General features: G+C 61.9%; 44 protein-coding genes, 1 tRNA gene and 1 pseudogene. All 46 read right to left on the reverse strand.

The features are described 5' to 3' along the window. Positions 1-1,161: 1,161 nt before the first annotated feature. The 46 genes and pseudogenes from ACZ4VA_RS37920 to ACZ4VA_RS38145 all read right to left on the reverse strand — a co-directional run bounded on the left by ACZ4VA_RS37920 (position 1,162) and on the right by ACZ4VA_RS38145 (position 41,363). Positions 1,162-1,434: a hypothetical protein gene (locus ACZ4VA_RS37920; RefSeq protein ID WP_468084472.1), complete on the reverse strand. Its 273-nt coding sequence runs from the start codon at positions 1,432-1,434 to the stop codon at positions 1,162-1,164. Between the two features lie 74 nt (positions 1,435-1,508). Then, positions 1,509-2,303: a hypothetical protein gene (locus ACZ4VA_RS37925; protein WP_468084474.1), complete on the reverse strand. Its 795-nt coding sequence runs from the start codon at positions 2,301-2,303 to the stop codon at positions 1,509-1,511. A gap of 59 nt (positions 2,304-2,362) precedes the next feature. After that, complete coding sequence (locus tag ACZ4VA_RS37930) at positions 2,363-3,064, reverse strand: hypothetical protein (RefSeq protein WP_468084476.1); 702 nt, start codon at positions 3,062-3,064, stop codon at positions 2,363-2,365. Positions 3,065-3,969: 905 nt separating this feature from the next. After that, positions 3,970-4,386 (reverse strand): deoxycytidylate deaminase, encoded by a 417-nt coding sequence (locus ACZ4VA_RS37935; RefSeq protein ID WP_468084478.1) that lies wholly within the window; start codon positions 4,384-4,386, stop codon positions 3,970-3,972. 59 nt (positions 4,387-4,445) lie between these two features. After that, the gene (locus tag ACZ4VA_RS37940) at positions 4,446-4,655 is read right to left on the reverse strand and encodes a hypothetical protein (RefSeq protein ID WP_468084480.1); all 210 of its coding nucleotides are present in this window, start codon (positions 4,653-4,655) and stop codon (positions 4,446-4,448) included. A gap of 658 nt (positions 4,656-5,313) precedes the next feature. Next, entirely contained in the window at positions 5,314-5,541 is a 228-nt protein-coding gene (locus ACZ4VA_RS37945; RefSeq protein ID WP_468084482.1) for a hypothetical protein, read from the reverse strand. A 274-nt stretch (positions 5,542-5,815) separates the two neighbouring features. Further along, positions 5,816-6,127, reverse strand: a complete 312-nt coding sequence (locus tag ACZ4VA_RS37950; protein ID WP_468084484.1) for a hypothetical protein — start codon at positions 6,125-6,127, stop codon at positions 5,816-5,818. Between the two features lie 53 nt (positions 6,128-6,180). Beyond that, positions 6,181-6,585 carry a hypothetical protein gene (locus ACZ4VA_RS37955; RefSeq protein WP_468084486.1) on the reverse strand — a complete coding sequence of 135 codons (405 nt, stop codon included), beginning with the start codon at positions 6,583-6,585 and terminating at the stop codon, positions 6,181-6,183. Positions 6,586-6,620: 35 nt separating this feature from the next. Beyond that, a pseudogene (locus tag ACZ4VA_RS37960) lies at positions 6,621-6,706 on the reverse strand. A gap of 21 nt (positions 6,707-6,727) precedes the next feature. Beyond that, positions 6,728-6,931 carry a hypothetical protein gene (locus ACZ4VA_RS37965; RefSeq protein WP_403031173.1) on the reverse strand — a complete coding sequence of 68 codons (204 nt, stop codon included), beginning with the start codon at positions 6,929-6,931 and terminating at the stop codon, positions 6,728-6,730. Between the two features lie 53 nt (positions 6,932-6,984). Further along, entirely contained in the window at positions 6,985-7,380 is a 396-nt protein-coding gene (locus ACZ4VA_RS37970) for an endonuclease VII domain-containing protein (RefSeq protein WP_468084488.1), read from the reverse strand. Continuing rightward, positions 7,269-8,273 carry a sigma-70 family RNA polymerase sigma factor gene (locus ACZ4VA_RS37975; protein WP_468084490.1) on the reverse strand — a complete coding sequence of 335 codons (1,005 nt, stop codon included), beginning with the start codon at positions 8,271-8,273 and terminating at the stop codon, positions 7,269-7,271. Before ACZ4VA_RS37975 ends, ACZ4VA_RS37970 begins: the two co-directional genes overlap by 112 nt. 488 nt (positions 8,274-8,761) lie before the next feature. Further along, positions 8,762-10,714 carry a DNA polymerase gene (locus ACZ4VA_RS37980; RefSeq protein ID WP_468084492.1) on the reverse strand — a complete coding sequence of 651 codons (1,953 nt, stop codon included), beginning with the start codon at positions 10,712-10,714 and terminating at the stop codon, positions 8,762-8,764. 71 nt (positions 10,715-10,785) lie between these two features. Next, entirely contained in the window at positions 10,786-11,268 is a 483-nt protein-coding gene (locus ACZ4VA_RS37985; protein ID WP_468084494.1) for a DNA (cytosine-5-)-methyltransferase, read from the reverse strand. A 70-nt stretch (positions 11,269-11,338) separates the two neighbouring features. After that, positions 11,339-11,860 carry a DNA cytosine methyltransferase gene (locus tag ACZ4VA_RS37990; protein ID WP_468084496.1) on the reverse strand — a complete coding sequence of 174 codons (522 nt, stop codon included), beginning with the start codon at positions 11,858-11,860 and terminating at the stop codon, positions 11,339-11,341. 44 nt (positions 11,861-11,904) lie between these two features. Then, the gene (locus ACZ4VA_RS37995) at positions 11,905-14,466 is read right to left on the reverse strand and encodes a phage/plasmid primase, P4 family (RefSeq protein WP_468084498.1); all 2,562 of its coding nucleotides are present in this window, start codon (positions 14,464-14,466) and stop codon (positions 11,905-11,907) included. Positions 14,467-14,514: 48 nt separating this feature from the next. Continuing rightward, positions 14,515-14,703 (reverse strand): HNH endonuclease, encoded by a 189-nt coding sequence (locus tag ACZ4VA_RS38000; protein ID WP_468084500.1) that lies wholly within the window; start codon positions 14,701-14,703, stop codon positions 14,515-14,517. Between the two features lie 950 nt (positions 14,704-15,653). Further along, on the reverse strand, positions 15,654-16,394 hold the full coding sequence (locus ACZ4VA_RS38005; protein WP_468084502.1) for a recombination directionality factor: 741 nt from the start codon (positions 16,392-16,394) through the stop codon (positions 15,654-15,656). 197 nt (positions 16,395-16,591) lie between these two features. Continuing rightward, positions 16,592-17,218: an RNA ligase family protein gene (locus tag ACZ4VA_RS38010; protein WP_468084504.1), complete on the reverse strand. Its 627-nt coding sequence runs from the start codon at positions 17,216-17,218 to the stop codon at positions 16,592-16,594. Between the two features lie 82 nt (positions 17,219-17,300). After that, positions 17,301-17,519 (reverse strand): hypothetical protein, encoded by a 219-nt coding sequence (locus ACZ4VA_RS38015; protein WP_468084506.1) that lies wholly within the window; start codon positions 17,517-17,519, stop codon positions 17,301-17,303. Positions 17,520-17,631: 112 nt separating this feature from the next. Beyond that, the gene (locus ACZ4VA_RS38020) at positions 17,632-17,781 is read right to left on the reverse strand and encodes a hypothetical protein (protein WP_468084508.1); all 150 of its coding nucleotides are present in this window, start codon (positions 17,779-17,781) and stop codon (positions 17,632-17,634) included. 48 nt (positions 17,782-17,829) lie between these two features. Further along, positions 17,830-18,669: a hypothetical protein gene (locus ACZ4VA_RS38025; protein WP_468084510.1), complete on the reverse strand. Its 840-nt coding sequence runs from the start codon at positions 18,667-18,669 to the stop codon at positions 17,830-17,832. A 225-nt stretch (positions 18,670-18,894) separates the two neighbouring features. Beyond that, complete coding sequence (locus ACZ4VA_RS38030) at positions 18,895-20,406, reverse strand: hypothetical protein (protein ID WP_468084512.1); 1,512 nt, start codon at positions 20,404-20,406, stop codon at positions 18,895-18,897. A gap of 97 nt (positions 20,407-20,503) precedes the next feature. Continuing rightward, on the reverse strand, positions 20,504-20,641 hold the full coding sequence (locus ACZ4VA_RS38035) for a hypothetical protein (protein ID WP_468084513.1): 138 nt from the start codon (positions 20,639-20,641) through the stop codon (positions 20,504-20,506). 162 nt (positions 20,642-20,803) lie between these two features. Continuing rightward, the gene (locus ACZ4VA_RS38040; RefSeq protein ID WP_468084515.1) at positions 20,804-21,370 is read right to left on the reverse strand and encodes a deoxynucleotide monophosphate kinase family protein; all 567 of its coding nucleotides are present in this window, start codon (positions 21,368-21,370) and stop codon (positions 20,804-20,806) included. Positions 21,371-21,423: 53 nt separating this feature from the next. Further along, a complete protein-coding gene (locus tag ACZ4VA_RS38045) occupies positions 21,424-21,606 on the reverse strand; it encodes a hypothetical protein (RefSeq protein ID WP_468084517.1) in 183 nt (60 codons plus the stop codon). An 11-nt stretch (positions 21,607-21,617) separates the two neighbouring features. Beyond that, entirely contained in the window at positions 21,618-22,418 is an 801-nt protein-coding gene (locus tag ACZ4VA_RS38050) for a peptidoglycan-binding protein (protein WP_468084519.1), read from the reverse strand. 72 nt (positions 22,419-22,490) lie between these two features. After that, positions 22,491-24,278: a hypothetical protein gene (locus ACZ4VA_RS38055; protein ID WP_468084521.1), complete on the reverse strand. Its 1,788-nt coding sequence runs from the start codon at positions 24,276-24,278 to the stop codon at positions 22,491-22,493. Continuing rightward, a complete protein-coding gene (locus ACZ4VA_RS38060; protein WP_468084523.1) occupies positions 24,262-24,564 on the reverse strand; it encodes a hypothetical protein in 303 nt (100 codons plus the stop codon). The genes ACZ4VA_RS38055 and ACZ4VA_RS38060 overlap by 17 nt, the downstream gene beginning before the upstream one ends. Beyond that, a complete protein-coding gene (locus tag ACZ4VA_RS38065; RefSeq protein ID WP_468084525.1) occupies positions 24,558-25,196 on the reverse strand; it encodes a hypothetical protein in 639 nt (212 codons plus the stop codon). Before ACZ4VA_RS38065 ends, ACZ4VA_RS38060 begins: the two co-directional genes overlap by 7 nt. Then, on the reverse strand, positions 25,180-26,280 hold the full coding sequence (locus tag ACZ4VA_RS38070) for a hypothetical protein (RefSeq protein WP_468084527.1): 1,101 nt from the start codon (positions 26,278-26,280) through the stop codon (positions 25,180-25,182). The genes ACZ4VA_RS38065 and ACZ4VA_RS38070 overlap by 17 nt, the downstream gene beginning before the upstream one ends. A gap of 36 nt (positions 26,281-26,316) precedes the next feature. Beyond that, positions 26,317-27,306, reverse strand: a complete 990-nt coding sequence (locus tag ACZ4VA_RS38075) for a hypothetical protein (protein ID WP_468084529.1) — start codon at positions 27,304-27,306, stop codon at positions 26,317-26,319. Between the two features lies 1 nt (position 27,307). Further along, positions 27,308-28,174, reverse strand: a complete 867-nt coding sequence (locus ACZ4VA_RS38080; RefSeq protein WP_468084531.1) for a phage tail family protein — start codon at positions 28,172-28,174, stop codon at positions 27,308-27,310. A gap of 40 nt (positions 28,175-28,214) precedes the next feature. After that, positions 28,215-30,404 (reverse strand): phage tail tape measure protein, encoded by a 2,190-nt coding sequence (locus ACZ4VA_RS38085; protein WP_468084533.1) that lies wholly within the window; start codon positions 30,402-30,404, stop codon positions 28,215-28,217. 216 nt (positions 30,405-30,620) lie between these two features. Next, on the reverse strand, positions 30,621-30,896 hold the full coding sequence (locus ACZ4VA_RS38090; protein WP_468084535.1) for a hypothetical protein: 276 nt from the start codon (positions 30,894-30,896) through the stop codon (positions 30,621-30,623). 441 nt (positions 30,897-31,337) lie between these two features. Next, entirely contained in the window at positions 31,338-32,321 is a 984-nt protein-coding gene (locus ACZ4VA_RS38095) for a phage tail tube protein (protein ID WP_468084537.1), read from the reverse strand. A gap of 14 nt (positions 32,322-32,335) precedes the next feature. Further along, the gene (locus tag ACZ4VA_RS38100; protein WP_468084539.1) at positions 32,336-32,758 is read right to left on the reverse strand and encodes a hypothetical protein; all 423 of its coding nucleotides are present in this window, start codon (positions 32,756-32,758) and stop codon (positions 32,336-32,338) included. Positions 32,759-32,776: 18 nt separating this feature from the next. Then, positions 32,777-33,145, reverse strand: a complete 369-nt coding sequence (locus tag ACZ4VA_RS38105) for a hypothetical protein (protein WP_468084540.1) — start codon at positions 33,143-33,145, stop codon at positions 32,777-32,779. Positions 33,146-33,216: 71 nt separating this feature from the next. Continuing rightward, positions 33,217-34,419 (reverse strand): phage major capsid protein, encoded by a 1,203-nt coding sequence (locus ACZ4VA_RS38110; RefSeq protein WP_468084542.1) that lies wholly within the window; start codon positions 34,417-34,419, stop codon positions 33,217-33,219. A 2-nt stretch (positions 34,420-34,421) separates the two neighbouring features. Continuing rightward, a complete protein-coding gene (locus tag ACZ4VA_RS38115; protein ID WP_468084544.1) occupies positions 34,422-35,078 on the reverse strand; it encodes an HK97 family phage prohead protease in 657 nt (218 codons plus the stop codon). Then, positions 35,071-36,414, reverse strand: a complete 1,344-nt coding sequence (locus ACZ4VA_RS38120; protein ID WP_468084546.1) for a phage portal protein — start codon at positions 36,412-36,414, stop codon at positions 35,071-35,073. Before ACZ4VA_RS38120 ends, ACZ4VA_RS38115 begins: the two co-directional genes overlap by 8 nt. A gap of 34 nt (positions 36,415-36,448) precedes the next feature. After that, the gene (locus ACZ4VA_RS38125) at positions 36,449-37,999 is read right to left on the reverse strand and encodes a terminase large subunit domain-containing protein (RefSeq protein WP_468084548.1); all 1,551 of its coding nucleotides are present in this window, start codon (positions 37,997-37,999) and stop codon (positions 36,449-36,451) included. A gap of 11 nt (positions 38,000-38,010) precedes the next feature. Continuing rightward, positions 38,011-38,379: a phage terminase small subunit P27 family gene (locus ACZ4VA_RS38130; RefSeq protein WP_403031518.1), complete on the reverse strand. Its 369-nt coding sequence runs from the start codon at positions 38,377-38,379 to the stop codon at positions 38,011-38,013. A gap of 273 nt (positions 38,380-38,652) precedes the next feature. Then, entirely contained in the window at positions 38,653-39,000 is a 348-nt protein-coding gene (locus ACZ4VA_RS38135) for an HNH endonuclease (protein WP_468084550.1), read from the reverse strand. 83 nt (positions 39,001-39,083) lie between these two features. Beyond that, a tRNA-Lys gene (locus tag ACZ4VA_RS38140) sits at positions 39,084-39,156 on the reverse strand. Positions 39,157-39,590: 434 nt separating this feature from the next. Beyond that, on the reverse strand, positions 39,591-41,363 hold the full coding sequence (locus tag ACZ4VA_RS38145) for a recombinase family protein (protein WP_468084552.1): 1,773 nt from the start codon (positions 41,361-41,363) through the stop codon (positions 39,591-39,593). Between the last annotated feature and the right edge of the window lie 48 nt (positions 41,364-41,411).

Below are 41,411 nucleotides of genomic sequence, written 5' to 3' on the forward strand. Positions count from 1 at the left end.
CTCGCTTCGACTACACGACATAGGTTGTCTGACCAGCGAAAACCCCGACCGGCAGAGTGTTTGCGGACAGACAGCCGATCGGGGCAAGCCCAGGGTACGACGAAGCCCCGCCCATGCGCGACGGGGGATGCACGCACGGACGGGGCAGGGAAACCGGCGCTAAGCCGGTGGCTTCATTCGTCGCTGAGGCACTGCGGGCACGTCACGGCACGCTGCCACTCGTCCACCTTGCCGGTTGCCCCACACGCCGGCTTGCCGTCCGTCAGCGCGTGAACGGTCAGTACGTTGTCCCCGATCGTGCCGGTTACCCGAACGGGTCGCTCTTGCTCAGTCGTGGTCACTTCTGCTCTCCCTGATCGTCCGTGGGTCGTTCGGGTGTCCGTGGATCAAGTGCGTGTGCATGGCGAGAACGACGGGACGCGCACCGGAAGGGCTTCCGGACAAGATCACGTGCCTGACGCAATTTCGCAGGAAGCGGCACACGGGGCAGGTTTCAGGGTCCGCAAGGCCACGGCGCGGAGTTCGAAGGTTAAGCATTAACACTGTCGCTCCCCCCGTGGCGCTTGCAGTCGGGCAGGGAGCACGGGGGCGAAGAACCGGGCGGGAAGTACGCGACTCCGGAACGCACGTCCAGCGCTCCGCCGTACTCCGTCCACCAACCGACCGGAGAGTTCGCGTACGGGCCGGTGGGGTCGTCAAGGAGCGTTATCAGCTCCGGCTCAGGTAAGGCGCTCAGGCGCGCTCTCACGCGCTTCACGGGGGCTGTCATCCGACCGAAGCCCCTTCGGCCACCCATGTCTTGACGCGCGACAGCTTCGGTTCTTCGTGCGGGTGGTTGTTGATCTCAATCAACACGTCACGATCTTGCTTGTCGTCCCACTGTTTGGCGAGTGCAGCGCACACGTCACAGTCAGGGGATACCGTTGCCCGGATCTCCGGGGCACGAGACGACACGATCTCTCGTGGTCCATCCGACAAGTCAGCCACCCTCTTTCGCTCAGGGAACGGGGAAGGGTGGCGACGGGCAGGGGGTACACGACTCCCTGTCCCGTACAGCGACCTTCCCCGCGTCTTCACGCGGTCCGTTGTGGTCATCTTTTGTTGTCCTCACTCCGGCGAGAGTTGATCATCCGTCAGGAGTGGTGCCTTTTCAGGCTACGCCTACGAAACGCTTTCGTCTGCCGTTTCGTCACGGGTCGTTGTCTCGTCGTCAACGAGTACGTATGTCGTACGCCCCACGGTCACCGCCGCGTGCCCGTTCCTGATGTGCTGAGCGGCACGCTCAAAGTCTTCTGACCGCTCCTTGTTGTCGCGTGACACCCGTTCCCACATAGCGGCCTTGCCCTCAAGTTTGGCAAGGATTGCTTGCACGCTCGTGAACTCTCGTGTCTTCGGTCCGCCCATGCCTGACATGAAGTCGTCGTCATCATTCATGTGTTGAGGGTACGCAGAAGCCCCCGCACCGACTACCACGAAGGCAGTCAGCACGGGGGCTCAATGACGAAGCCTCAGACGCTCAGGGCAGCGTCAAGCTCCTTGTACTTGCGTCGGATCGTTGCCGGGTGACGGGTAGCGGCCTTGCCCACCTCTTCGGGGCTCAGCCGGTGTCGCCAACCCTTCTCAATGATCTCGTCGGCTTCCTTGTTGCTCAGGCGTACGGGCTCAGGCTCAAGCTCCGGCTCGTCCGCCGGCTCAGGCTCAGGAAGGGTCTCCTGTACGGGCTCCGTCTCCTCAAGGACGGTCTCCGGCGGGTTGTGCACCATGAAGCGTGCCGCGATCGGCTCAGGGCCGGTCATGGGCAGGAGCATCGGAGCGGGCTCCGCGTACAGCTCCTTGAACGCGTCCGCCTTCGTCGCCTTGCGCTCCGCGTCAGCAAGGGCAGCCATGTAGACCGGGCCGACTTCGGCAAGCAGCATGACGAGCGCCGGAGCGATCAGGTGAACGGCCACGCCGACCGCGTCACGCTCACTGACGGACAGCCACACGTTCAGGAACACGCTGCTGAGTCCCGTGATCCACCGGAAGGCAACCGGCCACGCTCCCAGCTTCGTCACGCCGTGCCGGGCAAGCGTGCTCTCAGCGCTCAAGGCCATGATGAACGCCGCGTCAACGATCAAGCCCAGGACGAAGCCGGACCATTCCCATTCGCTGTGCGTGCTGACGAACGGGGTCGTCGTCATCAGGCTGTAGAAGACGAGTCCAGTGATCAGGAACCACCGACCACCGGTCAGCGTCCACCGGGTTCTTCTGATCGTCTTCTCAGTGGGAGACAGCTTCGGCTTGTCAGCCTTGCCCTTGCCCATGTGCCTTGCTCCTAACGGGTGTTGACGTGTTGTCACCCGTCATGGAGCGGAGGGGATTCCTACTCCGGCAGGAGCGAACTCACTACGCCTGTAACGGAGTTGAAGACCGGACGCGTACCGGTGACCAATCCGCCGTTGCGCACGGGACCGGACACGACCGGCTCAGGCTCAACAGGCTCTTCGGACAGCGTGGTTGCCGGAGTGGTGTCAGCGGGGGCTTCGGTCGGCAAGTCAAACCATGGCTTGTCGGGGTCCGTGACCACGTTGGGGGCAGACACCACGTCGTCACTCGCGTCTTCGGCTTCCGCCGGCTGAGCGGGTTCGGTCGCGTCAACGTAGGGCTCGTGCCACGGAAGGAGAGCGTCCGGGACGTGTACGCCAACGCCGTTGGGCATGACCGCCTTGCCGAAGTCGTCCAGAACCTTGCCGTCCCCCTGAGCGTCCTTGAACGGTCCCGCTGAGCCTGCCCCAGTGGCCTTCTGAGCGGCTGCCTGACCGGCCTTCGCCTCAGTGGCGGTTGTGGACGTTTCGTGTGCGTCAGCGGGCTTGTCAGCGGCCTTCGGTGACGCGGTGACAGTCGTTGTCGGTTGGGGGGTTGCAGTGTCGGCAGGAGTGTTGCCGTTTGTGAAGATCATCGCGCCGAGACCGAAGGCCACAGCAGCGGAAGCGAGAGAAGAGACGGGCAGAACGAACTTGTGGTTCACGGTGTCCCCGAAATGATCTTGTTGCGTCTTCAACGTCTTGTGTACCAATGGTTGCATGGGCCACGTACAGCGGAACGCGAACTTCCGTAACAGCTACGCAACAAGCTTTTCGGTCGTTGTGGTCGCGTGCACGTACTCACACGTGGTCCACACTCCGGCGCTGCTCACGACCAACTCACGGGTCTCGCGCGACCGTTGCCACTCGACACCGGACACGAGAAGCCCACTGTCCTTGCGACGACCCCACACCCGGAAACCGTCGTACCTGGGGGCAGCCGGCGCGCTCAGGATGCGTGCCACAAGCCGACCCTGAGCGCTCAGAACGGACTTCAGTTCAGTGCACGACCTGATGAACTCCTCCGTCATGGACGAGCCGAGAAGCGTGCAGGGAAGCCACGAACCGGAAGCGCGAGACGGGACCCAAACGGTCAGTGCGAGTGTAAACGGTGCAGTATGCATCTAGTGCCCCCCAAGGCTCCGGAACGAGTAGTTCCATAGTGCGTTTCCAGACAGTCACAATCCGTCATTCGTAAGGATTGTGTGAGTCCCCTCCTCAAGTCGTACAACCCTCAACGTCACTCGTCGGTCAGGTGTAGATACACGTGGTCACGAGCCCGTTCGAACGGCTGTGCGAACGGATGTACCAACTTACTCCCCGGGTCTGACATATGCCAGAGAGTAACGCTGCGTTAGACATTGTGCGTTTGTGAAACGATCTTCACAAGAAAGGGGACCAACCCACTCTTGAGAGTAGGCTGATCCCCTGGGGTCTCGTGGCTCAGTTGGCGCGAACCCACCGGAAAATGTGCGCTTGCTTCATGTTGCCGCTGCACTTCTCACCGCATGAGACGCACTTGAGGATTCGCACCTGAGCCATTTTCTTGCCCCTTCGCTCCGTCGTTCTTACAAGAGAATCGTACCACGTAACTACTCTTGAGAGTAGGCACTGACGAAGGGACTTCCTACTCTTGAGAGTAGGCTTCCCGCTCAGGAGTGACGACGCGACGAATGCCCGCAGCGCGTATCAGCGTCCAGCAAGCCGGGCAAGGCTCACGCGTCACGTACAGCGTGGAACCGGGAAGCTCGTTGGCCGGCGCATGGCGTATGGCGTTGCGTTCGGCGTGGTCGGCAATGCAATTGCTGTAGTCGCTGTTTGCCGCACACTCCCCGTACGTGAGCTGTCCACGTGGGCACGCGCCTTCTGTGAGGCACCCGGGCACACCCGCCGGAGCCCCGTTGTATCCGGTGCCACGGACTTCGTTGGACGCGTTGACGAGCACAGCCCCAACCTGAGAGCGCGTGCAGTCGGCTCGTGATGCTGCCCACCGTGCCCCAGCGAGAAAGTACGCGTCCCAACCGGGTCGTCTCGTGCCGTTCACATTCTCCCCAAACGGAAAAGCCCCCCGGTCTCCCAGGGGGCTTCTCTGTGCTCGTGCGGTCAGTTCTGTGTGTATCCGATCCGCTCGAATCGGTCGACTTCGTAAGCGGCAGCGTCAGCGGCGTAACCCGGTTCGAAGCCTTCCGCTTCGTAGTCGAACGTCCAGCCGGTCAGCTCGTCCCCACTGCTCAGGAGAACGCGCACGGTCAGCGTCTCGCCGTTAAGGACAACTTCGGCAGTCTGGTTGCTCTCGGCGTTGGTGAGCTTCACGCTGTCCACTGTGTTTCCCCTTCGGCGTTTTCGTGCTTACAAGGGGAACACTACCTACTCTTAAGAGTAGGCACAAGCCCTACCGCTCATCTCCGGGCCACCCGTAGTACGCACCTTGCAGCGCGTCAATGAGCGTCTTGAGCTGAGCGCGGTCACGAAGGACGAGCGTCCCCGTGTACTCACTTCCGCCGTTGACCTGAGTCCCGTACACAGCCGTACGAAGCTCACCGCTCCGGGGCTCACGTACAAGCTCAGCGCCCACACGGTCAGCCGGAGACCCAACGCGCTTCTCTCGGATCTCAGGAATCATCGCGCTCGTCTCCGTGGCAAACCGTGTGAGTGGTCGGACCCGGGTTGACGGGCACCGGGACCACAGTGGTACCGCCGGAACGCTGCGGGCTCTTCGGCGTGGTCGGCTTGTTCAGGTTGGGCTTCGGAGCCGGAGCCGGAGCCGGACGCGGAGCGGGGGCAGGAGCGGGACGCGGAGCCGGAGCCGGACGCGGAGCCGGGACACCGAACCCAACCGTCGTGTACGTGTCGCAACGCGTGTCGTCGTCGTCAGCGCTACAGCCGGCCACCATGAGAGCGCCCACGAGCGCGACCGAAGCAGCGGCAGCCACCTTCGTACCGAGACCCATCTTGTCCTTGCCGTACGGGTTCATGCGTTGCTCTCCTCAACGTTGCGGTAGTTGACGCGCGCCTTCCATGCCTCACTGATCAGCGTGTGAAGCTCCGAGAAGGCTGCAAGCTTGTTGGGTCCGTAGGTCAGCTCGTTGACAAGCTCTCCGTGACGGTCCCGGTCTGCCCAGTGGTCTGCCATGTCGTCCAGCACGTCAACGGCAGCGGGGCTCAGTGTCAGGAACGGATTCGGGTTCTCGTTCGCCATGCTCTTACCGGAGCGGAGGGGATTCCCGCTCAAGCGAAGAGCCGGCCAACCCACTCTTGAGAGTAGGCTGACCGGCTCGTTGGTCAGTCGGTGTCGTTGGTGTCCCGGGCAAGGAAGCGTGCAAGGGCAAGCACGTCTTCCGGGTACGCGTCGTTTGTAAGGGTGGCTTCACGGATTAACCGCACAGCCACCCGGTACGTGTCCACGCGCTCAGCAAGGTCTTCGGCTGCCCGCTGTGCTCGTGATGTGAGAACAGGGGGCTTGAACTCCGGAGTCACGGACGAAGGCCGCGCGCAATGAGATCCTGATACGCGCGTTCCTGGGGGCTCATGGTGCGTCGCTCGTACCGCGTGCCGTTGAACGTGAGCGAAGTCTTCGCGGTCTCGCGCGTGACCTTCTCCTGTTCGGCTGCCGTCTCGTTCAGCCATGCGGCAAGCTCACGCATCTCACGCGGGGACAGCTTCGCGCGGTCACCCGGAATGGCGAGAGACGCAATGCCCGGCTCACTGTCCTTCGTGAACGCAACGACGCGCTCACCGGTCTTCGTCTTGAGTACGGCCTTCGTCTCACGGGTGACGCTCAGCATGGGTGCTGTCTCCTTCATGTTGTTCGGTGACCATGGGCTTGAGGGGCTTACGCTCATGCGTCCGCCCAAAGGGAAAGCTGTACGGCCTTGAACGGCTCGTGACCGATCAGAACGGCGGATTCCTTCTTGAACACGACCTGACCGAAGCGACCGACGCGGTACGAGAACTCAGGAACTTCGTACTCCCATATGTGGAAGCCGGCGGAAGCCAACCGGTCCCCGAAGTCCTCAAACCAATTGTTCAGCTCGTCCAGCGAAGCGAAGCCACAGACTTCGTCGTCGTAGATCGTGTTCAGGTTCGGGTCAGCTTGCGGGGAAGGGTGCCGCTCGTCGCTGTGTCGCCAACCCATACCGGCCAACTTCTCGCGGTCGGCAAGGGGCACGTTTCGGCACGAGTATGGGCCGGAAGGGAAGTCCTTGTCACGCACTGTCGCGTGAGCAACCCGCCAAACCTTCACGATGCACTCTCCTGATCGTTGGGTGTGGTTGTGCGTGCCCCGAACGGGATTCGAACCCGCGTCGTCCCGTGCACCCTTGCGGGCTCCGGATTGGGATGCTCTTCCGTTGAGCTACCGGGGCGAAGGGCCGAAGCCCCGTGCGTCAGACAGACGACTTGATCCGGCAGGCGAGAGCGTCAGCGCTGCGGAGGGAAGCGAGCATGTACAGCGACTCCTTGCCGCCCTTGTGAACGGTGCTGATCGTGTCCCCGTCCGCGTTCCGGGTGACGAACTCAATCGCCATGTTCGGGCGCGCGCTGCGGTAGGTCTGAACGGTTCCGCCGGTCGGCAGGTTGTAGGTAGCCACGGTGGTTCTCCTTGCTTCGCGTTCTGTTGCCGGTAATGGAGCGGAGGGGATTCCTACCGATCAACCCGCCGGTAATCCGTGTCACGGGTGAGGTAGCGGGCAGCGCGTAGAAGGCGCTCCGGATCGTCCTTGAAGTGGCCTAGCGCGAGATTGCACGAGTGGCACAGAACACCCCGTACGCGTCCCGTGGCGTGGTCGTGGTCAATGCTGTGAGCCTTGCCGTTGGCCGGCGGGGGAGCGCTGCACAAGTCGCACGGTCGGGCTCGTAGCTCCAATGCAACGGAGTCCACGAGCCCGTACCTGCCCGCACGGTTCCAAACCGCATAGCGGGGACGCTTCACGCGGTAGCGGCCTTCTTGCGCGCGTTGTAAGCACGCTTCTGAGCGGCACGCTCCGCCGGGTTGTCCTTGCGGAAGCGCTTCGTGGCTCCGCGCTTGCACGACTTGCACTGAGACATGCGCGCCCCGGTGACCTTGTTCCGGACGTAGAACTCTTCAACGTCCTTCTCAATGCCGCACGCCTTGCAGCACTGCGTTTCACCCTTGGGGGCTTCCGGGCTTCCGCCCAGGTACAGCGTCTTGAAGTTCTTCCGGGCTTCGTCCCTGACGCTCTCAACGGCCGTGTACGCGACTCCGGCCACTTCGGCAAGTCCCCGGTGGTCGTCGGCACCGATGCAAGGGAAGTCGCCAATCCCGTACTCAGCGGAAAGGATCGCTTCCTGATCCGAAGGGAGAAGGTCAAGGGTCTCGTGAACCCGACGCTTGTTCTCGCGCTGACGGTCGGACAGCTCGTCGTTCGCCTCAGTGCGGGCAATCGCGTAGTTCGTGGTCAGGGTGTCGGCCACCGTGGCGTTCTCGTTCTCGCCAACCGGAGCGTCAAGGTACTCAGCCCCCTGCCACGAGATACGAGCGGCGTACGCGGTCTCAGCGGTCATACGCTTCGCGCCCATGACTTCGGTGAGGGTGCACAGCCGCTCAGCTTCGTACGGGTCCCCAGCGGCCATGCTGAGCGCCTTCTCAAACTCAGCGGCAATCGAACGGCTGACACCCTGCCGCGTCTGCACCTTGCGTTCGTCAGCGAGCATCCCGGAAACGGTCCGGTCCATGAAGGTGAAGAACTCCGCCACGGACGAGCCTTTGAAGCGGCTGAGACCCTGCCACACGGCCACCCGACCCACCTGGGCAAGGTCGTCCATCAGGTCAGCGTCAGTGCGTCCGCCGGTCGTCGCGTACCGCCGGGCAAGCTGAGTGACGCGCTCTTCCGTCGCTTCGATCACTGCCGTAACGGCTGCAATGTCGTTGTTCTGAGCGGCGGCAATCTGCTGAGCGGTGAGGTCAATCACGGGGAATCTCCTTCGGCGTGGCTTCGCTCCGGAATGGAGCGGAGGGGATTCCCACCGAAGGAGTCAGGACGTTTGCCCAGGTCAGAGCCTGTTTTGGGCAAGGCTTCGCCACGGAATGGCGAAGATGGGTGTCACGGCCTGAGCCCCGTCAGTGGGCTGTATCTCGCGACGGGGCTTGATCAAGGCCGTTCGTCGTTGCGTCATGAACGTATGTCAGTGCCTACTCAGAAGCAACGTTCTGAGTAGGCACCGGACACACATCTGACCATGACGCTGTGACGTTGAAAAGTGATGTTTCTAAGGCGCAACCCGGGGCTCATCCTTCGGGATGACGGTTGCCCCCACCCGATAACAAGGGGGTTACCTTCGGATCGCAGGAACGGGCTTTTATGGTGCGTCAGCCCACTCTTAAGAGTAGGCAGTGAATCGTGATCGCGCCGTGACCTAATCGAACGTCGAACAGAACCGGAAGGTGGCTCAGGTCACTTCTAGGCAGCCTTCGCGTACGCCGCTTGAGGGTTCGACGCGTACCACTCGTCCTGAGCGATCAGGAGTTCAGGCAGGTACTTGCCCTTCGCATCCTTCATGTACAGGCTGCCCCACGACCGTCCGCCAACTTCGGCTTCGGAGCTAATCGGAACGCCGAACAAATCGAACGACATGCAGCGTTCGAACTCACGGGCAAAGTCCTGGGCTTCCCGCGCGGGGACCGACGCAAGGACTTCGTCATGAATCGGAAGCTTCATGTAGTCGAGAAGGCCGGCCTCTTCCATGTTGAGCATGGATTGCCCCAGCACGTCACGCGCTGCCGACTGTGACTGATAGTTCACAACGGCGTACATCCGGTCCCGGTCAAGCGGCAGGCGACGACCCGTGACGGACACGGTGACGAGCCCGGTTGCACGAGCTTCCCGCTGCCACTTCTTGGACGCGCGGACGATCTCCGGATACGCACGGTCGTACGCAGCAATGGCAGCACGTACCTGAGCGATAGGCGCACCGGTCTGACGAGCGATCGTTTCCGCCCCTCCGCCGTACACCTTGCCGAAGCCGATTCCCTTGCACAGCTTGCGGTGAGCCTTCGTGAAGTTCGGACCGAACACGATTCGCGCCGTGAAGTCGTGCAAGTCTTCGCCGGCGTTGATCGCTTGCTTCATGCGCTTCACGTTGGCGAGAGCGGCAAGAACGCGCATCTCAACGGCAGCGAAGTCGGTGGACACCATGACGTGACCGGGGTCAGCAAGGAGTGCGCGCCGGATCATGTAGTCAGAAGACGGCAGCGTTTGAAGCGCGGGCTTCGTGATGCTCATACGACCCGTGCGCGCGGCAAGAGTCTGTATGTTCGGGTGTACGCGACCGTTCGCGTCAAGGTTGTTCAGGAAGGTGTCCGCGTACGCGGTGACCCACTTACCGGCACGTTTCGCGCGAAGGACAGCGTCAGCCAACGGGTTAGGCGTACGACCCCCTACGCGCTCCCAATCGCGGTCAAGGTCAGCAAGGAATTGAAGAACGGCCTTGTCCGTCTTGTACGCGCCACCGTCCGTGAACTCAGGCTTGCTGTTGCCCGGAAGAATCATGTCTTCGCCCATGGCAAGAAGGGCTTCCGCCACCTGGGCACCGGAGTTGACCGACTCAACGCCGTACCGGGCGGCAACCGCGCTGTACTTCGCCTCTTCTTCGTGAAGCTTCACGGACAGCGTGGACGCATAGCCTTCGTCCAGCACGATTCCCGCGCGCATCATCACTGAGCACATGCGGGCAATTTGGTGCTCGTAGTCCACGAGCGACTGACGCACGCCGAGACGAGCAAGCTCAGCGGTCAGGATCGGGTCAAGACGCGCCGTGTAGATCACGTCAAGGCCGGCGTACAAGTTGTAAGTCGGGTGGTCCAACGGGATGTTGGCCCAACCCGTGGCCTTCGTGAAGCCGAGACCGTTGAACACGGCGGTCAGGTCTCCGGCAGTGTCCGGCGCGCTGGGGTCCGTGTAGTACGCGCTGAGGGGCTTGAGCCCGGTCCCGATTCCGCCCTTGTGGGGCTCACGCGGATCAATGAGCGTCGCCTTGATCTTCGTGTCAACGGTCTTCGGTGCCAGGATCTCAAGGGCAAACTCCGCGTGCTCGTCCAATACGAGCCAATCGAACGGCGCGTTGTGGATCAGGAAGCGTGAAGCCATGCGGAGCACGAAGAGGGCAGCCTCAATGAAGCGTCCCCCGCGTTCCCAGTGGATCACCCATGCCGTGTGCTCGTCTCCGAACTGAACGGTCCGGAGTCGGTAGTTCGGGCTGTAGATATCAAGCCCGGTGGTTTCAGTGTCCAGCGCGATCGGTCCACGGAGAGCGGCAGTGCGCGCCCACTGCATGAACTCACGAAGGTCGTTGTCAGTCTCCGGAATGTTGATCCGGACGTGTTCGCCGGCCACGTCATGGAAGTACGTTTTCAAGGTGTGTCCCCTAACGCCAAAGGGGCCAACCCACTCTTGAGAGTAGGCTGACCCCTTGTCGGTTGCGTGTCTTACTGCTCCGCGCGGTGAGCGTCCAACTTCGCCTTCAACTCACGGAACGCGGCGAACGCCTGATGTGGGACCACGCCGTTGCCGATCCGCTCAAGCTTCTCGCGGTGAGTGAGCCCCGGGACGTTGGTCACCCAACCCGGCTCAAGACCCATGAGCCATTCCGCAAATTCGGGGCTGAGCTTGACTCCGCCGCGTGGACCACGAATGACCGGGACCGGTGCCGCTGTCTGCCGGATCGTCTCCCACCGGTACACGGCAGGCGCGAACTCTCCCCACCACTCAGCGGGGGAGTGCGGTCCGTCGTCGGGCAACTCGTCTTCCGGCGTGACGTTCAGCAAGAAGACAACTTCGTCTTCAAGGGTCGGACCGTGCCCACCGGCCTTGCGCTTGTCCGGGTGCTGAGCGCTGCCGTTGCTGCCCAGGTTGGCAGTCGGTGTCTTGAAGAGCTTGTCAGCGCGGTCACGCGGGAAGAGACGAGCCACGGCGGTAACAAGGTCGTCCCCACCTGCCCCCGCCCGGTCGCGCTTAGCGAAGTCGGGACCCCGGTTCGCGTCAGCTACGGTCGGTGTCGGAAGGAGCGGCAACGCAGAACCACCGGTCACGCATGTGCGGGGCTCCGATATCGGAAGCTCGTATACACGTCCACGCAGCGTCATACCCGATCTCGTGAAGCGATGTGAGGACCGATCCGAGCCCCCGATTTCGGATAGCTCCGACGTTCTCCAAGAACACGTGTCGGGGTCGAATGATCCGTATTGCGTCAGCGATGTTGAACCAAATTCCGGAACGCTCACCCTTGATCCCCTCACGCTTTCCTGCATTGGAAATGTCCTGGCACGGGAAGCCCGCTGTGATCGTGTCGACTTCGCCCGTGAACTCGTGCCACGGGGCGTACCGCACGTCACCGATGTTCGGCGCGTCCGGGAAGCGGTACGCCATGACTTCGCACGCTGCCTTGTGGACTTCGGCAACGTGCGTGACCTTGTCTCCGGTGAGCGCTTCAACGGCAAGTCCAAGACCGCCGTAACCCGCGCATAGCTCAAGGATTGGCACCGTGTGCCCCTCCGCTCTCATTGGGTGTTGGTACCTGTCTGAGAGCGGAGGGGATTCCCACCGGGCTACGCCTGCCGGAACGCGTCCGTCGTGGCTGCCTGAATGGCGTTCATCTCACCGTGAAACTTGGCAATGGCGGGGCTGTCCGTCGCGAAGATTCCCGGTCCCGTGGCCTTCTCCGGCTCGTCGGCCATGCGCACGCCGACCAACGCGTTGCCCTTCGCCACCCGCTTACGGGACACGCCGCGCTCTTCCATGGCGGCAAAGAACGCTCGTCGCGTCCAACGCTCCTTCTGCGGAAGGTTCTCCGCTTCGCACCAATCCAAGTAGTGGTTGAACGCGTCTCCGCCCAGCATCACGGAACCCTCAGACTTCACGAGCACAGCGGGAACGCTGGGGTCTTCGGAGTAGAAGCCGGCGAGAGCATCGGACGTGGCGCGGTAGTCGCGCGTGGCGGACGTGATGGACTCCGGGTCACCCAACCCGGACGCGTACCACTCGACAGCACCACGCACAGCCCATGCCACGATCCCGGCAGCCTCAGCAAGAAGCTTCTTGTCAAGGTCGTAATCCCGCTCGTGGGGCGCAAAGTACCGCGTGAACGGCACGAGCTTGACGCGTCGCCAAAGCCCTTCGTCCTGACCCTTGAAGCGGGGCTTGTGGTTCGTCGCAAGCATGATCAGGAACGTGGGCGCGAACGTAAAGAACTCCTGCCGGAGGAATCGCGCGGTCACCTTGTCCTTGCCCGTGACGCGCTTCAACACGGCTTCGCTCATGGGCTTTCCGCTCTCGCCTTCGGAAGCCATGACGAGCCGGCTGCCCCTGAGTGCGGCAATGTCGTTCGGGATTCCTCCGCTGCCCTTGTCCTCAAACGTGGCGAACGGAGTGGTCTTCGTGATGTTCCCGAAGACACTCGTCAGGGTGTCCGTGAAGACGCTCTTGCCGTTGGCACCCTTCCCCCAGAAAACGGCAAAGCACTGTTCCGACGTGTTGCCCGTGATCCCGTAGCCCGTGAGCCGCTGCATGTAGCCCACGAGATCCGCGTTCCCCGGGAAAATCTCCGTAAGGAACTGTTCCCAGCGGGGGCACAGCGCGTCAGGGTCGTACTCAACGGGCAGCGAGACCGTGAGCATGTCGTTCTTGTCGTGGTCGCGAAGCTCACCCGTGCGAAGGTCAACCACGCCGTTGCGGAAGCTCAGAAGGTGCGGAGCCGCATCGAACTCTTCCGCGTTCACGTACACGCTGGGCACGCTGCGAAGCTCCGTCATGAGAGCGTCAATGCGCGTCGTCATGGTGAACCCGCGCGCTTCCTGAGCGTTCCCGGCAAGGACGAGTGCAGCGCCCATGCGGTGAATCTCCTGACGAACCTTGTGCTCCGAACGCTCCCAGGTAACGCCGTTCCACGTGTGGAAGCCGAGACCGGGCGCGTACTTGATCCGTCCGTCAGACCACGCAACGAGAGCGTGAGCGTTCATAGCGTCGCTCTCCCCGTACGTGCGCACGAGATCAGCGAGAATGTCAGCCGCGTCACGTCCCTGATCGTCGGACACCGTGACAGCACCGGTCCGCCTTGCCACCGTGGCCTTGCGCTGGGCAGCCTCAGCAACGGCACGGTCCACCACCGGACGAGCCGACTTCACCGCGTTGTGCATGAGCCCGGGGAAGGTGTCTCCGGTCGTCTCGCGCCACTTCGTCAGGTCAGTCTTCGGCCCCAGGTTGGGAATGGGCAGCGCGTAAACCTCAATGCCGTACGGCTTGAGACCTTCGGCAAGCGCACGGTTGAAACGCTGTCCGGCTTCGTCGTTGTCTCCGGCGGCAATGACCTGGGAACCCGCAAGGCCGGCGGCAAGCTCAGCGAGAAGGTCAGGGCTTCCGGCAAGGGACGCGCCACGGATGCATACCGCGTCGTACCCGACCGCTACCGACGTAAGACCGTCTCCGGGTCCCTCAGACACGATCGTGACGGAGTACCCGCCGGAGCCACGGAACACGCCGTACTGACCCCAGCGGAGCCCTTCCGGGTTGCTCAGCGACAGCCACCGTCCCGGGCAATGCCCGCTCAGGTCTCGCCCCTGCAAGCCACGGGTGACCCCAGCGAAGTCGTTGAGCGGGACCGTGAGCCGGGGGAACTGACGGAAGCCACGGGAACGGTAGTTGCGGGCTCGTCCTTCGCTGTCCGTGTAGTCGAGACCGGGAACGCGTCCGTCGTCCACTCCAAGCATGAGTTCCGCTGCCGTCTCAGCGTCCAGACCGAAGCGGTCACCGACGTACAGGCGCGCTTGCGAGTCAACGTCCTGATCCCCGAAGCGGAAACGCTCGTTGGTCGCGTCAACGTACATGGCAAGCTGTGCGGTCAGTGCGGTACCCACGAGCGCGGGCTTCTCCTTCGGGACAGTGAGACCGTCACCGGTCGCGTTGAAAAGGTCATTCCAGTTGAGCCGTACGGCAATGCGAACCTTGTTGGTGTCGCATCCCGCGCGGCAGGTGAGCCGAACCTTGTTGTCGTCACCGCGCCAAATCCGAAGGGACGGACGGGAGTCCGCGTGTGCTGGACACTTCGCGAGATACCCCCCGTCCGCCTCTTCGGTCACGTCACCGAAGCGTGCAAGAACGTCCTTGAATTCCACGGGCCACCGTCTTTCTCTCGGTTGCCCGGTCTTGAGCGAAGGGGATTCCTACACGTCCGGCCCGAAGGTCTCCGCCCACTCCGCAAGCGTCTTCGCACCCTTGCTCAGGTTGCAGCCGGCGCACGCGGGAAGCATGTTGGAAGCCTTGTCGGCTCCGCCCTTGCTCAGCGGGTGGACGTGGTCCATGTGGGTTGCGCGCTTGTCGCAGTACGCACAGCGGTAGCCCCAACGGCGCATGATCTCTGTACGGCTGTACGACTCGTGTTCAACGCCGTACTCCTTCGCGCGCTTCTTGTGGGTCAGCTCGTGGCGCTTGTCCGGCGGAAGCTTCGCGTAATACGCCTTCCGGTGGTCCGCTGCCCTCTTCCGGCGACACGTGGCGCACGAGCTTGACGGACGCTTCGCCTTCCCGGCAAGGAACTGTTCAGCGGGCTTCGCTCGTCCGCAGTGCCGACACACCTTCATGCGACCCACCACACAACCGACGCGCCCCGGGTGACAGCAGTGGTGAGAGCGTCGGCGTAACGTCCCCAATCCTTCCGGTCAGTTGCGCCGGCCTTGAGGTACACGGTGTCCCCAGGGCTCAGCGCTCGTACGTCCCCCAGGGCCGGAGCCGCGTCGGGACCAATGAACATGCCGGTATGCATGGCTTGCCTACTCTCAAGAGTGGGTTGGAACGACAAAGGGCCGGACAGCACCCGTGTGAGTACCGTCCGGCCCTTGTCGCGCTACTTGCCTTCGTCCTGTTCCCCGGTGACGTTGCTCCGCAGAAGTCGCACATGAGTTGCCGCTACGTGCTCAGCCCGTAGTGTCTTGCGCGGTTTCTCTGAACGGCTGTCTGTGCCGGTCGGCTGCACCTTGAGCATGGGGAACTTGCGCCCCTCAACGCGGACGAAGTACGTGCGCCGAACAATCGCGTCCGACGCACGCACCCCATTCCCTTGACGTGAGGGGTAGTTCACGAGATCACCCGGGTACAGGGGCTCACCGGCATAGTCAGCGACCACGCCGCGTTTACCCATACTCCGGATCTCCGGTCTCGTCGTACACGCCGAAGCGGACGCGTCGCTCATGGATCACGGCTGCCCGCGCTTCCGGCGGGAACGTCCACAGCGGAGCCCGAACGGTCTCGTCTTCGGCGTTCTTGAGTGCCCGTGTCCAGTCGTACGGAGCCGACGCGTCAAGCTTCACCGCTCGTCGGCAATCGCGTCGTTGTACGACTTCTTGACGCGGATCACGGGCTTGATGTACGAGACCGGAGTACCGCGCTTCGGACCCTTCTTGATCACGAAGTCAACCGGCTCAAGCTCAAGCTCAGCGACGACCGGGCCACCCTGACCGATGCGGGCAAGCGCGTCTTCCGACTCGTGCAGAACGGCAAGCAGCGTCCACGCGCCCGTGTGGAACTTGAACTCTCCAAGCTCCGGGTCGTCGGCAAGCTTGAAGGTGACCGTGATGGACGGGTTGGGTCCGTCGTCATCCTTCGCCGCTGCCTTGCGCTCAGCGAACAGGGACGGGCAACCGCACTCCCGACCAACCTTCTCTTCGTCCTTGTGGCTGACGAAGTTGAAGCCGTCACAGTGGTGCTTGAGCTTGCCGTTGATCCACTGCTTCATGTCCCAGTGGATACCGTCCGCCTCAAGGATGACGGGAAGCTTCGTGGCGCTCGTGAACACGTCAATGAAGTTCTCCGACGTGCTCTCTTCGTCCTCAACGGGAGTGCCCCCGAAGAGCTGAGCCACGGCTTCGGCAACGTGCTTCTCACCGGTGCTGAAACGCCACTCCGAGAGCGCGACACCGACAGTCTTGCCCTGTTCGTTCACCTCAGTCGTACCGGAGTGCAGCCGGCCAACGGAGTCGTCGGCGTAGGTCTTCCGCTCCTTGGGCTTGTTCTCTTCGTCGTTGGCCCAAATGCTCTTGTTCGCCATGCATTCCCCTAGGAATTGAGGGAACGGCGGAAGGGGTCCGATCGTGTCCACGCACCCGAAGGTGTCTGCCGACCGTCCAGCCTTCCGCCGTTCCGTTGCTCTCTGCATGGGCGCTAGAGCCAAAGGGATTCCCACCCGGACCCGGACGCACAAAAGCCCCCTTGCCCGACCGCGAAGGCCAGACAAGGGGGCTCGTCTTACGCGGTCTCCCACTTCCCCGCGTCGTTGTTGTCAAGGGTCACCTTGAACACCTGCCGCGTCTGTGAGTGCCATACACAGATACCTTCCGGGTTCATGAAGCCGGGGGCAGCCACGGAGCCGTTCGCCTTGAGTGCGCGAAGCTCCGCCTTGATCCGGTATTCGCTGAACTCACCCTGATAGAGCACCGGGGCCGGCTCAACGATCGCGTTGCCGAGACGAACGTTCACGTCCCGGTGTCGGTCCGTGTTGAACAGGGAGAAGCGACGGTCAGTCAGGCCGTACCCGCGCTGAATGCCGGAGCCCCACCACTCACCGAAGTGAAGCCCGGTGCCCAGCGCACGAATAAGCCCTTCGGCGTTCTCGTACACCCAACCGGCAAAGCCGAAGTTGTCCTTGCCCTTGCCCGGAGTGATGATCCGAGAGCGGGACTGTGCGCTGACGACGTACCGCGTACCGTCAACGACGACGCTGTACGACTCCGGCGGAGCGGTGAACACGTCCACGAGCGACGTGACTTCACTGATGTGGATTGCTGCGTTGGTCCCGTCAAGCTTCTCCGTGACGACGACCGTACGGAACAGGCGCGGAGTCTTAGGCCATGCGGTGAACTCGTGTGTGGTCATGCTCTTACCGGAGCGGAGGGGATTCCGAACGCAGGAAAGCCCCCCAGCGCCCGTGTAAGGCACTGAGGGGCTTCCGGTGGGGCTACTTGTCGGAACGGGGCGTACGGGCGGTCAGAAGCCCAGCGATCACGGTGAGAAGCCACGCCTCACCGAAGCCGATTGCCGGGACAGCCGGACGCACGCTGTGCCAGATACCGAAGAGGAGCATCACGAGCCACGGCACGAGAAGGATGAGACCCACGATCAGCGCAACCGCACCGATCAGACCGACCACGTCAGCCGCGTCAACCCGCTTCGCCATTGTCTTGGTTCCTTCCGTTGGGTACACGGGGACTTGAGCGAAGGGGATTCTCAGCCCCCGCACGAGCCACAAAGCCCGGACTTCTGCGGGTTGCAAAGACAGTTAGGACCGGTCACGCGCGGGTTTGCTCCTTGCTGCCCAAGAGGGCATTCAGCTTCGTGTGGACCTTCGCAAGCTCCGGCAAGTCAATGCCCAGCTCTCGCGCTGTGTTCACCGCGTCGGCACACTCGTTGATCAGGTCAACGACTTCGTCAGACTTCATGTGAAGGCTGTACGGGTGCATTCGGCTCGTGTGCGTAGCGAGCATGTGTCAGCCCCTCCGCTGAGTACCGGTCACGAGCTTGCTCTTGCTGGACGCGATCGGCTTGAGGACAACGCGCCGGCTCAGGTCACGGTCCCAATTGAAGGTTCCACGGAGACGAAGGAACTCCGCAAAGACTTCGTCGTCAATCACGACCGGCTTGAAAGCCCACTGTTCGTCAGTGATGTGCAGTACGGCAGCACCGTCAAACTCCGGCATGGGAGTGCGGACCCCGTCCGGGTCAATCATGAAGTCCGCGTTGGCGTATGCAGCCATCTGCAAGGCAACGTCGGGATACGTGGCCTTGCTCGTCTTCCAATCGCCCATGATCAGGTGACGCTTGCCGGAGCGGTCCGGGGTCGGCTTGCCCTCTTCGTCAAGCCACACGTACATGACCACGTCGAAAGAGCCGGCGTACTCGTGCGTGTCGCTCCAAGCCACGTCTTCCGCGCGGACAAGCTCCGGGTTCACGGCTGCCAGGAACTCAAGGAAGTGCTTCTTGTACGGCTCAAGGTCCGGGTGGACGCTGTACACGGTCTCACCGCGAATCAGGCGCTCAAACAGGTCGTGCGCCTTGCTGCCCACGTCAGCGCGAACCTTCGTGTACCGACGAGCCGCGCCCCGGAGATAGTCAACGGCTCCGTCCCGGTCGCGCGCTGCCATCTGCTGAACGAAGTCAATGGAGTCAACCGCAAGCTCAGCGGTCATACGCGCGTTCCACGGACCCAAGAAGTTCTGTTTGGGAAGCATCCCGATCACGCTCGTCACACCCGGGTACACGTTGTCCGGAGTGGCCGTGTTCAGGTAGAAGCGACTGCCCCCACGGTAGATAGTTCGGATCTTGCTCATGGTGCTGTGCCCCTTCCGGGCTCAGGGATTCGTTTGCACTAGTCCTTGAGCGAAAGGGCTTCTCAGCGGCAGGTGCAGAAGTGCACGTTTGCATTGCCGCTGTGTCTCTCTATTGGATCTCTATGGTTGTTCCTGGGATACCTACAAATCTGCACTACTGCACAACGAAGCCCCGAACCCTTCCGCTGTGGAAGAGCCCGGGGCTCACGGTCTGTGGTCGGACGGTTACAACTTGGCAGCCTCACCCGCAAGGACGGTCACGAGCGATTCAAGCTGAGACTTGAGATCCGCCTTCTCGTCGTCGCTGAGCTTGCTCGTGTCCTTCGTAACGTCCGTGATCAGCGTCCGCCCCAGGGAGACGAGCGACGTGCTGACTTCCTGACGCTCCGCACCCTCAAGCCGGCGCACAGCCTTCGTGACGCTCTCCGTCAGCTTCGTAGCGCGGGCAACCTTCTCCGTCGCACGCTGCTTCGGGGTCTTCTCCGGCGCGGCCTTCTCCGTCCACTCAGCGGGAAGCTCGTCCGTGATCCCCTTCGTCTTCTCCTCAAGCTCCTTGACCTTCGCGGTCAGCTTCGCCTTGTCGTCGTCGGAAAGACCGTCTTCGTCCAGTGCGTCACGAGCCGCGTCAAGCTCACCGCGCGCCGTGTCGAGTTGCTTCACGCGGTAGTTGAAGCGCTGAATCTCCGTACGGCCATAGCGCGGAAGCTCAATCTTCGCGTCGGCGTACACGGCGTAAATCGCTTCGGTCAGGCTCAGGTCAGCGTCCGAAACCTCGGCGCCGGATTCCTTCGCCTGCCGCGCCTCTTCCACCATGGTTGCCGCGTCCGGGAAGTACAGGCGCGCGGTCTCAAGGGCTTCGTCCGGGTTCGGGGACGAGTCGAAGTCACGGAGCCACCCAACGAGAATGTCAGCCATCTTGTTCTGAGTGGCCTTCTGCAACGCGTCGTGTGCGTCGTTGGTCTTCGTGTCATCCTTCGCGACACCCTCACGAGCACCGTCGTACACGAGACCGGCACTGTTCTTCGTCTTCTTTTCGATGCTCATCAGGTCCGGCAGACCGGAAGCCGTGTGGGTCATGCGAAGGCGCATCTCAAGCATGGTGCGCGCCACGGTCTCACCGACTTCGGAGAGCTTGAGCCCGTACTTGACACCGTCCTTGAACGCCTTAATGGACTGCTTGACGAGATCCGGAATGCCCTCAATCTCAAGCGGGTTCTCAGCCTGCCGAACGATGGCAGTGGACGCGGGGGCAGGAGCGGGCTCGTCCGCCGGCTCAGGCTTCGTCGTGGCAGTCTTGTGGGCTTCGGCAACGGCCTTGCGGAGAGCGGTCCGCTTGTTGGTCGGAAGCTGACGAATCTTCTCTTCCGCCTCAGCCTTGAGAGCGTCAGCGGCACCGGTCACGCCTTCGGAGCCCGGGACGAGTTCCTTGATCTGATCCACGGTCGCGTGAATGTCGCTGATCAGACCGTCAACGTCAGTGTTGGTTGCGTCGGACGGGTTGGCGTTCTTCGCGGGCATGGTGTCTTCCTTCACGTCGTCTGACTGAGCGTCAGTGATCATCTTAAGCGCAACCTTCGCGCACTGAGTGCACGAGACATAAGGCGTGTGGGCAAGCTTGACAGTCGTGATCGGCTTCTTGCACAGCGTGACCGTGTCGCTGTCCTGAGCCGTGTGAACGACCTTACCCTTGCCCAGGTAGAAGGTGCGGTACCCGGTCGGTGCGGTTACGGCGGTCATGCTGTGCCCCTGTCTCGCTTGCGCTGTCACTCTATCGGAACGGCCAACCTACTCTTGAGAGTAGGCTGACCGTGTTACCAAAGCTTTACCGTGTGTGCTAGTCCAGCGTCTCAACTTCGTCGTATGCCCCGAAGGTGAAGCGCTCGTCACCGTTCTTGATCACGGTCGTCATGGCGTACATGTCCGACGCAATGCACTTCGCGACCATGAGCCCCGGTGCCGGAGTCACGATCACGTCCCCGTACGTTACGTCCTTCGCGCGCTTGATCATTGCTGCCCCCTCCGTGTTGTTCTGACAAGGAAGAGACTACTCTTAAGAGTAGGCACATGCAACACGGGGACACGAAAAAGCCCCCCACCGACCAACCCGAAGGTCAGTCAGTGAGGGGCTGTCTCGTCAGCTCCGGGGGAGAAGCAAGCTGTCAACGATCTTGTTTAGATCGTCCAGCGTGCCCGTGTTGCCGATCGTCAGATCAGGGTTCACGTAGTCAAGCTCTGTTTCACTCTTGTGTCCCGCGTTCTCCCCAGCTCCGGCACCCGGGCGCGTGACCCGGACGAGCACGAAGCCACGTTGCCGCAGCGCCATAGCTTCGTTCTCGTACCGCACGTCCGTGATGACGACCGGCAGGTTCCACGAGTCGGCAGCGTCCACCTTCCGCAGCGCAAGGCGAATCCAGAACTCTTCGTCATGCAGCCGTACCGTCTCACCGATGGACTGCAACAGCCGGCGAACTTCCGGGTACGTGTCCTTCGCGTACTCCCAACCAACATCGTTGATCAGGGCAGCAAGCCGGACCACAACACCCGGGCTCGTCTGAACGAGCGGGTTCGTCTGTAGCGCCATGGCCTTAAGCGGATCAGCAAAGCCAATGCGCGTGTACGCACGACCCTGCACGAGCCGCTTAGCCACGCTGTCCTTGCCGCTCCGGGCCTTGCCGATCAACCCAACGTGCTTGTACCGCATCGTTCCCCTTCCGGCGGAGTGTGTCTCACCGGAAGGAGAGCGAAGGGGATTCCCTACACGCCCAAGAGAACGTGAAGAGCCCCCAGGACAGCGGCACCCGGGAAGTCAGGCTTGACCGCAGTGACCGCAGCAACGGCACCCGCAGCGAAGGCAAGGATCTTCACCTTGTGCTTGCCGACCCATGCGAAGACCGCGCCCACTGCCGACACTGCGCCGGCCTTACTGTGCTCACCCATGCGTCTACCTCCTAGACGTTCGGCACGCGGAGCTTGTCCCACGTGCTCTTACCGGGCCAACCGTCAGCGTCGGCACCCGTGTAACCGTTCTTCCGCTGCCACTTCGCGTACGAAGCCTTGTCCGCGTCAGTCCACTGGGGACCCGGACCGTCCTTGTACGCGGAGCAACCCTCAGCCACGAGACGCTTGCCCATGGCCGTGACGATCGGGCTCTTCGGGTTCTTCTTGAACCACGCCACACCCGGGAAGGGCTCGTACTTGGGCTTCGCCGGAGTGGAAGGCTTCGCCGGAACGGTCGGCTTCGGAGCTTCACCCGCAAACCTGGGGTCAGCCGACTTGATCCCCTCAGCGAACTTCGGGTATCCGTACCCGTACAGGTACGCATCCCGACGCGCACGCTTCTTGAGGTACACGCCGTTCCCCTCAGCGGAGCCGGAGTCGTTCGTGTTGCCCTCAATGGTGTACGCGTAGTCCGCGTCATAGGCGTACACAATGCCCGTGTGCGAACCACCGCCGGAGCCAAAGAAGATCTGAGCACCAACCGCCGGGTACTCCGAGAATCGCCCCTGATTCTTGAACCACGACACAGCGGTTGCACACGACGCGGTACGCGGGTACAGATCAGCCACGCCGGCCTTGAGCGCAACCCAGCTCACGAAAGTCGCGCACCACGGCTGATAGTTGGACCACTCAAGTCCCGGGACTTCGGGGCTGAACTTGTTCTTGTTGTTGTAGTGGCCGTTCGAGAAACCTTCTCGGTATCCCTCTTCGGCCTTCGCTATCGACAGAACCTTGTCAACGGCAGTCGTCAAGAGCCTCTTCCTTCCATGAAAAGAGCCCCCGCCCATTCCCAGGGCAGGGGCTCACGAATTCGGCGCGTGCGGTTAGGCAAGCGCCACAATCGGAATGTCGTGGTCGGCAAGTGCAGCCGCGTTCGTCTGACTCACGGTCGTCGGAAGCGTGGACTGAGCGGCCAAATACCACGCACGCGCGAACGGTGTGGTCGTCATAAAGAAGTTCGCGGTAGACACGGGCGCTTCGTTCTGCACGTGGTAGAACGAGAAGTCAGCCGTTCCGCCGGTCGTCATGAGCCACGCCACCCAATACCGACCGGGCTGCAAGGTGGTGCTCGTAATCGGAATGGGCACAGCGCCAATGTGGTTCGTAGCCATGCCGGGCAGAACTCCGGCTTCCTGACCGGCCATGGTCAAGGCAATGTTGGCGGACGCGACAACGCGCGTTCCGTCCTCCCTGTAAATGCCTGCCATGTAGCGGTTGGTACCAACGCCACCGTAGCCACGAGCGAACATGACCACGTTCGTTACCGTCGTCGGCTCCGTGATGTTGAAGCCGGTCAGGTACAGCCGCTGAGGGCTCAGGTACTTCGCGCCCGGGTTCGCCACTCCGCCCGGGTCACAAGACCACGCCTGAAAGCCCAACGCTTGCGGAGTCCACGAGTTCTTAGGGACAGCGGCAGGAACCTGAGCGATCGGCAGCCGTGTCGTTGCGTCCAGCGTGGCAACTCCGCTTGCAGCACCACGAGTTGACACAGCAACGTATGTGCTCGTCAGCGACGGAATCTGAGCGCTGGGAATCTTCGTACTTGCGTCCAGCGTTGCAACGCCGTTCGCTGCCCCCTTGTCGGTCGTCGGTACCGCGCTCACGTCAGCGGAAGTCAGGACAACCGCACCGGTCTTCGTGTTGACGCTCGTGACCGCGTTGGACGTGGCCGGAAGCTGAGCGGAAGGAACCTTGCCGTCACTGCCCAGCGTCGCAACGCCGTTGACTGCACCCTTCTCCGAAGTCGGTACAGCGCTCACGTCCGCAGCGTTCAGCGTGACGCTCGCAGCGCTCTTGCCGTTGACCGACTGAATGACTCCGGGGGCACCCTGGGCACCGTTAGCACCTGCCGCACCCGTTGCGCCCGTGGCTCCGGTCGGTCCCTTGATATTGCCCTTGAGCGTCCAGCCGGCCGCGTCACGTTGGTACACGTCGCCGGAGTCGGACCGGAAGAGCATGTCACCCAGCGGGACACCCGTGGAAGGCGTGCCCGTGTTGTTCACGTACCACTGTGCGCCACGAACGCCGCTGCCAACCTGGGACCACGAGCCCGCAGCACGCGCCCACATGGTGACCGTCGTACTCGTCACGCCCAACGTCGTTGAAGCCGTGTACTGCGTGTAAACGTCACCGTCCACACCCAACGCGGAAGTCGGTGCAGCGCTGCCCGTGTACACCTGGGAACCCGCAGCGCCCGTGTCACCCTTCGCACCCTGGGGACCGGGAACGGGAACGTAAGTCGGGGTCGTGGGGTCAGCCGGCGCAACGTCCGCAAGGTCAATCTCCGCCGTGTCCTTCGGGAGAAGGAGAGCGAAGGTGCGGGCTCCGGTGACTCCGGTCAGGTTCTCCTTCACCGTGTACGACCAATCCGAAGGGTTCATGCCTTCGTTGTCCGTAGCGGGAAGGGTGACCGTGAACGCGCCGAACTCGTCAAGGCGCGCGACCACCGGACCGGCAATGAAGAGATCAGCGTCAGGGAACGTCAGGAGACCCGGACCCGTGAAGGTAACCGTTCCCTGTAGTCCCCTGCCGTCCGGTCCCCGGTACTGACCGCGCACCTTGACGGTTGCGATGCTAGGGGGCAGCGGATAGGTCTCAATCGGAAGTGTCATCTGTCCCCCTGTTCAGCAGCGTGTCAATGTGCGTCCGAAGCTCACGGTTCTCGGCGCGGAGTTCAGCCACTTCGTGACGGAGTCCAGCGTTCTCGTCCCGCAGTGCGCGGACTTCCACCACGAGCTTGCTGACCTCTTCGGTCAACCGGTCGGCTCGTGCTGTCTGTGCTTCGGCTTCGTCGCGCCATGCATCCCGGGCACCGGTCTTCACCTGCCGGTACACGAGCATGAGAAAGAGTGCGGCACCCCCGACGATCTCAGCCGCTCCGCTAACGTCGCTCACCATTCGACCGGTCCCCCGTCCGTGGGAGTCAGGTGACCGTCAATGCGCGGGTTACCGTCGTCCGCCTCTTCTTCGTACGTACCGTCCGGCACACCCGTGATGAGCATTGGATTGCCCATGCCGACCGTCAGTGAGTCGCTGCCGACCGTCACGCGCTTGTTCACGCGGTACTCAATGGCGAAGCCCTTCCAATTCTGACCGTCGTCAAAGCCGATCGGCTGAGGGTGTCGCCACGAGAACACGAGATTCCGCGTAAAGCCGTTGTTCGGGGAAGCGAAGTCGGAAGTCTTGTCAAGCGTGAATTCCTTCGTCTTCCCGTTCGTAATCATGTCCCGGAGCCACACGGTTACGGATACGTCCAGCGGAGCCGTACCCGTACCGTTCTGCGGAAGGTGAAACGGGATCAGCAACAGAAGCACCGGCTGATTGAGCCCCGTTGAGTTGATAACCCCCAGCGCGTGAGTGAACTCCGCACCCTGAGTGCCCTCAAGGGAAGGCGACTGAAACGAACCGAACGGAAGGCGCTCGTTCACGCTGCCCAACTTCGGCTTCCGCTCAAGCGCCGTAATGCGTCGCTGCATTTCCTGTAGCTCCGTAACGAGCGACGGGGGCAGCGCATTAGCTTGGATCGCCACTTGTAAACACGTCCTTACTAGCAAGGGAAAGGGAAACGGTCTCCGTGCCGTTCACGTCAACGTCAACCCGTCGCTCAGTCAGAACGAACTCTTCAAGCAAGCGGACATACCCGCTGTCCACCTGAACAGTGCCGACCGCACCGGGCAGGAACGACGACGGATCAAACACGCCCGGGTACAGGGTCAGCGTCGGAATGCCGATCACCTGCCGGCCCACAGCGCCAATGGCGGCAGCCTTCGGAATTAGGTCAGCGGTAGCCTTCAAGTCGGAGTAGGTAGCAACCTGAGTGAGCGTCGGTCCGTCAAAGTCGTTGCTCACGTTGGCGTAAGGCTTCACGCCCGTACCCATGTCGGCACCGAACGCGAAGGCTCGTGTGGCCAACTTGCTACCGTCGTACCCAACCTGAGTGACGTTGCAGTTCTCTCTATGTACTAGAGCGGAAGGGATTACGTTTTGGAGCCTTCCGTTCTTGAGAATCCGGTTGCCGACCGTGCCGTTGTCGCGCCAATAGGTCTCGTACCGGAAGTCAAAGCCCCCGTCTTCGTCGGCAAGCTCGTTGATCGCCTCAGCGATGTTCTTGAACTCCGAGAAGCCCCATTCACGGGAACGAATCCGGCCGGTCGTGGTGAGCCGGGACGTGTCCGTTCCGATTCCCCCATCATCGTTCGCGCGCTCAATCCAGTCGCTCAAGAGAAGCGCCTGATCCTTGTTGGCCTTGTATCCCGCCCACTTGAGGCGTATCCCGCCGCTGGGAAGGTTCTGCAAGGTTGCTCCGCCCAGGTAGCAAGCGGAGTAGTACGAGTGCCAACCCGACGCGTTCAGCGCGAGAGTGCCGGCGTCAAGGTCTGCCGTAGCTGACCACAGCATTCCGCCCCATACGGGCTCGTCGTCCCGCGTCACCACGAGTGCGCTCTTCCCGGGTTCCAACGTGTCCGGGTCGGCAGCCTTGAGGGGCATACCGATGGACGCGCTACCCGCTGAGTTCAGCGTCTCGCCGTACTGAATCCCGGTCACCGGAAGCGACGCGACGACTTCACCCGTCTTCGCAACGGTCTGCAAGACTTCATAGCGGGCAGCGCTCATCATGTCCCCCTAGCCCACTCTTGAGAGTAGGTACGATCAGGCCGTGTTCCACGGGCTCTTACTGAACGACTCGTTGATGTACACAGCGGAAACCGACGTGTCCGCGCCGAACTCAATACCGCCGTTCGCCATGAGCGCGATACGTCCGACTCCGCCGTTCGTAGTGCCGTAGGACTGACCCGTTGAGCCGTACGTGTTCTGTGTCGGACGAGTGACACCGGCAGGCATGAGCGCCGGAACAACGAGCTTGTCAATGTCCTTGCTGGGGGAGAAGTTGAGCTGTCCGCTCAGTTCCCAACCGTTGGACGACTCACGGAGATACAGCGTGCCGGTAACCGTGATGTTCGTTCCGTCGTTCGCCTGTACGTTCTGAATGGCGCACGACTTCCACGGACCCGGGTCCGCCGTGAACCACGTACCGTCACTCTTCCGAATCCACCGCTGATTAGTGCCCACGTCATACACGAGAGCACCGACGCTCACCGTGGACGCGGTAGGAAGCTGTCCGGCCCAATCGACAGCGATTGCGTAACGGCCGGCCAACGCTGCCTGATCCCGGTACTGACCCTGATAGCGCGTCACGGTCAGCGTGAACGTGGTCATGGACTTCGGAACGTCAATCCAACCCAGGGCAACCGCGTTGTCGGGACGAGTCGGAGCCACCGGAGTTGCCGCCGGAGTGCCCGGGATGATCTCAATAGCCACGCCGTTCGTACCGTCAGCGGCAAGCGTGGTGAGCCGGGCAACGATCAAGTCCCTACGCGGGTTCACGCTTGAAGCGGTCGGGACAGCCACGGTCGCGCCCGGGGACCATGCCCAGGTTGCACCACCCGCAGTGAGCCCGATCAGTGCGTTACCGGCACCGACGCTCACCGTGCGGGCAGTCTGATCACTGTTCAGAAGGAACTCAGAAGTGGACGCGAACAGGTGGGTCATGCCGAGACGCGGCACGCTCAGGCTGTTGAAGTTGGCAAGGTCGTTACCGCCGTACGTAACGCCTTCCTGAAACCATGCAAAACCCGCCATGCTAAACCCACCTATCTACCCAAGTAATGACCGCTCGTGCGGACGTGAATTCGTCACGGCTCGTCAGCCTCAGTCGGTGAAGCCCGGGACCGTACTCCGGCCACACAGAACCCACCTTCACGAGCCCCGTAATGTCGTCGCCTTGCGTCGTCGTCACGGTCATTCCGGCGCTGTCAATGACAATGTCTCCGTCCCAATCGACAGAGAAGAACTGTCCAGTGGAGTCGTCCCACAACGTGGGAGAAGCCCCAGCGGTAATGACGACCTGGGGACGAGCCGCTACCGACCCGAACTGAGTCAGCCACGTAATGGGGTCAGCCGGCGCTTCACCCGAACCCTTCACGAGCCACGGCACAGCGGCAGGGAAGGTGAGCCCGGACATGTCCGCTTCCCGCTCGTACGACCGAACCACCGTTTCCCGGGGCGCGTCGCCATACACGTACGGGCTCGTGGCGTACAGCTCAACGACGACGTTGCACACCATGTTTGCGAAGTTCAGATCAAGGGGCGCGCTCCGCTTCCGTGGACGCGCCATGACGTACCCGGTCTGATCGGCAGCCACGCCCGGGAACCGGAAGCGAAGTGGCTTCTCAATGTCCCCGGGCATGAACGCTGCTTGCAGATTCACGAGCGCCTGAGTGAACTCCTCACGAGTGCTGCCGTAGACCTCAAGGGTCACGGTCACCGTTCGGCCGTTCATGTAGTCGTCACCCGCGTACAAGCCGTGACGCTGCACAAGAGTCAAGTCAGATGACCGGATCTCCGGCAGCGTCAGCAACCCGTCAACGGCAACGATGGAAACGGCGGAGTCGGGTTCCCCCATGACGAGCCCGTTGTATTCACACGTCCAGTCGTTCAGCTCCGCCATTCCATCCCCCTCTTATGCCTACTCTTGAGAGTGGGCTTGCCTATGCCGGCGACGTGCGCAGTGCCCATGCGACTTCACGTCCAATCGCGTACGGGTCCGCGTTGGTCTGCACGTTGACCGTGACTCCGCTGCCGCTGGAAAGGCTGTGGTTCGGGACGACGCGGGAACCGTTCGGAAGGTAAACCTCTTCGGGTCCACGCTCACCGACACGGACCATGCCGGAAGCCGGGCCACCCATGGCGCGAATCTTCGGAATGGGGCTGTCCGGCAGATCAATGCTGAGCTTGCCCCAACCCAGCTTGTTCGGGATTGCCCAGTTGAGAAGGTCAATCACTCCGTTGATCGCACCCTTTGCAGCGCGACCGACAGCGGAAGCGAGCGAAGACGCGAACCCGCCCAGCTTGCTGAGTCCGTTCTTGATTCCGTCAATGACGTAACCACCGATGGACTTGCCCGCGTTCAGGATGGACTTGCCCGCGCTCAGGATTCGACCGGGGAGCGAAGTCACGAAATTCACCACAGCGTCAAGCGCGTTCTTTGCGAAGTTCTTGACGGTCGTGAACGCGGTCTTCGTCGCGCCAACGATCTTGTCCCAATGCTTGATAATCAAGCCCGGTCCCGTGAAGTTCAGGAAGAGATCCTTGAGCCATCCGAAGATTTTCTTGACCCAATCCCAAACCCACTGAAACGCGTCAAGCGTCCATTGCTTGATCGTGTCCCAGTTCTGCCAGATGATCAGCGCAAGAGCGACGATCGCAGCAATGATCAGGCCAATGGGACCCATAGCGATCAGCCATGCGGCAGCCATGCGGGCAGCCTGTAGAAGCGCCTGAGCCCCCATGAGAACCCACTGACCGACGATCACGGCACCCGCTATAACGGCTCGTGCTGCCGCTGCAATCCATCCCCCGATCGTTGACCACGACGCTGCCACCTGAGTTGCTGCGGACGTGACCGACGCGGTTGCCGTTGTGACCCACCCGGTAACCACCGCTGCCGCTGTGATGACTTGCTGTACGCCCCATGCGATCAGCGCGGGAAGAATCAGGGTCGTGATCACTCCGGCGATAATCCCGAAGGTCGTGCTGTGCTGAGAGATGAAAGACGCGGTTGTTGTAATGGCCGTGCCGACCCAACTGAGCTTGTCGGCAAATGCCGATACCGCCGGGATGACCGTTCCGCCCAGGAAGTCAACAAGGTCTTGCTGTAGCCCACGACTGAACGCCTTGAGCTTCGTTGCCGCGTTGTCGTGCATGGTGTCGCCGGCCTTCTTGGCAGCACCGTCAACCTTGCCCAGGTCGTCAACGGCCTTCGAAGGGTCAAGCGCGAAAAGTGCGTCTTGCATGTCTTCGGCCTGAGTGCCAAAAAGCTTCACCGCGAGAGCGGAGCGTTCGGCAGGGTCCTTGACGTTACGGAGCCCGTCAAGCGTCTGATCAAGCGCCTTAGCGGCAGCCGGACCACCCTCCGCAATGGCCTTCGTCATGTCCTTGCCGGACAGACCAATCTTCGCGTACGTCGCGTTTACGTCGTCGCCACCCGCGCGGACGATAAGGCCGAACTCCTTGAGGCTGTCTGCCACAAGGTCAGCGTCACGAGCGCCACCCTTGAGCCCCTGAGACAGAAGCCCCATGGCAGTCTTGCCGTCAAGCCCTAGCCCCTTGAACTGAACGCCGTACTCGTTGAACGTGTCCAAGAGGTCTTCCGACTTGTTCGCGCCTTCCTGGGCACCCTTCGTCAGAATGTCGAAAGCCTCAGTGGCGTTCTTCGCCAAACCGGTCTTGAGCATCTGCCCGACCGCGTTAGACGTGGGTCCGACTTCGTCACCCAGGACCGACGCAACATCCATGGCTTGCTTGGAAATGTTCGCCATTTCGTCAGCGGTAGCCCCGGCAGGAACTAGACCTTGCTGCCAAAGATTCTTGAGCGCTTCGTTCGCGTCGGCCACGGATTCCCCGTAACCGGACGAGTACACGGCTCCGGCAGCCTCACCCAGCTTCTTAGCCTCAGCGGGTGTCGCGCCCAACTGAGCGGCAAGAAGGTCGTTGTTCGCACCCTGTTCCAACGCCTCAGCAATGCCCATGCCGATACCGGCGGCAATCGCACCACCCGCAGCAAGAGCAAGCCCGGAAGCTACCTCCCCGAACTTGCTGACTTCCTGCCCGGCTTCGTCAAGCGTCTGAGACAGCTCTTCCGCGTCGCCAATGAGTGTGATCTTGATGGGATCAGCCACAGCGCACCCCCTACGTCATGACGGGAGTACGACGCTCCCCATTGCCGCCGGCTGACCGGCCACGTCCCCCGCGCGAAGACTTGTTGTACTCGCGCTCTTGCGCCTCAAGGTCGTCGTTCATCTGATCTACCAACGCGCGAAAATCCCTCAGCTCAAGGGACTGCACGTCACGCCACGTAAGCCCCTTGAAGTGGCCAACGAGACGCGCGCACACAACTACGCGTTGGGAACGGTAGGGTCCGGCTTCGCCTTGCCCTTGAACTCAATGCGAAGGTTCTTCGCGTCCTCAAGGGTGAAGTCCGGGTTCGTGCGCTTCTTGACGACGTACGCCATGGCAAGGATGAGCTTGCCCTTCTTGGTTCCGGCCTTCGCCATACCGTCAAGCGGACCGTCAATGATCTCTTCGATCTCGCAAATCTCGCCAACGGTAAGGCTGTCCATCTTGAGAGACAGAACGTCGTCAGCAACGGGCTTCGGCTTCTGAGCGGGCATATCAACTCTCCAAGTAATCGCGAACGATCTGAGATATCAGGCGCTCGTACGTCGCGCTTACGGCCTGAGACTTACGAGCCATAGCGCGGTAAAGGAATCGGTTCGGGCGGATATTGCGCTTCCGATAACCGAAGTGAATTGCGGCAGCGTAGGGAACACGGGACGCTGAGCCCGCTTTAATGGCCACCGACTTCTGAGAAGCGACGACCTTAACGGACTTGTCGAGTTTCCCCGGACGGTACTTCTTGGACGACTTAGCGTCCCGGTGACCGTCCGGGGACTCACGCACAGCAGCGGGAAGGACAAGTTCACCGGCCTTCTTGTTCGCTCCCCGGATCGTCTTGTTCAGCTCCTTGTCCCGTAGCTGTCGCACGTTCCGCTGAAACTGACGGAGACCGTCAACTTGGACTGTGAAGTTGCTACGGGACACGAGCTGACTCCTTACGGCGTGGCCGGCTCCGGCTCCGTGTACGTGACCTTGATTGCGGCAGTGGAGTTGCCCGGGTCAAGGATTCGGAACGGCAGGTTGTGAACGGTCAGCTCGTCAACGGACGCTTCCGGGGACTCCCCGGTGAACTGAACGGCCGGCGCTTCCACCTTGAGCGAAGTGTTCGGGGCAAGCCCGGTCATGTTGACCGTGAGCCCGCACAGCTCACCCGCAAGGAAGGCTTCGTACAGCCCCAGCGAGTCAACCGAGAACTCACCCTCAAGGCTGCCTTCGTACGTGGGCATGGCGTTGCGAACAGGCTTCTCCTTGAGGGAGTTCCCCCGCAGAAAGCGCCGGTCCACGTTCAGGCCACGGTCACCGGACAGCTCAAGCTTCGTAGCCATGAGCGGTACCGCGCTGCCGTCCCGGGTCAGGGCAACACTCGTGCGCGTCCAGTCGTACGCGTACGCCTCAGCGGGATACACGGGCGCGACAATGTCACCCGGAAGCTTGGAGTGGGTCACGTCCCGGAAGTCAAAGCCGACCGTGAGAACAGAAGCCTCTTCGGTCTCAGCGGTCAGTGACCACTCAGTTGCGACACAGCCCAGGTGCTTATACGCAACCTTCGTTCCGTCCACGGTGGGGCGAACCATCTGAGCCGAGAACGAAGGCGACTGCATGTCAGCCGAAGTCTCAAACACCCATGTCCGCGTACCGTCCCCGTTGCTCGTCACGGTGGACTTGTCGAACGCGGCAGCGAAGAGAGAACCCGCCCCAGCGTCCAGAACGTCAATCTCAATCTCACCTTCACCGCCCATGTTGACGATGTTCCGGCGGTCAGCGCGGTTGGTCTGCATACCGGCACGGAAGCCGACAGACTCAATGAACTCACGGGTCGTCTTCCACGAGTCGGCGTGGCCTTCGTAACCCTCAACGGTGTCGGACAGCGTCCCGTAAGTGGACTCCTGCCCAATGCCAATGCTTGCGTCAAGCGCCATGCTTGCGCCCCCTTCTACTGATAGACGCGACCACGAACGCGGACGCGGACCGTAAGAGCGCTGAACGCTCCGTCAGTCGTCTCGGAAGTCTCGACTGAGGCTGACTCCGGCCGAAGGTCCACGAGCCCCGTGACGGCCGTTCTGTCCACCGTGGCGCACGCGTCAGTGATGCTGTCCCGCAGCACATACACGCCACGCTCAGCGTCCACCGGGTTGCCCGGGGAGATCACTACCGCGTGAACTTCCACGTAGCCCGTGATGTTCGTGGGCTTCCGGCCTTCTCTCATGCCGGCTGAGGCAAGGTCGTCGTCAGTCGTCGCGCCTAGCCACACCTGTTGCCGCCGGGAGTTGTCACCGGTCTCGGCATAGGTGCACTGGACTCCGGCCGGAACCGAAGCCTTGAGCCGGTCAAACAGCGCGGACTTCGTGTCAAACATGAACGCCACGCTGTCCCCCTACATGAAAATGAACGGCAGTCGCGCGCGGTAAAGGTTCAACTTCGCGTTCACTTCCGGCAGTGAAGTCGGACGGAACGAGCCCCCGGCTTGCGCAAGCTGAATGCTGCCGAATTCGGATTGAAGCTGTAGCGCGCGGTCAGGGATACGGGACACGGTGTCAAGGACGTACTGACGCGCAATCGTGCGCACGCACCACCGGATAATTTCCGGAGTCGGGTTGTCCACCGTGTCCCACTTCTGCCCGCAGTAGACCTCAACGGTTTCAACCGCGAAGTCGATTGCTTCGGACAGAAGCGAGTCACTGAACAGGCCGGTATCTTCCATGCCGTCCAGCGCGCGAAGCTCAGCAATGTCGGCGTATGCCATGTGATCCCCTCACGGGGAAGGGGAGCAACCTACTCTTGAGAGTGGGCAACTCCCCTTCCCTTCAAGCGGGATTAGGCACCCGCACCGATGGTCAGAACCTTCGCGGACCGCTCGTCAACAAGCAGACCGTCAGCGCGCTGAATGAACCGGTACACGACCTGATCGTTCAGGAACTTGTAATCAACGGAGCGCTCAACGCGGAGCGGACCGGCGAGACGGACGCGGTACTTGCTCAGGTCACCGAACAGAACCTTCGTCTCCGGGACACCGTCGTCAGTCAGGACCGGCTTGCCGTTGAAGGTGTCCGGAGCGCCGGCCACGAGACCGGAAGCCCACAGGTACTGACCGTTCGCGTCCTTGAGCTTCCGCATGAGCGCGGCAGTCTTGTCGGCCACAACGTACTTCGCGTCACGGCGGTAGGACTGAGTCAGCTCGTAGCTCAGGTCAATGAGCGCGTCGGCAACCTCACCGTCCGCAGAAGCCAGAGTGAACCCGGCAGTGGCAGCGGGGGCAGAAGTGAAAATGCCCTTCGGCTGACCCGTACCGGTACCGGTCAGGAAGTGCCGACCCATGCCGTCACCAATGGCCGGACCCGCGTCACCGACAAGGAAGCCGACAAGGTCAAGCGCCTGATCGGCAATGAACTCACTGGACACGGTGGACGCGTACGCGTACTTGTAAGCGCCCACGGAAACCTGAATGGTGCTCGGCGCACTCTCAGGAATGTTCCCGTTCTCGCCAACGATGGACGCGGAAGCGCGACCGGTGACAACAGTGAAGTCAATCGGCTCACCGCTGGACGTGGTCACGATGCTCGCACCGTTGCGCATGATCGTGGAACGCTCAACGGCCTGAGCAAGGAGCTGACCGTAAAGGGTCCGGCTCAGGACGTTCGGGTTGCCGGGACGGTCCACAGCGCGGGACTCAACGTCACCGTGCTCAGCGCGGAACTCAAGCATCTTGCCGAAGCCGTCAGCGCCACCCAGGGACCGGAGCTGAGCCGAAGCGTCCGCAAGCTTGTCCTGAGTCTCACGCTTGCTGCCGGAGCCCTTGAGCCCCTGCATGAGCGAAGTGACGTTCTCAGTCGCAGCGAGAGCGTCAACGCCACGCTTGATCCGGCCGTCAAAGTCGGCAATGGCAGTGAGAAGGTTCGTCTCCTTCTCGCGTGCCTCAGCGGTCATGTCCTTGCCGGCGAACTCGTCGGTCAGGGAACGAAGCTCGTGGGTCGCACGCTCACGCGCCTCAAAGTTGGCGCTCAGGGTCTTAGCGTCCATGCTCAGACACCATCCTTACTGAGCGCACGGAGAAGCGCGCGCTCGTTGAAATAAGAAACCGGCTCCGATGTTTCGGAAGCCGGTGGGTCGTTTCGCTCTTCGGGTTCGGGCGGAGGGGGAGCGAAGTCCCCAATACCTAGCGCCTGTTCGACTGAGCGAAGCGCTGCCTGAGTGGTCGGGTAAGCCGGGTTGACGACCGGTCCGACTTCGGCAACGTCCATGGCCGTGATCTCCCGAACAGGAAGACCGGTCTCAGGGTCGTCGTCGTCTGCCCGACGCTGCCCACCGTCCAGCACACGGAAGGTGAAGGAGCTACCGCGAAGGTCACCGCGCTTGAGAAGAGCGGCAACGTCACGGCCGGTCGTGGTGTCGGGCAAGTCAACTTCGTAGAACCCGCCCTCACGGTCTTCACCGACCCGGAGCGTCCCCGCACCCGTCCGCCCAAGAAGGGCATTGACGTTGTGGTTGAACGTGGCAATCACGTCGTTCTGCCGCAGCGACGGAGCCCCAGCACCGGGAACGATCCGCTCTCGGAACCCGCCCAGGTCGTGTGACAGCTCGTTGAAGCGGTAGGCATAACCGCGCATCACGATGTTGCCGTTGTCCGCCTTGCGCTCTTCCGGTGGGCTGACCGCGAACCTACGCTCAAGGTCAGTCATCCGTACCCCCTTCGTCAGCCGGCTCTTCGGTCGGCTTCTCTTCGTCCGGCGCGTCTTCGGCCGGTGGCTCAATGGCAGGGGGCTGAACGGGCTCAGGCTTCGGCTCAGGCTCAACGCCAACTTCGGCAAGGTTCATGGGCACGCGGTAGCTCTCGCCCAACCCGTCAGGCAGCGGGGGAAGATCCTCCGAAGCGCGGACTTCGTCAATGCTGTAAATGCCGTTCTGCAAGCCGAGTGAGTACAGCTCCATACGTTCCTTCGGAGCACCACGCTTGATCTCGTCAAGGTCGAACTTGACGAACCGGAAGCGGTCGGCAGTCTCCGCGTACAGCAGACGCGTGAACCCTGCCTCAATGCGCTCAAGCCACGGGCGCAGAGAGAACATGCTGAATGCGATGTTCTGTTCAGCGAGACCGGAGCCCCACGAAGTGGAGTTCGTAGCGTCGCTGATCAGGTGAGGCGGAACGCCGAATATGCGCGCAATCTCAGGAACCTGAAACTGTCGCGTCTGCAAGAACTGTGCTTCGTCCGGCGACATGGCAACCTTGCTGAACTTCGCACCTTCGGTGAGAAGAGCAACCCGGTGAGCATTGTCAACGCCCGTGTTGGCTGTGCGCCACGCTTCACGCGCGCGCTTCAAACCGTCCTCAGACATGGTGCCCGGGACTTCAACCACAGCCCCCGGGACAGCCCCGTTCGCGAAGAACTTTGAACCGTACTTCTGTGCAGCGAGAGCAAGACCGATGGACTCACGCGCGTACGTGATGGGGCTACAGCCGGCGAACTCACCCGGCAGCATCATCCCTGGGATATGGAGAATGTCCCGGGGCGTGAACCACCCAAGAGCGACTTCGTTACCGTCGTCGTCAACGTCGAACGCCTCAAACACCTTGCGACGCTGACCGTCCACCATGACCATGTGCGGCACGATGGACGTGGGGTCAAGCACGTCAAGACCAACGATGTTCGGACCCTGCCAACGAACGGCAAGGTACGCGTTCCCGTCAAGCAGGAGACTGAGAACGGTCTGAGACAGAATGTCAATCCGCCCCATGCCCCCCGGCTCCGCGTTCGGATAGTCCAGCCAATCAGGGGACGTGATCGCGCGCTGAGCCCCACCACGCTTCGTGTACGTGGCAACGGGGAGCGTGGCAATCGTCTCCGACAGAAGGCGGACACAGCCGAAGACCGCGCTCACTTGCAGCGCGTCAGATGCGGTCACCCGCTCACCGGAAGCAGCGGTAAGGCTGCCGTACATGGTGGGGTCGTAAGGCACCCATTCCCGCGATTCAGTCGGGGTCTCCTTCGGGCGGATCAGGTCTGACCAGAAGCCCACCGGTTCCCCCTTCCTGCCTACTCTTGAGAGTGGGCTAGTCGTCAAACATCCCGGCTTCTCCGCCGATCACGTGAGTGCCGCTGTCGTCTTCCCAGGTCGTGAGAATCGCCGTATTGACGAAAGCCCCGTTGTCTTCGCGCCACATCACAGCGCCGTGAACGGCAAGGATCATGGCAACGGCAAGGTCAATCTTTCGCCGGCTGGACGCGTGCTCTTTCGTGATTCGCGCACCACGTGCGTCTTCACGGATCACGGCGTTACCGATGTGCCGGGCAAGGGACGGGTTACCGTCGTGGCTCATCCGACCGTCACGAGCCGCGTCGTACACGGCCTGAGTGGCAGGCACCATGCGGGCAAGTGAGTTCGTCGGGAAGGCTTCTACCGGGTAACCCTCAGCCTCAAGATTCTCAAGGGTCTCTTCCCAGCGGTACGGGTCGGCAACGAGATTCACGACCCGGTACGTGTTCAGTGCTTCACGCAGTGACTCACGCACGTCGGGCATGGGCACGCGCCAATGTGCGTCACCCTGGGGGGCTTCCCAGTGGCCTAGGACGAACACCCGAAGGTCTTCAACGCGGCAGGCAACGAGCGCTGTGCTGTCACCCTTCCATGAGCCATCGAAGCCCAACACAACGGCTTGCCCGGGTAGAAGGTCGTCATCCTCCGCAAGGCTGTCCCACAGCCCGTGAGGCAGCCACGTGGACGCGCCACGGACGAACTGACTCAAGCGGTAGATCCTGAACGACGCTTCGGTTGACCGCTGAGCGGCTGCCTTGAAGTCGTCTTCATTCAGGATCTCGAAAGACGGGTTACACGCCTTCCACACTTCCGGGTCAAGGTGGTCAACGGTGTCACCGATGCGGGGACCCCACGAGCGGTAGAACAAGGTGGGGTCGTTGACCTCACCGGAGTTCACACGCTCACCGGTCTCGCACAGCGCGGCGAACGGTCCGTCAGGATCAGGGCCGGCGGTCGACACAACCCACGTCATGGGTTGGTTACGAGCGGCAGACCCCAGCGTGAGCGCGTCGAACAAGTCGGCGTTCTTGCTGAACGCGTACTCATCCAACGAGACCGCAACCGGGTTCAATCCCTGTTGCCGTCCAGCGTCCGCGCTCACGACCCGGTACGTGTTGTCCTTGTACCGGATAATGTCGCGCTGCACGTCGCACACGGCGCTGAGCTTCGGGGACGCGTTGACCATTTGCTTCGCCGCGTCGAAAACCATTCGCGCCTGATTGCGGTCATTCGCCGCAGCGATCACCTGCCGCTGAGCGTCTGCACGATCCGCGATCAGGTGGTAAAGCATGATGGCTGCCGCAATCGTGCTCTTCCCGTTCTTACGGGCAATGCAGACGACAGCCATTCTGTGCTTGCGCTTCCACTGACCAAACGCGTCTTGCTCAAGCCGGTATGCGTCAACGAGTAGTTCACGCTGCCACGGCAGGAGCTTGAAGCGTTGGCCGGCGAACGAGCCGGTCAGAAAGCAGAACTCTTCAATCCACTTCGTGACGCGGTAACCCTCACTGGGGAACGGCGCGTCAGCGGGAATGTGTCGACTGATGACCGGGTCAATCTTGCCCACCGGTCACCGCCTCAGAAGTCTTCGGGTCCCGCTTGAATCTTGCGGGCTTCGGCAGCCACGAGCCCCAACCGCATACGGGCTTCGGGCGTGAATCCAATGACGGTCTCGATAGCGCGAAGTTCCTTCTCCGTGCTTTCCACGTACCGCATTGCCGGGTGCACAACAGGCTGACCCGTGCTGCCAATCGTCATGAGACCGTCAGCGTCCACAGCGTCCATGAGCTGAGAGCGTCGGTCGTACAGCTCCGCATACCGGAGAATCAGGTTGCGGTCAGTGTCGGGGGAGTACGCGCCGGAGCCGGCTTGCCAGACAGCGCGCCACACTTCCTTACCCGTGGACCCCAGGTGACCCGGAGCACGGGGAGCACGACCTTCGTACACAATCGGTGCCTCAGCCTCAGCGGCGTAGTTGGCGTTCCCGGTGCGTAGCTCAGGGCTCTTAGCGTGGCTCATGGCACCCCCTAACGGAGCTTTCATCCCCCTTAACGGGTGCCTTCGGGGCGGGTACAAAGTGGGGCATTCAGTAGGTCACCCCAGGTGAGCGGCTGTCACGCTCCGCCCAAAATCGGCCCTACACCTAGCGCGCGTTTTGCGAGCTGGGGCCGGGATCGCTGAGAGGTAACGGGCTGAACTTTCGGACCGCTCTCCCCTCCGTCAGAAGGGACGCTTGCCGAAGTCCATTGCCGTCTTCGTCTTGTGGCACGCCTTGCATAGCACCTGAACATTGGTGTCTATGTCTTCGCCACCCTTGGCAAGGGGAAGCACGTGGTCAATGTCCACCTGAGAAGGCAGGTACACACGAAGGCACATGGCGCACTGTCCAGCCACGGCCTTACGCACTGCCTTACGAAGACGAGCCGCAGCGTTGTTGCCCCGCGCTATTGCCTCACGCCTCTTCACGTGTGACTGCACTGACCTACGCGCTGTGTAGTGGCTGTGGTGCAGTGCGCACCTACCACTGTGGGTAGCCCACTCTCGACACTCAAGACACCGTGAACGCATGGGCTACCCACCCCCCTCTTCTACGGGCACCCCCTATGGGAAGCACCCCCCTACCCACTCTTGAGAGTAGGTATCAATGCGAGTGGGTCAGGTAGGACTTGAACCTACAACCACCGGGTTAAGAGCCCGGTGCTCTTCCAATTGAGCTACTGACCCGGAGCCCTGGGCTACAACCCGGGGAGAAACCGGGGAGCACTCAGGTACTCATGAGCCGGTGGGTTCTGACCGCCGTATTCGGTGTGGAAGGGTGCGCGTTACCTCTTCCGGCTCACCCTTACTAGAGCTAAAGGGATTCCCTAGAGCGGAGGGGATTCCCGCGCGGGGGGTTGCTGTGGTCCGCCGGCTGACAGCGGGTGGTGCACGTTTGCAGGTTTGCAAGCTCCTCCGGTTTCTCTATAGCTTCTCTAAGGGTGTTCAAGATCAAGTACAAAAATGCACTACTGCATAAACCCAGGTCAGGAAGGGGATTCCCACGGGGGCTCGTGCAGGAGGGTGTCACGGGATGATAACTAGTTAGGCTAACTAACGATCAGAAGGCACAAAAAGAGGCCCGACCCCGAAGGATCGGACCCCTTCCCGCTGTCCTGGGGCTACGCCGCTGACTCCTCCTCATCCGGCTTCGCCCATTCGATCTTGACGCGCTCTTCAATCGGAACGGGCTCGTACCCGGTGCCGAAGTTCGGAGCCTTCGCCACGGTGACCTTGTCCACGAAGAGCTTCACGAAGTCTCGACGCTCCGTCATGGAAGCCTTGAACCACCATGAGCCCTTGCCGATCGGGTCCCCTCCGGGCTCGTCCGTGGCTGTCCACACGTCCACGCTCACGAGCGTCGGAACCTTCGCCTCAAGCTCGTTCAGGCGCTCGTCACAGCGGGCAATGGCAGCCTCAAGACTGTCGCGCTTGTTGATGAACCGTTCGCGCCCCATGGTGCCCTTGTAGACACCCGCGTCGAAGTCGTCCCACAGCTCCTCTTGAGCGGCCTTGTAGTCGGCTCGTTCGATCGCAACGGCGCTCTTGTCCGCCTCAACGTCCGGCGCGCTGTGGGTCCGTGCGAAGCGCTGTGTGGCTTCCACGAGAAGGGCAACGTCGTCGGGGTCTTCGTAGTCCAGCGCCACGAGTCGCTTCATGATCCGTCCGGCAACGTATCCGTCCAGCCGGTCACGGAGTACGGCAACGGTGCCTTCGTGCGTGCTCGTGACCCCCTTCTTGCGCTGACACGTATAGGTGGTCATGGCAGCGGTCTTTCCGGCTTGCTTGCACATGGTGTGCGCCCCTTCGCAGAAGAGCACCCCCAGCGCGGAAAGAAGGGAGTCACCGCGCGTCAGGGACGTTCCCTTTGGCGCGCTCATGTCCTTGTGCAGCTCAAGGCACTTTTGGAGTTCGTAGAACTGAACGGGGTCAATCAGGGGCTCGTGTGAGAGCTTCGGCCGTCCGTGCTCGTCCCGAACGCTGCGGTACCCGATCCGCTTTTTCCATGTCCCCTTGCCGTCCTTCTTGGGAACGGTCTCGTACATGGGTTCCGTTTGGTGCCCCATGAGACGCGGATCAGTGAGCACACGGCGGAGAGTGGTCACCTTCCACGAAGGGGCGGCAATCTCGCGCTTAGCGTGGGATTCGACTCCGCGCGTAGGAACTCCGGTCTCGTTGAGCCATGCGCACACACCCGTGATTGAGCCCGGGTGAGGCTTTCCGGGAACGTACGGAACGTCCTTGTGGTCAAGAATGCGCTTGACCACATCCCGAATGATTTTGACTTCGGCAGGCTCCGGGATGAGAACCCGGATCGTAAGCTTCCCTTCGCGCTTCGGCTCCGTGCGGAAACCGAACGGGGGAACGCCACCGACAAACCCGCCGGCTGCCTTGAGAGTGCGCTTAGTGCCGCTTACGGCAAGGCTCTTGTTCTTGCTCTCTTCGTGCGCCGAATTCAGGCGCATAAGGAGCGTGACGAGCCCGACTAGATCGTCTGTAACGACCCCTTCGTAAACACTGATGAACTGAACGCCGAGACGCTGCAATTCCAGGATCACGGGCAGCGCGTCTTTTGGCTCTTCTCGCGAAAGCCGGCTGACGTAGGAAACCACGATCACGTCAATGTGTCCCGCGCGTGCGTTCTTCAACATGCGCTCAAACGCGGGACGCTCCTCACCGGTGAAGGCTGAGAAGTCGATATCTTCGTATACCTCAGTCAACGTCAGGTCTTCGGCCTTTTCGATCAGGGCCGTTGCTTCGTTGAGCTGAGTGACCGTGCTGCCTTCGCTCTTGTCTTTCCGGGCTTCCGACTGCCGCGCGTAGATCACGGCTCGTCGCATGGGTTTCCTTCCGGCAGCAACTTCGGTCGCTGTCGCCAACGTGTCTGTCCGCATGGACATGATCCTAGCTCAGACCCACCTATGTTGCGTAGCTCTTTGGCT

It is taken from the genome of Streptomyces sp. NPDC028308 (assembly GCF_055565855.1).

Excerpts from the sequence above, each read along its gene's own strand:
- ACZ4VA_RS37920 (WP_468084472.1), bottom strand. The coding sequence starts at position 1,434 with ATGAATGATGACGACGACTTCATGTCAGGCATGGGCGGACCGAAGACA.
- ACZ4VA_RS37925 (WP_468084474.1), bottom strand. The coding sequence starts at position 2,303 with ATGGGCAAGGGCAAGGCTGACAAGCCGAAGCTGTCTCCCACTGAGAAG.
- ACZ4VA_RS37930 (WP_468084476.1), bottom strand. The coding sequence starts at position 3,064 with ATGCAACCATTGGTACACAAGACGTTGAAGACGCAACAAGATCATTTC.
- ACZ4VA_RS37945 (WP_468084482.1), bottom strand. The coding sequence starts at position 5,541 with ATGGCGAACGAGAACCCGAATCCGTTCCTGACACTGAGCCCCGCTGCC.
- ACZ4VA_RS37950 (WP_468084484.1), bottom strand. The coding sequence starts at position 6,127 with ATGCTGAGCGTCACCCGTGAGACGAAGGCCGTACTCAAGACGAAGACC.
- ACZ4VA_RS37990 (WP_468084496.1), bottom strand. The coding sequence starts at position 11,860 with ATGAGAGCGGAGGGGCACACGGTGCCAATCCTTGAGCTATGCGCGGGT.
- ACZ4VA_RS38000 (WP_468084500.1), bottom strand. The coding sequence starts at position 14,703 with ATGCGCCGTTGGGGCTACCGCTGTGCGTACTGCGACAAGCGCGCAACC.
- ACZ4VA_RS38005 (WP_468084502.1), bottom strand. The coding sequence starts at position 16,394 with ATGGCGAACAAGAGCATTTGGGCCAACGACGAAGAGAACAAGCCCAAG.
- ACZ4VA_RS38010 (WP_468084504.1), bottom strand. The coding sequence starts at position 17,218 with ATGACCACACACGAGTTCACCGCATGGCCTAAGACTCCGCGCCTGTTC.
- ACZ4VA_RS38015 (WP_468084506.1), bottom strand. The coding sequence starts at position 17,519 with ATGGCGAAGCGGGTTGACGCGGCTGACGTGGTCGGTCTGATCGGTGCG.
- ACZ4VA_RS38020 (WP_468084508.1), bottom strand. The coding sequence starts at position 17,781 with ATGAAGTCTGACGAAGTCGTTGACCTGATCAACGAGTGTGCCGACGCG.
- ACZ4VA_RS38025 (WP_468084510.1), bottom strand. The coding sequence starts at position 18,669 with ATGAGCAAGATCCGAACTATCTACCGTGGGGGCAGTCGCTTCTACCTG.
- ACZ4VA_RS38030 (WP_468084512.1), bottom strand. The coding sequence starts at position 20,406 with ATGACCGCCGTAACCGCACCGACCGGGTACCGCACCTTCTACCTGGGC.
- ACZ4VA_RS38040 (WP_468084515.1), bottom strand. The coding sequence starts at position 21,370 with ATGCGGTACAAGCACGTTGGGTTGATCGGCAAGGCCCGGAGCGGCAAG.
- ACZ4VA_RS38045 (WP_468084517.1), bottom strand. The coding sequence starts at position 21,606 with ATGGGTGAGCACAGTAAGGCCGGCGCAGTGTCGGCAGTGGGCGCGGTC.
- ACZ4VA_RS38055 (WP_468084521.1), bottom strand. The coding sequence starts at position 24,278 with ATGACACTTCCGATTGAGACCTATCCGCTGCCCCCTAGCATCGCAACC.
- ACZ4VA_RS38060 (WP_468084523.1), bottom strand. The coding sequence starts at position 24,564 with ATGGTGAGCGACGTTAGCGGAGCGGCTGAGATCGTCGGGGGTGCCGCA.
- ACZ4VA_RS38070 (WP_468084527.1), bottom strand. The coding sequence starts at position 26,280 with ATGAGCGCTGCCCGCTATGAAGTCTTGCAGACCGTTGCGAAGACGGGT.
- ACZ4VA_RS38075 (WP_468084529.1), bottom strand. The coding sequence starts at position 27,306 with ATGGCGGGTTTTGCATGGTTTCAGGAAGGCGTTACGTACGGCGGTAAC.
- ACZ4VA_RS38080 (WP_468084531.1), bottom strand. The coding sequence starts at position 28,174 with ATGGCGGAGCTGAACGACTGGACGTGTGAATACAACGGGCTCGTCATG.
- ACZ4VA_RS38090 (WP_468084535.1), bottom strand. The coding sequence starts at position 30,896 with ATGCCCGCTCAGAAGCCGAAGCCCGTTGCTGACGACGTTCTGTCTCTC.
- ACZ4VA_RS38095 (WP_468084537.1), bottom strand. The coding sequence starts at position 32,321 with ATGGCGCTTGACGCAAGCATTGGCATTGGGCAGGAGTCCACTTACGGG.
- ACZ4VA_RS38100 (WP_468084539.1), bottom strand. The coding sequence starts at position 32,758 with ATGTTTGACACGAAGTCCGCGCTGTTTGACCGGCTCAAGGCTTCGGTT.
- ACZ4VA_RS38105 (WP_468084540.1), bottom strand. The coding sequence starts at position 33,145 with ATGGCATACGCCGACATTGCTGAGCTTCGCGCGCTGGACGGCATGGAA.
- ACZ4VA_RS38110 (WP_468084542.1), bottom strand. The coding sequence starts at position 34,419 with ATGGACGCTAAGACCCTGAGCGCCAACTTTGAGGCGCGTGAGCGTGCG.
- ACZ4VA_RS38115 (WP_468084544.1), bottom strand. The coding sequence starts at position 35,078 with ATGACTGACCTTGAGCGTAGGTTCGCGGTCAGCCCACCGGAAGAGCGC.
- ACZ4VA_RS38135 (WP_468084550.1), bottom strand. The coding sequence starts at position 39,000 with ATGCGTTCACGGTGTCTTGAGTGTCGAGAGTGGGCTACCCACAGTGGT.
- ACZ4VA_RS38145 (WP_468084552.1), bottom strand. The coding sequence starts at position 41,363 with ATGCGGACAGACACGTTGGCGACAGCGACCGAAGTTGCTGCCGGAAGG.